This is a genomic window from Adhaeribacter aerolatus, assembly GCF_007991635.1.
GTDB classification, from domain to species: domain Bacteria; phylum Bacteroidota; class Bacteroidia; order Cytophagales; family Hymenobacteraceae; genus Adhaeribacter; species Adhaeribacter aerolatus.
Genome location: NZ_BJYS01000015.1, coordinates 57672 through 115342, shown reverse-complemented (window position 1 = coordinate 115342; position 57671 = coordinate 57672). Strand labels below are relative to the sequence as shown.

The following is a 57671-nucleotide window of genomic DNA, read 5'->3' as shown; positions in this document are numbered from 1 at the left end:
TTGTATTGTCAGGAAGCAAAAAGCTTGGTTATCAGTAACACAGGAACACGATATTAAAGCAGAATAAAAGCTTCGGAGCAACAACATAGAAAAACAAAAACAATAATAAACCCCGACCCTAATCTAAAAACACTATGAAAAAGTTACTTTTTATTTTCGCGCTTTCCTTACAAACTGCATTTGTATTTGCCGCCGACAAAACAGAAGTGTTGGCTTCTGCCCGCTACGAAAACAGCAAAATGTACCGCCAGCCCGGTACCTCTACCCAAGTCTTACGGGCTGTAAATAGCACCGACGAAATCGTGGTAGTCCGCAAGTATAACAGCAATTGGTCTATTGTTACCATCAACGGACAGGTAGGTTATATGCTCACTTCTGAATTAGCCCAGGCCAAACCCCAGCCCGCTAAAACACTTGCCAGAAAATAATTTGCCAAAATCTTTTAATGGCTACCTGGTACTAATTGCTTGCAAGCCGCCAATAACTGGGTGATATCAGTTGCTTCACCTGACTACTTTCTTGAATTAATGTAAACCAGTATAGAAATCAAAAAAACTACAACCTAAAAACACACCAGACAATCTGCAAACTATGAAAAACGCATCTAATTTTTACGCCACCTCTAAAAGGGCCTTATCCAGATTAATTCTTTTGTACCTGGCCGCTTTATTTACTTTTACCTCTTGCGATGAGCCTGAAACTATAGAACCGAACCAGCCTAGCCAAGAAGCCAATACCGTTAGCGGGAAAGCCGTGGATGGCCGGGGTAACCCAATGGCGGGCGTAAAAGTAAGAGCCGAAAACCCAGCCGGCTATAATGTATTTGTAGAAGGAACCACCAAGGCCGACGGTACCTACAAATTTACTTTACCGGCCATTGGTAGCTGGAAAATTTACGCCTGGAAAGAAGTAACCTATAAAGACAGGGTTTACCATTTACGGTTAGGCATGAAACAGGATACCGATTATGATTTCTTTACCACTGGTGATAATGGCGCAGTGAAAGACTTTGTTTGGAAAATAAGCGGCCGTATTCCGGACAGAAGTGCCAGCTTTGAGAATGGCTGGGGATATTTTGGCGGTTCGCTCCGGTTTGTAAATGTTAATAGCAAGGTACCGGTTATGGCAGTTGGTACAAAAGTTACCGTAACTTTAACGCCCACTAGCAACGCCAAATACCTCGACGGAACGCCTGCCACTGCTGCCGGCACCATCAAAAAAACTTTTACTATCAACAATGGTCCTGGCCAGAACTACTATATCGGCGATATTCCGGTAACCGAGTACCGCATGAGCATCGAGAGTGAACTGAATGGCGTGAAAAAGCAGGTTTATGTTGGCGGAAATGATTATAATAACCTGTACGAATGGCTGGAATTTGATTTTACCCCGGCCTCTGGCTCTTCCGGTTCTTACGAAAACGGTATTTCTTCGCCCTCTGATTTTCCTTATTACATGGGCCAGAAAGGCTAACCCGCTTTATTTTAAAATACTTCGTTGGCTGAATTTACTTCGGGCAAGTCCTAACCAGACTTAAAAATTAAAAAAGCTTTTCTATAAAGTAATTGGTGACCCGTCACCTGCTTTTTAGAAAAGCTTTTTAATTTTAATTGTCCAATTTTAGAAAGTTTACGCTGGAGAGAGCAAATACTGATAACCGAAATACCGGTACAAAAGGCCAAAACATTCCTTCGTCAATTCGTGCTAACTATAAGGAAGTTACTCAGAAATATAATTTAGGTTTAAAAGTCCTGTGATAGCTGTATAATTTATTGTAATTCAATATTTTGCAAGGGGTATATGGTGAAAGTAAAAGTAGTATTTAAATTAAATGTACTTTATTTTAACCAGTCAATTCAGCTATTTTTACTATATTAAATAGCTGATATACAGTTTAAGCGACTTCCTTTTTATCTTAACAAACCAGATATTTTACAAAAGGGCTGTTACTGCCATAAATGCTAAATATTATTTAAAATCTATCCTGTTTATTTGTTAAAGTTATGGAAGTTCAGGAAGTTGAACGCCTCATTAAAATCAGTAAAGATAAGCCTTTACTGCCCGAAACCTTTGTGCCCTGGAATATTCCGGCCTTGCCCGAAGACGAGTTTCTGCCCGAAAAATTAAATTCCTTATCGGGCTTAGCATTTTACGATAGCCTTACCCCAACCCAAAAAACGGAATTGGGCCGGCACGAGGTGGTGCAGGTTATGTACTCGTATGGTTGGAGCGAAGCCTTGTTCTGTTTGTTTATGAACCGCTACATCCTGACTTTGCAGCCCGATAATGTGGAGTATAAATTTTTGCTGCGCGAACTAATTGAAGAATTCCGGCACCAGGAAATGTTTGCCCAGGCCATTGCCCACCTGAACGGCAAGCCCATTAAACCAACGCGCCTGCACAATTTTCTAGGTCAGTTTACAGTAAAGTTTATGCCCGTAGATGCCGTGTTTATGAGCTGCCTGGCCGTGGAAATGATGGCCGATTTATACGGCAACCACCTGCGCAAAGGCCCCCGGGTTTACCCGGTCCTGAAAAAGGTGGCCGAGTTGCATAACATAGAAGAAGGCCGGCACATTCATTTCACCAAAGCGTTTTTGCGGCGCTACACCGATAAAGCCGGCTATGTAAAAAGAAGCTTTTACAGCTACCTGGTATTATTTAATGTGCTGTTTATGCGCACCATGTACGTGAAAAAAGAAATATTCGGTCGGTTGGGCCTGGAAAACCCGGACCAGGTTTATAAAATGGCTAACCAGAATTACAAGCAGAAGTTTGGCCAGGAGTGCCTGAAAACCATTGTGCAGTTTGTAGACGAGTGGGGCGGTTTTAACCGCAGTACCCGCTGGGCTTGGCGATTATTTTTAAAAGCAAACGTATGAGCCGGGTAAAAATAAGTTATATCGCTCATTACCTGGCACACTCCCGCCGGGTAAGCAGCCAAGAAATTGAAGCCCAGGTTAACCACGACCAAAGGTTGCTGGCGCCCGGCGTACTCGAAAGATTATTCGGCATAAAAAACCGCTACTTTGCCGATGCCGGAGTTCAGTGCTCCGATTTAGCGGCTGGTGCGGCCCGCAAAATTCTGGCCCAGGTAGATCCAAGTTCTATCGATTGTTTAATATTTGCGGCTGCCAGCAGCGACCTGATTGAGCCGGCCACCGCCAATATTGTGCAGGCCAAACTGGGCTTAACCTGCCCGGTGTTTGATGTAAAAAATGCCTGCAACAGTTTTATGACCGCATTGCAAGTAGGGGCTAGCTTAATAAAAAGCGGCGACTACAAGCGGGTGCTGATTACCAACGGCGAAATATTGCAGCATGCTATTAAATTTAAGGTTCAGGACGAAATAGATTTAATGAAGCGGCTGGCCAGTTTTACTTTGGGCGATGCCGGTACGGCGGCTTTGTTAGAAGCCAGCGAAGATGAGTCCGGTATTTTGTACCAGGAAAACCGAACGATAGGTAAATACTGGGAGTTGTGCGTGATTCCGGGTGGCGGTTCGATGTATCCGCAGGAACCCGGAAAAAATTACTTTGAAGGTAAAACCTCGGAACTGCGCGAAGTGTTCGCCCGCGAAAGAGGCGACCTGATAGAAAAATGCCTAGAGAAAACCGGCCTTACCCGCGACGATATCGACCATTATTTTATTCACCAGGTATCTAAAAACTCCTGCGATGCTCTGGCGCGCGAAGCGAATATTCCCATCGAGAAAGTGCATTGCATTGTGGAAGAATACGGTAATACCGCGGCAGCTTCTATTCCTTTGAGTATTTCACTGGCCGAGCAGGCGGGTAAACTAAAAAAAGGTCAGAAAATAATGATTATTGGTTTAGCTGCCGGAATCAGTATGTCGATTAGCTTAATCATCTGGTAATGTTGTACCATTCACCTATTCTGGAGCCACTCATAAAGCTGGCTCAACTGGACGAGCAACGGGCAATTTTGTGTAACGGCCAGGAAACGCTTACGCCACGCCAGTTATTAACCGAAAGCATGCACCTGGGTCAGCAATTGCTTAAGCTGGGTCTTCAAAAAGACCATACCGTGATTATTGCGGTAGCACCCGGCGCAGATTTTTTAAGGGTAATGTACGCCACCATGATGATTCGGTGCCGGGCGGCTATCATCGACCCCGAAATGGGACGAGAACTTTACGCAGCCAAACTGGCCCAGCTTAAACCCCAATGGGCTTTTGTGGATACGCGTTTGCTGCTCTTGCAGGAACATCCGCTGCTCCGGTACGCTTATTTTAAACTGGCCGATAAACCGGTTTACTTTCCGCGCATAAAAAACTTGAAAATTATTGGTTCCGGTCCCCGGTTGCCTTTGCTGCAAAAGTTTACCTCCCTGCAAAAACTGTTAAACTCGCCTCAGCAGGCTGCTAACCTGCTCGAAGATAAAACCCACCACGATTACCTGATTACCTATACTTCGGGCACGTTGCAGGAGCCCAAAGGCGTGTTACATTCTTTAACTTCTTTAAGCCAGAGCATTAACTTACTAAGCGAATTGGTGCAGGATAACCCCGATGATCGGCTAGCTACTTATTTGCCGCATTTTGTATTGCTGGGCATTACTGCCAAAATCCCGGTATTTATTTATAATCCCAAGCTGAGTGTACAGCAGAAGCTGGATTTTTTCGAAAAGAATAAAATCAGTATTCTGTTTGGTCCGCCCAGCGATTTTTTGCCCCTGGTACAATATTGCGAGAAGCACCAATGTCAATTACCGGCTTCTTTAAACCACATCATGTTGGGTTCCGCGCCGGTGCATAAAAGCTTTCTGAAAAGGTTAGCGGCGGTTTGTTCCGAAGAGGTGCGCTTAACCATTACGTACGGCATGACCGAGCATTTACTCGTAAGCACCGCAGATGGCCGCGAAAAAATAAACTATGCTGGCAGCGGCGACTTGGTAGGCAAACCGGTAGCCGGTGTAGAGGTGAAAATAGCCGAAGACGGCGAACTGCTGGTGCGCTCCGAGCAACTGTTTTCCCGGTATTATCACCTGCCCGAGCGGCCCGAATTTCATGCCACTGGCGATTTGGCCCGATTAGATGCGGAAGGCAATATTTTGCTCATGGGCCGGAAAAAAGAAATGATTATCCGGAGCAACACCAATATTTACCCTGCCCTGTACGAAGATACCATTAAGAAAATTCCGGGGGTAGAAGAAGCCGCCATGGTAGGGATTTACTCGCCCGAAAAAGAAGACGAAGAAGTATATCTGGCCGTGGAAACCAGCCAAAACCTGACCGCTAAATATATTTTGGATAAAATATCCTACGGCGAACTGCAAATCGAAAAGAATGCCTTACCCGACGAAGTAGTTTTTATGCAGGTACCCCGCAAAGGCCGGCAGCATAAAATAGACCGCGCCCAAATTGCCGCCACTATTAAAGCCCGGCTGAAATGAAAATTGTGATAACGGGAGCAAACGGGTTCGTGGGAGCTGCTTTGTGCCGGTACTTTTACCAGCAAGGGCACTCCATTTTGGCCGTTGGCCGCCAAGCCAAATCCCACCCCAACCTGGCCGCTATCGCCGAATATTTATCCGCTGATATTACCCAGTCGTTGCCGCCATTCAGGGCTGATGTTTGCATTCATGCGGCGGCTTTGGCCTCGGATACGGCAACTTACCAGGATTTACACGAAAATAATGTAACCGGTACCCGGCAGGTGCTGGCGGCCGCTCGGTTCTGCGAATATTTCGTGCAGATTTCGTCGTCTTCGGTTTACCAATTTAAAAATATTCCGGCTAAAGAAAGCAGCGCTACTTTGGCCGCCAACCGGAGCCCTTACGGTAAAACCAAATTGCTGGCCGATAACTTGGTGGGGGAAGATATTCCGGCCGGTCAGAAAAGAATCATTCTGCGGCCACGGGCTATTTACGGCATTGGCGACCGGGTTTTATTACCGCGCTTATTAGAATTAATAAAGCGAAATATTGTTTTTTGTCCGGTATCGGCTCAAATCAGCACCTCACTTACCCACGTCGACAATATTGCTTACGCCATTAATTTATTTCTGCGGCAAGCCAGCCAACCGGCTTTACAAATCTATAATGTAGCCGATGCGCCGGTTTATAATTTAAGGCAATGTGTTTTACAACTGCTTTCGGCCGTGTATCAGCAGGAATTAAAGGTTTGCTCAATTCCGGTTTCTTTGTTAAAATTACTGACCGATTTAAATAAAATAGTGCCGTTTAGTGCTAAGTTAAATCCTTTGGTTTTAAATACGCTTACCCAAAGCGCCGTGCTCGATATCAGTGCCATCCGGGAAAATTTAGGCTACCAGCCTCGCTATTATTTTGAAAATAGATATCCCCAAATAGCCGCTTGGTTGCACGGGGTAGGTGGGCTTAATTATTATTTAAATAACCTGGCCCAAATGCCTTGGGAATTAGACGAAAAATTTGCAGTAAGAACTACATGATAACCATTCGATTATTGATTTTATTAGCCATAATCTGGCTAGGTGCTCTAAATGGTTTTGCCCAGAATAATTGGGAATTGAAAAAGAACGAGAACGGCATTGCGGTTTACACGCGCGGCATTGCCAACGAAAAATTAAAAGAAATAAGAGTAGTTTGCGAGTTACCCGGAACCACTGCCGGCTTAATTAGCGTGCTGCAAAACGTAAGCGGACATGCGGATTGGGTTTACCTCACCGAAAAAGCGACCCTGGTAAAAAAAATAAACCAATACGCATTTGTTTATTACACCACCACCGATATGCCCTGGCCCGTTACCGACCGCGACCTGGTAGTAGAATTCTCTTATCAGGAAATTCCCGGCACGAAAAATTTAGCAATCCAAGCCAAAAGTGCAGAAGGTTATGTGCCGCCCAAAAAAGGGTATGTGCGGGTGCCTTATTCGTTGGCAACCTGGGAGGTAGTGCCCGTAACAAAAGATAAAATTAAAATAGATTACGTTTTTCGGGTAAATCCGGGCGGCACCATTCCGTCCTGGTTGGTAAACATAGCCGCTGCTACGGGGCCGTACAATACTTTCGTAAAATTGAGAGAAATGCTGGCGGAAAAGCACGCCGGTAAATAGTAAACTTATTTTAGCTTCGGTAGTTTAAGAAGCACAAAGTTTTGTTTTATGCCCGAATTACCCGAAGTAGAAACCTACCGCCGCTATTTTGAAGAAACCGCTCTGGGCCAGACCGTCGCCAGTTTGGAAGTAGAAGACCAGCGGCAACTTACCACCGATTTTGATACGCTCCAGCGCGAGCTGAAAGGTGCGCAGTTTACCAACGTACACCGCATAGGCAAACACTTTTTAATAAACCTAAACACCGGCAAAACCCTGGTACTGCACTTTGGCATGACCGGCGATTTAGCTTACTACCGCGATGCGGAAGATACACCTCGTTTTGCCCGCATTGTTTTTATTTTCCAGAATGGTTTCCGGCTGGCGTTTATTGATTCGCGTAAGTTTGGTCGCGTAGGGCTAGCCGAAAGCGTAGAAGCGTACCGCCAGGAGAAAAGTTTAGGCCCCGATGCGCTGGATATTACCTTACCGCAGTTGCAGGCGAGTCTGGGGAAACGCAAAGCACCTATTAAATCTTTATTGCTGGATCAGAAAATTCTGGCGGGTGTTGGTAACTGGATTGCCGACGAAGTTTTATTTCAGGCCGGCATATTTCCGGCTAAACTGGCTAACCAGCTTTCGACAGACGAATTCCAACGCTTGCACACCGCTATCCAAATCGTGCTGCGCACCGCCATTGAGCAGGAAGCTATCTACGGCAATTTTCCAAAATCTTTTTTAATTCACGCCCGCGGCTGGGACGATAGCGCTTTAAAACCCCTCGACCGACAAGTATGCCCCGTACACCAATCGCCGTTAGAAATAAATAAGGTGGGTGGCCGTACTACTTACTTCTGCTCGGTTTGCCAGCCGCAATAGATGCACCAGTAAGCTAATATTATCGGATTAATGCTTTTAACAGAACAACTTGTTTATACTGGTAATATTTCTTGTATCAGGCTAAAATATTGCTTGTTACAACCTGATGGTAAAGGATGGTAAAAATTTGTGCTGCCCAAATTTATGTGGTTTAGGATTGGTAATATTGCAGGCTTGTTAAATTTAAATGCTAAAGCCATGAATCACGAATTAATCCGGGAAGTATTATGCCAGATTGGCGAGGCCGTTTGCCGGAAAGTACACCAGTCGTTAAGGGAACAATCAATAGAAGAACGGGCGGCCGTGCACCAGGAAGGTGCCGACGATACCATTTACCAGATTGATAAAGATGTAGAAGATATTATCCTGCCTTTGCTGCGGGCACAAGCCGCCGCTTTAGGTGGCGTGGTGCTGATTGCCGAAGGAATTGGTGAGGATTCGGAAAGTGGGTTGGTACTGCCGGAAAATATCACCGCCGGGCAAGCTGCTATCCGGATTATCATGGACCCGATTGATGGCACCCGGGGCATTATGTACGACAAGCGTTCGGCTTTTTTTCTGGCCGGAGCCGCCCCCAATAAAGGCAGTAAAACTTGCTTGCAGGATATTGAAGTATCCGTTATGACCGAATTGCCCACTTCCCGCAGCGTTTTAAGTGATACTTTATGGGCAGTAAAAGGGCAGGGCGCGCATCGCTACACCTGGCACCTGGAAAAAAATACCCGCGAAACCCGAACCATCCGGCCTTCGCAATCGCCGACCTGGTACGGTGGCTTTGGGCAGATAGCCCGCTTTTTTCCACCGGGTCGTGATGTGCTGGCGGCCATTGAAGACGAAATGCTGGCTACTTTGTTTCCGGATGCGCCTGAAGGCAAAGCCATTGTTTTCGAAGATCAATATATTTCTAGCGGCGGGCAGTTGTACGAAATATTGGTTGGGCACGACCGTTTTGTGGCCGATATCCGGGAAAGCCTTTTCCGGAAGATGCGAAAAGCCGGTCAGAAAACCGGCCACGTTTGCCACCCCTACGATGTTTGCGCTACGCTCATTGGCCAGGAAGCGGGGGTTATCATTACCAATCCTGCTGGCGAACCCCTGAATGCGCCACTCGATACCACTAGTCCCGTAGATTGGGTAGCCTATGCGAACGGACAACTCAAAGCACAAATTGAACCTATTCTACACAGGGTTTTAACGAAATATGGTTTATTATAATAGCACTAGTAGCAGCCGGTAAATTATTTGGGAGCTTGGTTTATAGCCAATATTATTTTAATGATGTTTTAAGCAATTGTTATAGGCATTGCAAAAGTTTTTCTCAGAAAAATATTTTCCAGGAGAATAGCTAAATACTAAACGGTTCTGCCGCTATTACGTATGCTCCAGAAAAATCAATCTTTAGTACCTTTCTTAAGATAAAATAAAAAGCCATCTGCGGAAAACCCTCGTTCCTTTAATAGAAGAATGCGGGGTGCTTAAAGGTTTTTGTTTAAATATTCTGAGGTATAAAGTGCCCTCAATTTAATTATTAAGGTATATTAGGTTTTGACGTTGCTGGTTACTGCCAGAACTTCTTTTTTCCTGGGTTGGAAACTGCGGGTATAGTTAGATATTTTTCAAATACAAAACGGTAAAAATTATTACAGCTAAACATAGCTGTTCTGTGGTGTTTTATGCCGAAATATATAGCTTGAATTCCTTTAACTAATATTTATAAATCTATTTATCAACTTCTACAAAATTGTTAGTATGAAAATCAAGTCTATTTTAATGTCCGGCAAATCGGTGATTGCGACCGGGATTCTGTCTATGGCGGTATTGGCTGGTTGCGAAAAGAATCTGGATGAACCAACAGGTTTAGCCAGCCAATCGGCTTCGTCGGATGCCGTAGCTCAGGCCCAGAATCATGTACCGAATGAAGTGCTGGTGAAGTTCAAAAAAGGAGCTTCCGAAGCGGCCCGCGCCAATGCTTTAGCCCGCATTAGCGGTAAAGTAAAAGAACACATCCTGACTAAAGCCATGGAGCGCTTTGGGGATGAAGGTGTTTACTTGGTGCATACACCCCTGGCGGCCTTGGAGGCTGTTGCCAAAGCTAAAGGCCTGGAGGTAGAATATGCCGAGCCGAATTATATTTATACCCACAGTGCCGCATCAACCGATACTTATTTTACCAATGGTTCTTTGTGGGGCATGTACGGCGATGGTTCCTCGCCAGCTAACCAGTACGGCAGCCAGGCGGCGGAAGCCTGGGCTCGTGGAAATACTGGTTCGGCTTCGGTTGTGGTGGGTATTATTGATGAAGGAATTCAATTTGAACACCCGGATTTAAAGCCTAATGTCTGGACGAATCCGCACGACCCGGTTGATGGTGTGGATAATGACAAAAATGGGTACGTAGATGATGTGCATGGCTGGGATTTTGATGGTAATGATAATACAATTTATGATGGTGGCAGCCGGGGTAGTTTAGATGACCATGGTACCCACGTGGCGGGTACCATAGGTGGAGTAAACAATGGAACCGGGGTAGTAGGCGTGAACTGGAATGTTACCATGATCTCCTGTAAATTCCTGGGCCGACGTGGTGGTACAACAGCAAATGCGGTTAAGGCCGTAGATTACCTGAACGATCTGAAAAGCCGTCACGGTATGAATATTGTAGCCAGCAATAACTCCTGGGGGGGCGGTGGCTTCTCGCAGGCCTTATTTGATGCTGTTAACCGGGCCAACACTGCCAATATATTATTTGTAGCGGCGGCCGGTAATGGTGGTAATGATGGCGTAGGCGATAACAATGATGTTACTGCGAGTTACCCGTCAAATTATACTTCGCCTAATGTAATTGCCGTAGCAGCTATTACATCTACCGGTGGCAGGTCATCCTTCTCTAACTATGGAGCTACCACCGTGGATATAGGCGCTCCGGGCTCCAGTATTTACTCTACTACTGCCTTTAATACTTATTCATCGTACAGTGGTACCTCTATGGCTACCCCACACGTTACAGGTGGCGTTGCTTTGTATGCTGCCTCTCATCCTAGTGCTTCGGCAGCAGCCATTAAAAATGCTATTATAAGTAGTGCGGTACCTACCCCTTCCTTAACTGATAAATGTACTAGCGGTGGGCGTCTTAATGTAAGCGGTTTTTAAAACCGGAATTCATAAGTAATCTTAAAAGGTCCGGCAGTCATAGGCTGCCGGACCTCTATTTTTTAGGGATAAATAAACTTCAATACAAAAATGATTTATCTAATGAAAATTGATTTTTTACAGGTTTTTCTAATTGTGTATAATTGTATTAACTAAAGTTATGGCGGTTCGTTTGTGCTGTTTGGTTATTTTGAGTAATTATAGTTTGTAAATATTGCTTATCCTTCCTCTGGCGATTAATAGCTGTTGTAAATACCTGGAACTATCTTTTGTGATGTTAAAAGTTAATATTAAATGTATTTTCAGAATGTGGTTTCTTATTAATGTTGTTGGTTTAAATTGTGCTTAATTAATATTATTCATTTATTAATAAAGATATTTTATAAAAATTTATTTAATTTTTTTTATAACAAAATTATGTAGATATATTTCGAATAGAAATTATTTACCCTTAAAAATAAGCACTTATAACAATGGGAAAGCTCCTGCATTGGGCTATTACCGAAGCAGACAAAACCGTTCAGGCTAATGCGTCTGCTGCAGGTAAATGTTTTGTCGGTGCTGCATTTTGCGGTAAATCCGCTACAGGTACCAGGCTAAGCCCAATGTTTTCTGGTAAATATGTTGTGCTGCCATAATCTTTAAATAATCAAATAAACCTAATTCATAAATCTATTTCCCTTATTTATTCCAAAAACAAACTGGTATGAAAATCAAATCTATCTTAATGCCCGGCAAATCGGTAGTGGCGGCTGGTATCCTTTCGATGATGGTATTTGCAGGTTGCGACAGAAGCCTGGAGGAACCTACGGCTATTAACGGCGGAACTTCTTCGGCAGATGCAGCAGCCCAGGCATTGGAACACGTGCCAAATGAACTATTAATAAAATTGAAGCCCGGTCAGTCGGAAGAAGTTAAAGCCCGGGTACTGGCCAAAATTGGCGGCAAAGTATCTGAAAAAATATTAACCAAAACCATGGAGCGCCTGGGCGATACCGAAGGTATATTGGTAGTGCGTACGCCGCTGGCCGCTTTGGAAGCTATCAATAAAATAAAAGGGGGAACGGAAATAGAATTCGCTGAGCCTAACTACATTTACCAGCACGCAGCAACTGCTTCCGACCCTTATCTTACCAATGGTTCGCTTTGGGGCATGAAAGGCGGCAATGGCAGTAATGCCGAGGCGGCCTGGGCTGCCGGAACTACCGGGGCTGCTTCTGTTTACGTGGGTATTATTGATGAAGGTATTCAATTAAACCATCCTGATTTGGCCGGTCAGGTGTGGACCAACACTTATGATAAAGTCGATGGCATTGATAATGATGGTAACGGCTATGTAGATGATGTGAATGGCTGGGATTTTGATGGTAATGATAACTCTATTTATGATGGTGGCACCAAAGGTTCTTTAGACGACCACGGTACGCACGTAGCCGGAACCATCGGTGCCAAAGCTAATAATAGTACCGGCGTAGTTGGGGTTAACTGGAATGTTACTCTTATTTCGGGTAAGTTTTTAGGCCGGCGAGGCGGTAATACGGCAAATGCCGTTAAAGCCGTAGATTATTTTACAAACTTAAAGGTAAAACACGGGTTAAACATTGTGGCAACGAACAACTCCTGGGGTGGCGGGGGCTATTCGCAGGCGCTTTACGATGCCATTAAACGGGCTAATGATGCCGGTATCATGTTTATTGCCGCTGCCGGCAACGCCGGAACCAATAACGATGCTACTGCCAGTTATCCATCTAATTACGAATTGCCAAATGTAATTGCGGTGGCCGCAATTGACAAAAACGGTTCGTTAGCCAGTTTCTCACAATACGGCACCAAATCCGTTGATTTGGGTGCGCCAGGCGTGGCCATATGGTCTACCACCGCTTATAATAGTTATAGTGCTTATGATGGTACTTCTATGGCTACCCCGCACGTTACCGGCGCCGTTGCTTTGTATGCTTCCTTAAAACCCGGCGCCTCTGTAGCGCAAATCAGAAATGCCATCCTCAGTACTGCTGTGCCTACATCGTCTTTAAGTAGTAAAACGGTTACGGGTGGCCGCTTAGATGCCAATGCTGCTTTAGCTAAATAAAATAATCAATTTAAATATATTTAAAACCCTGGCTTTAACGCCGGGGTTTTTTTGTTTAAATATTTTCCTGTGCCTGGCCATCTCCTTCTATCCGGATAGCTAACTTATCCGGGCTTTCAAGCATAAAGCTCCCCGGTTTTTCGGCTGTAATTGGGTAGGGTGTATTAATTAAGCTGTTTTTTAAGGCGGCAAAAATCTGGGTATCCGGTATGTTTATCGTGAAACTTACTAAGCCGGTTTGTTCTTCGGGGCCGGGAGCAGCGTTTTGGCTGTGCCAGGTGTTCAGGCCAATGTGGTGGTGATAACCGCCTGCGGCTACAAACAGCGCACCCGGGTAATTTTCCTGCATTACGTTAAACCCAAGCGTATCAGCATAAAAGCGGCGGGCCTGCGCCAGCGACGATACCTGTAAATGAATATGGCCGATGAGGGTATTACGGTGTAATCCTTGCCATTCGGGCGAGTTGTCCGGTAATTGGGCGAGCAAGTCGGGAACGTCTACTGGTGAAGTATCCATTTGTACCTGCCCGTTTACAATGGGCCAGGTTTCGCGGGGGCGGTCCGCGTATACTTCAATGCCGTTGCCGTCGGGGTCGGAAAAATAGATGGCCTCGCTTACCAAGTGGTCGCCGAAGCCCGAAAGCGGCCATTTGGTTTGAATAAAATGCCTTAAAGCCCGGGCCAGTTCCAGGCGGTTGGGTACCAGCCAGGCCACGTGGTACAAGCCTGGTTGCCGGCGGTTGTGTAAAGGGGCTGTTTCGTTTTGGCTTAAAATAAGTTGGGCTGGTTCCTGACCGCTGGCCGATAGCCGGGCTTCCGCTCCATTATAACTAATTTCCTGCAGGCCGAGTATGGTGGTGTAAAAAGTATGCAGGTCGGTCAGGCGGCGGGTTCGTAAAGTCACCTGCCGGATAGATAGCGAAGAAGGTAAAATAAAATTTGCCATACAGAAAATAGGTTAAATTTTTAACAAATACCGGCAGTATAATTAAGCTAAACGCATTATAAAGCGTGGTACGGTGCCGGAAGTAAATTACTTTAATAGAATGCTGCTTAAACTAAAGACGATATATTTACAAGTCTAAGGTTTAGTATTAAACGGTATTAAATTAAAAACAGCTTATATGTAGTTAAAGCAAAGGTCTTGTTTAATGCTTTTACAGGAGGTATCCGATCGGGCGGTGGGCATTATAGATGCTGCAATCATAAAAAATCCAGATCCTGCTCTTCCTGGTTTAAGCTTTTTGCGGTTAAAATTACAGGACTGATATAATTCTGTTGCTTGGCTGTAACCTTAATTGCCGAAAGCGGCTAAAAGGGACATTATTTTGAATAAAGTTAATTTGCTTATGGACGGTTTATTTTCTCCTCTAACTATAAAATCTATTTCGTTAAAAAACCGGATAGCGGTTTCGCCCATGTGCCAGTACTCCAGCACCGATGGTTTTGCCAACGATTGGCACCTGGTGCATTTGGGTAGCCGGGCAGTAGGCGGTGCCGGGTTGGTTTTTACCGAAGCAACGGCCGTTTCGCCGGAAGGCCGCATTACCCCCGATGACTTGGGAATCTGGAAAGACGAACACATTCCGTTTCTGAAACGCATCGTCGATTTTATTCACCAGCACCAGGCTGTGGCCGGTATTCAGTTGGCACATGCGGGCCGCAAAGCCAGTAAAAGCGCGCCGTGGTTGGGTAACAAGCATTTAAGTCCGGAGGAGCGCGGCTGGGAGGAAGTTTATGCGCCCAGCCCGGTACCTTTAGCTGCCGATATACCGCCCCCGGTAGCTTTAACACTTGCCGGTATCGAAAAAGTAATTTCGGATTTTCGGGATGCCGCTCAGCGGGCCTTAGCTGCCGGATTTAAAGTAATTGAAATTCACGCCGCCCACGGATATTTATTGCACGAATTTCTGTCGCCGCTCACCAACCACCGCACCGATAATTACGGCGGCTCTTTCGAGAACCGTATCCGGCTTTTGCTGGAAGTTGTACAAACCGTAAAAACCGTTTGGCCAGCCGATTTGCCGTTAATCGTACGCGTTTCTGCCACCGACTGGGTAACCGATGTAGAAAATTCCTGGACGGTACCCCAAAGCGTGGATTTGGCCCGTCACTTAAAAGCATTGGCCGTAGATTTAATTGATTGTTCCTCGGGCGGCAACGTAAGCGTGCAGCAAATTACGCCCGGCCCCGGCTACCAAACGCCTTTTGCTCAGGCCATCCGCGAGGGCGCCCGTATTTTAACCGGTGCCGTTGGCCTTATTACTTCGGCGCACCAAGCCGACCACATTATCCGGACCGGGCAGGCCGATATGGTTTTTATTGCCCGTGAATTTTTACGGGACCCGTATTTTGGTTTAACAGCCGCAACCGAGTTGAGGCAACCGGTTACCTGGCCGGTGCAGTACGAACGGGCCAAGCCCAGAACTTAATATTTGGCCGGAAGTTCTGTGAAAAGAAGTTTATTTCTCAATCAAATCCAGTGGCAATATTTATAAAATTCACCGGGCTTTTTGGTGATTTCGGGCTGATACAGCAGGTTAGTAAGGAATACCTAGCTTTCTGAAGATGAAATGCAGCAACCAGATGGGGCCAATCAGGAGAAACTTTAAATCATCGAGAAAAGAAGGTTTTTTGCCTTCTATTTTGTGCCCGATAAACTGACCGACCCAGGAGATAAAGAATATAAACAAGCATATCTGCCACATGTCGGGCCAGCCTTCCTTCCGATGTAATATTTCGAGGGTAACAATGGTCGCTCCAAAAACCGAAATAATAAATAGCATGGCAATAGCCAACGGCGGCGAAAGGCGGAAATAATAGAAGATTGAAAACAGAATCAGAAAAGTAGCCCAGTTGAGGTAGCGGGTATATTCGCCCAGAAAAGACAGATGCGGGAACGGAATAGCCCAAACCAAGCCCAGTAGGCTAAAGACAATCAGGGGCACACAAATCCAGTGAATAAGTTTATTCTTAGGGTTCTGGTGGCTTTCGGCGTACTTCTCAAAATACGCATCCACGGGTCTTTGAGCGGCCTGTTCTATCATATAGTAAAATTAAACTTTCCGGTAAGTTTAACAAATATTTTAATCCGGATATTTACATTTCCCAAAGTTCTGGTTTAAGATTAATGAATATTTAAATTTTGAATATTTGTCGAGTGTAGTCCGGTTTGCTGAGCCTGTTGGGATTTGGGAGGTTAGTGTACTGGGCATAAACCGGAAATAAAAAAGGGCAGGTAAGATACCTGCCCTTTTTATTTCAAGCCTGATAAGGCTTACCTTTTCATCAGTTTAAGGTGGCGGGTTTTGCCGTTCAGGCGGGTAGTAATATTGTACATGCCCAGCGGTAAACCATCCTTAAACCGCAAGCTTTGTTTGTTGCTGCCCTTCTGAATGTTAAACGTGCGTTCCAGTACTTTGGCACCAATGGCGTTGGTAACAATTACGTGCATGGTACCAGCTTCTTCGGCATTCAGTTCCAGGTTTATTTCATTCTCGAATGGGTTGGGATAAACGCTCAGGTTTTCGGCAGCTTCGCCAATTTGTACCGCTTTCGGACCAAAATATTCCGCGTCACCGTTCATGTCGCGCTGCATTAAGCGGTAGTAGCGGGTGCCGTACTTGCCATTCTCTTTGTCGTGGAAGGTGTAAACCTGTTTCTGGTTGGTATTGCCACTCGCTTTAGAGTTTACAAAAGCCAGGGTGCGGTAGTTCTGCGCATCTTGCGATACCTGTACTTCAAAGCCTTCGCTGTTCTGCTCCATGGCCGTTGCCCATTCCACTTCTACTACGTTGTTATCTTGCTTCGTCGCTTTCAGGTACAGCAACTCTACCGGCAGTGGCCCGATTTGCCCGGTTACATCACTCACAAGGCCATCTGCATCATCCACGCAAATGCCAGTTGGCGCTTGTACGTCTACCCGTATTTCTATATCTCCTTCCGGTACAGATTGTAGTACAAAGGTGTTAGTGTTGGCACCTGGTTGCAGTACAAAGCCCGCGTTGGGGTTCGTAAAATCAAAGACGTACCACTTGTAGGTAGGATTATAGCTTGCGATAGAAGAATTTGCTATAAAAGTAGCCGGCTGCCCAACAACTAATTCAGTGGGCGGTGTAATGGTTACCGTGTGTGTTAAGGCAGGGGTATGCGTAACCTCAACTGAACCGAACGCGCTACAGTTTACAGCGGCGTTGCCATTAGCGGATGGAATGATGGCCTGAACGGAGTATGTACCCGGTGCATATTTGTGGTAGCCGAAAGAAATAGGGCCGCCATTACCAGGCACTGGCAAAAATACCGTTGTACTGCCCAGCATTAACTGGTAAAGAATGCCTGTTTGCGAACCGGCCATCTGTATGGTTACTCCCCCTAACGGATCAGAAACGCAATAACTGCCGCCGCCGGCCAGTACCTGAGGCGATGCCACCAGCAGGGTAATTGGATTAGAAGTAATAGGGTCGCACCGGTTCTCATCCGACGTAAACGTAACAGTTACTATATCGCCGCTCGAAAGGGTAGAACTGGTAAAGGTGCTGGCCGTTTGGCCTTGAATATTCTGTCCGTTTACCTGCCACTGATATTTTGGGTTAACAAAGTTGGCGCTGCTAGGTGTAGCCGTGAAGGTAACAGTTGTACCCGCGCAAACCGTATTAGAAGGCTGAGCGTTAGTCGCAATATTTACCGCATAGCCAAACGGAGCCCCCCGGTATATTCGGTTAGAAAATAATTCATTATCTCCCCGGTCATCAGGAATAACATCGGGCAGATTGTTGTATAAAACACATTGGGAACCACTAAAATTAGGTCTGGCCCGTACGGTATAATAATCTCGCGATTGTGGTCCGGGCAAACTAACCTGGTTTCCGGTAACGGTTAAGCGTTCGGTGTCGTTCTTGTACCACTCCAGGGTAAATTGGCTGGTTACATCCTGTCCGCCAGTCCAAGTAACTTGCTCGTATTGGGGTTCTTCGGGGTAGATTACCTCCTCAATATCTTGAATTACACGGGCCGTATAGCGGGCTAGGTTACATACCGGGAAATCTTCCGGAGCTACAGTTAATATTATGGTATAAGTGGTGGTTTGCACCACATCTATTTTTCTGGAGGGACTCGTATTAGTACAGCTGCCCGAGCTTGCGATCCGCCGGAAGTATTTTGTATTCGGTGTTTCGCCTGCGAAATAAAGATAATCCTTATTACTTGCGCTGAAGGTAGCATTAACATCAACAAAGTTAACATTGTCGTCGCTGCTTTGCCATTTATACAAATAAGTGCCACTACCGGCTCCTCCTCCTGGTGTAGATGCCCGAATAATAAGGGCGGTACCAGTGCACAGGGAGCGGTCAGGCGTAGTAATTGTATTATTAGTAATTACCGGGTTTACGGTTAAAGATACTACATTGCTCGGGCTGGAACAGCCGGTATTAATAGAGCCAGAAGTAACTATTCGCCGGAAATGTTGGGTGCCGGAGGTGCTTAAATTGAAGGTATAGTCCTGCGTAGTGGCGCCCTGAATATTGGTGAAGTTTGTTTTATCAGTGCTCACTTGCCATTGGTACGTGAAGCTCCCGGTACCCCCAGTTGGCACTGACCCTGTGATGGTAATGGCGCCACCTGAACAGGTAGAAGTATTATTTGCCGTTATAGTATTGTCTGTAATTGCCGGATTTACAGTTACGCTTACTACAGCACTGGTACTGGTGCACCCACCAGAAGTAACTACGCGACGGAAGTATTGAGTGCCGGTTGAGGTGCCAGCATTAAAAACATAGTCCGGGGTGGTAGCATTCTGAATATCGGCAAAAGTTACATTATCGTTACTGCTTTGCCATTGGTACTTATATGAGTTCGGACCAGCGCCGCCCTCTGGGCTAAGCCCTTCCAGGGTTACCGAACTACCTGCGCATACGTTCTGGTTGCTGGTGTTTTTAAGCGTATTGCCCGTAATTACCGGATTCACGGTGATAGCTATTCCCCCACTTATATCTGAACAAGCACCGGAAATAACTACCCGGCGGAAATACCGGGTACCGGTAAAGGTGCCGGATGTAAAATTATAATCCGGGTTGTTACCATTTGTTTTTATATCTGAAAAAGTATTTGGGTCTCCGGTGTTGCTGCTTTGCCACTGATAGGTAAACGTATTGTTGCCGCCGGTTGCCTCAGGAGCCACGATGGTGAGTGTGCTTCCTGCGCAAATAGCCTGGCTGGGAGTACTGATGGTATTGTTAGAAATTGGAGCGGCCACATCTACCTGAGTAGGAGTAGAAACCACAAATGGGCAATCCGTCAAAGTTGTCTGGACCTCCACCGTATAAGCACCGGTTTCGGTTACAACCAGCGAGCTTGTTGTGTTAGAAAGCGGTTGGCCATCTTTAAACCATCTGTAACCAAAATAACCAGAAATAGCATGTAGTATAGTACTTTGAGAACTGCAAAGCTGAATTCTGGCCCCCTCCGCAATAATAGAAGCCCGATCTAAAATAGTTACTGCCACCGCAGTTGAAGTAACAGCACAACCATCATTGGTTACTTGTACCGTATAATTGCCAGTCTGTCCGGCAACGAAAGTAGCACCGGTAGCACCTGCAATAAGTTGATTGTTTCGGAACCATTGGTAGTTGGCACCACTAGTAGGTGATGCATTTAAAGTAACCGTGCCGCCGGGGCAGGCCCGCGTACCGGTTGTCGGTACGTTAATAGTGGCAGTAGGCGTTTGTGAAACCGTAATAGTTTGGGTAATACTGCTGGTACAGCCGTTTTGGGTAGCGGAATAGGTAATGGTATGGGTGCCCACGCCGGCCGCAGCCGGGTCGAAAGAGGTGGCAGCCACCCCATTTACCGTAAATGTGCCGCCAGCGGGCAATCCGCCGGTAAGAGCAAAAGCAGGGGCACTGGAACAAACATTAGCAAAAGGAGCTAAACTAACAGTAGGGGTTTGTAAAACTGTAATGGTTTGTCTGGCCGTACTGCTACAGCCATTCTGGGTGACAGTGTAAGTAATGGTATGGGTGCCCACGCCGGCCGCAGCCGGGTCGAAAGAGGTGGCAGCCACCCCATTTACCGTAAATGTGCCGCCAGCGGGTAATCCGCCGGATAGGGTAATAACACCGGCATTGGAACATACATCTAAGAACGGATTCAGGCTTACAGAAGGTGCCTGAGAAACGGTAATAGTTTGGGCAGCGGTACTGCTACAGCCATTTTGCGTAAAGGTGTAAGTAATAGTATGTGTGCCTGCACCTACCACAGCAGGATCAAAGGTGGTGGCTGGTATGCCATTAATTGCATAAGTCCCATTGGCCGGAGAGCCCCCGGTAAGGGTAAAAACAGGGGCATTGGAGCATACATCTGAGAACGGGGCCAGGCTTACAGTAGGTGCCTGAGAAACGGTTATGGTTTGTCTGGCCGTACTGCTACAGCCATTCTGGGTAACAGTGTAAGTAATGGTATGGGTACCCACGCCGGCGGCAGCCGGGTCGAAGGAACTAATTGTATTCCCCTCACTATCGGTTCGGGTGGCTATTATACCATTAACGGTATAAATACCGCCAGCCGGAGAACCTCCAGTTAGAGTAAGAACACCTGCATTGGTACAAATATTATTGAAAGGAGCCAGGGTAACCGTGGGTGCAGCATTTACGGTTACATTATGGGTAGTAGTTAATACAGGTGCTCCGTTACAGTTAGGATTAACGGTAACCTCAATTCTAACGGTACCGGAAGTACTGCTAAAATTCACTATCGCTTCGGGGGTAGTTCCACCGGATGTTATGGTAGCAGACCCAGATAAAATACGCCAGGCGTAGGTAGTTGAACCACCCAGGGCTGGAACCCTGTAATTAGCCGTATTAGCCGTGGCACTAACACAAACACTGGCCGGACCGGTTATGGTTGTATTGGTAGGATAAACCGACATTTGCATTGGGTTGGAAACATCGGTACCATTTTGCCTTACAACAACTATTAAAGAACCGGCAGTCGCTAAAACTGTATTAGTTCCCGCAATATCTACTTTTACCTGATTGGCGCTTCTTGATTTAGGCGTAAATACAACCTCACCTGCAAAGGCATTGCCGGTAATTACTACCGTAGCTCCATTTTGATCTGTGCGGGTATCAAAACCAGAGCCGTTTATAGTTAGTTCAAAACCTTGTTGTACTGCAACACAGCCAGGGTTTATAGAAGTAATAGTTGGCGCTTGCGCCGAAACAGCATTATAAACGAAGAGCAGAAAAAAAAGTAAGGTTATTTTTAAAAGAGTTTGCGATCGAAGCTTACTAGGATCGGGAATGAGATGGGTAAAATTTTCTTTCATAATAGGGGAGTTTAAGCGTACTGAAATTAGGATTCTTGTTTAGCTGATATTCGGGGTAAAGTGGTCTATAGTGGACGTAGTTGATGTTTTAGCGGGTAACGCACCTTTTAGAAGAAGGTTGTTAAGAATCAGCTATGATTTTCATTATTTTTTATAAGAAAAATCTGGTTTAAAAAGAAGGTGATGGATATTTTTAAGTTTTCCTTTGTAAGGACTTTAGCTTGTTATCTGGCTAACTATAAGAATAGTAAATGATTAGTAGCGTAGGAGATTAAAGGTAACAAATAAAAGATATTGTTATTTTTAGGACAATGCAGAGATTAAAATAGCGATATAAAATAGCCTCGACGAGAAATATTTTTCTAATAAATTTTAATAACCATAAAGCTATTTGCAGTATATTAATATATGTAAATATTAAAACAATTGTAGGTACAACTGTTTAAGGTTAATTATCCTGGCTCTTTTAGTGCTAAGGCGATTTTCTCGCGTGCCAGAGTAATTACTGATTTTTGTACAGTTAACCAACTAATCCAAATCCAACGATACTTGAATTTTTAACCAGGTACAGATAATTTACTAGGGTCTTAATTTATTGTTGGAAAGGCCTGATCTGGTAAATATTCGGGTGTTGCGGAAGCGGAATTAATGGTACGCGCTAGTTGGCGCGGGAGCCATTAATACAGAAGACTAAATGGAACTCTTGGCAGCCTTGAGAAAGGACCGAAAGCGAACTTAACCATTATAGAAAATTGGGCTTCGGCAATCCGGTACAAAATACAGGGTTATGGCAACATTGCTGGCAGGAACGATTAAAAATAGTGCACCATTAAATATTAAAAACATCGGCTTAAGAAATGCTTAAGGCCTGTATAAGAGCGAGGGTTCTTGCAAAAGGTGTGTATTGTCGTTCTTATTTGGTACTAACTGATGAGTTACCTGCTACAAACCCGGCCGTAATAAAAGAGCGCTCCTGGTTTAAACACAACAAAAGTTCTGTTGCTGTCACCATAATTTAAGCCGGTAGATTTATCAAAGCCACCTATACTATCACTTGTTTACCCCTCATTATCTATGTAGTAACTCAGGTTTTCCTGGGTAATAATATCTAAGGGTAAATATTTAATCGGCTGTATTTCTTTTTTGAATACTAAAAAATCAGTTAGTTGCTGAATACCCCAGTACCCCTGACCTTTGGGGTTTTGGTTTATCAAAAAGTTAATAATACCAGTTTCGAGGTAATACAGGTTCTTGGGCAATAAATCATAACCAATCAATTTGATATCGGTTGTCCGGTGTTTTTCGAGGTAAAAAGCAATCTCGTAAGCTTTGGAGTTGGTTACAAATATCCCTTTGAGGTCGGGATATTGCCGCCGGACTTTGTTTAGCTGCTCCGTAAACAGACCGCTGTCGGGGTTGCCTAGTTCCAGCCGTACCACCTGGTACTTGTCGGTAAGTTTTTTCTCCACGAAATAATGGCGAAAGCCTTCTTCTTTCTTCATCAGGTGGGCCGAGTTGGGAATATCTTCGTAGACGTGGGCCACCAAAAAAGTACCGGGTTCGGGTAAGCCAAAAGTAAGCAGCTTGGCCACCAAAAAGCCACTCTGGTACGAATCCTGGCCAATATAGCTCAAAGGCGTAGCATCCGGAATTTGGGTGTTAAATAATACGTAAGGAATTCTTCTAAGGTCCCACTGGGCAAAAAACGATAAAACCTCGCGGTAAAAAACCGGCGCCAGCAAAATACCGTCCGGTTCCGACTGTGTGGCTTCTTTGGCCTTTTTAAGAAAAGAATCTACGTTATAGGGGTTAAAAATAAACGACGTAACCGAAATGCCGTAGTGGCGCAATTCCTTTTCTGCTTTCTCTAACCCGGATTTAGGCGCTTCCCAATAAGGATCTATCAACGGATCTGGAATTATAGCCGCCATATGGTACACTTTGTTGCTTTTCAGGGTACGGGCAATCAGGTTGGGCTCGTAATTCATTTCCTGAATAATCCGGAGTACTTTCTCGCGGGCTTCTTCCGAGACCCGGCCGCGGTTGTGCAATACGCGGTCTACGGTTCCCTTCGAAACTTCTGCTTTTTCGGCAATATCCTTTATCCTGACTATCTTATTTTTCACAACTTACTTTGTTTACTTCTTCTAAGAACTACTTTATTACGGTAAGTTCGCCATTATCGCAATATATAATTTTTATTTACCTTTATTCACCAGCTTTAACCGGCAGGCGATTATTCCAAAATAAGTTGCTGGTTAAATACCTGTTCTTCCGGTATTAATTTGTACCGGTGTTTTAACTTAATCTTTCCCGAAAGACTAACAAACGCTGCAATAGTCATTTACGGCCGAAATGCAGCGAGAATAAATATTTTAAGCAGGCCAGAATGTGGTCGAAAACAATTTAAATATTTATTCATGTGTACGAGCACATTTTTTTAAATTATCTGTTTGCGTTATAAATAGAAATGATTAAGTTTGGTAATGCACTAATAAAACCTGTAAAAATCCTGTGAAGTTTGCCTATAATATCTCCCGGATTAATCATAAAAAAGGATTTATTCAGCCTGCGCATTAACCCATTTTAGTAGCTTAATTCAAGACCAATGAAATTTATATACTGCCAGGTTTTAATTTGTTTGATTCTGATAAAGGCCCTGGCGGCCGATCCCTTACCGGCCGATTTTTCGGCCAATTTTAAATTATTGCCCCAACCTCAAAAAGTAGAATTGCTTTCGGGTGGCGGAATGCCCTATAGCAACCTGAAAGCTATTCACCTGCAAGGAACTGCGACCAGACCGGTTTTATACGGGTTGCTTAAAAATTTGCCGCTGGTAGCCAGCGCCGGAAAAGGCGTAATAATCTTAAACATTACCCAGGAGAATCAGGTACCCACCTCACCCGAAGGGTATTTGCTGCAGGTAACTAATAATGGAATAGCTATTTCGGCCCGCGACCAGGCCGGCTTATTTTACGGTTGCCAGACGCTGAACCAGCTCCTGGAAGATGCCCGCGACCAAAACATAGAACTGCCTGCTGTTAAAATTACCGATTTCCCCGAAGTAGCTTACCGCTCCGTACACCTGGATTTAAAACACCATTTAGATACCGGGCATTATTACTACGATATGATCGATCGATTGGCCCAGGTAAAAGTAAATGCCATTATTGTAGAGTTTGAAGACAAACTGCGGTATCGGGGAGCGCCGGTAGTGGGGGCCAGCCACGCCATTTCGGTAGATGAATTTGCCGCCATTAGCCGCTACGCCCAGGAACGGAATATTGAAATAAGCCCCCTGGTACAGGGTTTGGGCCATGCTTCTTTTATTTTAAAGCACGAGCAGTACAAGCCTTTACGCGACGATCCTGCTTCCGATTGGGCTTTCGACCCGCTTCATCCCAAAACTTACGAGGTACAATTCTCGCTTTACGACGATGCCCTGGCGGCTACCCCCAGCGGTAAATATTTGCACATTGGCGGCGACGAAGTAGGAAAACTGGGCATGTCGGAACTGGCTAAAAAATCCGGTAAAAAGCCGCTGGAGTTGCAAATGTACTGGTTGAGTAAAGTATGCGAGTATGCCCGCCAGCACAACCGCATTCCCATCTTCTGGGACGATATGCTTTTTAAATTAGCCGGTGTTTATGAAACTACTTATGATGACCGGATGCCAAAACAGCGGATAGATAGCATCTGGCAGGCTAACGAGCCGCAACTGGTTCAGAATTTGCCTTTATTCCCGAAAGATTGCGTTTACATGCGCTGGAACTACGATACACCCGATATTTACGGCAATAAAAAAGCCATTGATTGGTACAAGGCCAATAATTTAAAAGTTATGGCGGCCACTGCGGCCCAAACCATGTGGCCCCTGATGCCCCGTGAAAATTCTAACTTTAAATCTATAAAAGATTTTAACCGCATCGCCGCCGAAAAGAAAATGGATGGTATTTTGTGCACCGTGTGGGACGATTGCTCGCCGCACCACGAAACCGTTTGGCGCGGGCTTTACAACTTTGCCCTGTTTAGCTGGAACCACGAAGACTTGGCTGCCGACGCGGTGAATGCCCTGTACCGCCACCGGTTTTATGGTCCGGCTTTAGCGGAGACCTCCTTTGAGTTTCAGAACAACCTGGAGCAAGCCCTGGTATTCTGGGAAAAGGGTTTAATTGATAAAGGTCACCGGAATAATTATCCCGGAAAAATTGACCTCATAGAGTTACCCGGGGCTAAAAAGAGCGGGGCCTGGCGAAAGCAGTACCAGGATAAAATTAAAAAAGCACACACCGAAGTGCAGCGTTATAACCAGATTAAGGAAACCATTGCCAGAGCCAAAACGGCTGCCGTACGCAACCATTATAACCTGGAACTGTTTAACCAGATGAACGAACTGCAGATTTACCCCGCAAAATTATTATTGCTGCTGGACGAGTACGACAAAACCAAAGCGGCTGGTGCAAAGAAGGCGGCTGCGCAGCAAATCCAGCAATACGTCAATAATTTCCCGAACCTCCGGAAGCAGTACGAAGAAGTGTTTTCGGAAACCCGGTTCCTGCAAAATCCGGCCGGTTACCAACTCGACCAGAACGGACACCATCATTTAGCCAACGGCACCAATAACAGCGACTGGATGTACGTTTTTGAGTTAGAAATGAATAAAAAACTAAATAACTGGTTCCCGCAAAAAGAAAGTTTATAGAAGTAGCCGCCTTGTCCCTGTTATTGCCCTTCTAAGGCCGGTATTTTGATTTAAAACTACATGAAATTTTCTTCTTTTAGCACGTTGCTGCTCTGTTTTTACCACTCCTGGGCTGTCAGAACAAGTTTGGTGCAGGTAGTATTAACCATACTCAAGAGGTTGCGTTTTCCACCCCCGTAGAAACTTTAATTACCCTGGATTCTACCCAAATAGGTGTAGGAACAGTGGCATCGGGCTTGGATGTGCCCTGGGAAATGGTTTGGGGGCCTGATAACAATATATGGTTTACGGAACAGGGCGGCACCGTGAGTAAATTAAACCCAGCCACCGGCCAGCGGAAAATATTGCTTAAAATTCCGGATGTATACCGCCGCCGCTCTATGGGCTTATTAGGCATGGCGCTGCATCCTGATTTTAAAAAATCACCTTATGTATTTCTGGATTATACTTACCTGCAGGGAGAGGCCGTACGGTCGCGGGTGGTGCGGTATACGTACCAGCGCGATACCTTAACCAGTCCGGTTATATTGCTGGATGATATTCCGGGAGCAAACGGCCATAATGGTTCGCGGGTAGTAATTTCGCCTGATGGCAAACTCATGATGACTACCGGTGATTTGAACGTTGGAAAAAATGCGCAGGATAAAAACTCCATTAACGGCAAAATATTAAGAATGAACCTGGATGGATCGGTACCCGCCGATAATCCAATCCCCGGTAGCCGGGTATGGTCGTGGGGACACCGGAATGCACAGGGGCTGGTTTGGGGACCAAACGGTAACCTGTACAGCTCCGAACACGGTGATGCCAGTAACGATGAACTTAACCTGATTGGCAAAAGCAATAATTACGGTTGGCCTACCGTAGAGGGATACTGCGATCGACCGGAAGAAAAAAACTTTTGCGCCACTACCCAGGTAACGGAACCCTTAATTGCCTGGACTCCGGTAATTGCTCCCGCCGGCATAGAATTTTACAATGGTGCTGCCATACCCGAGTGGCGGAATGCAATTCTGCTTACTACACTCAAAACCCAAACGCTCCGGGTACTTAAATTAAACAGCGGCGGTACGGCGGTAGTAAAAGAAGAAATATATTTAGATAAAGCTTATGGCCGCTTGCGCGATGTAGTGGTGTCGCCGGCCGGCGATATTTACGTGTCTACGAGTAACAAAGACTGGAACCCCGCCGAAGGTTTTCCCAAGCCTACCGACGACCGCATAATCCGCTTGTACCGGATAAAAAAAGGAGAAACCATTACCAAAGCGCCAACCCAGATTACCGCCCCGGCAACGCAGGCCACTGCTTCGGCAGCCCCGTTGGCTTTGCCCGACCTGGTGATACCCGGTAAGATAGTGTACGACCAATATTGTGTTTCCTGCCATAAAAGCGATGGCCTAGGGGTAGCCGAAACGTTTCCGCCTTTGCAAGGCGCGGAGCAAGTTGGCGATAAAAATGCCTTGATAAAGATTATGCTAAATGGGCTTTCCGGTCCGGTAAAAGTAAAAGGCGTGGAGTACAACCAGCAAATGCCGGCCTTCGCTTTTCTGAGCGATAAAGAAATTGCCGATGTACTTACGTATGTCCGGTACCAGTTTGGAGATAAGGCCAGTGGTATTGCTACTGTAGAAGTTACGAAGGCCAGAGGGGCTAGTAAAAAATAATGCCTGCTAGTTAATGAGCTTATTTTGCAATATTAAAGCATTTCTATAATTAACTAGGCATTGGTCGGCTTTTATATAATAAAAAAGTAACCTTTTTATTATTTATGATGGTGTTAATTCGGATGTTTTCTCTCGGGAAGATTATGGTAGTTCTGGTAATCCGACTTTTCGCTGTTCTGCGTGTACGAACCTTATTTTTACTTTAGGTCGCTGAAAAAAATAAACGAATATTTTTTTCCTTAATTTTTAATTGTAATTTAAGGCTGCAAGAAGGTTGAAAAAGCTTATGGCATGTGGTACTAGAGTTTCGATAAAGTAAAGCAGCCTATTTTGTAGCCTTCTTCGTCCGGAATAGAGGCAGTTAAAAATTAGAATCTATCTTCCTGAGTCACTTAGGGTTTAAAATCAGAATCTCTCTAAAGTTTAGGTTTATGAGCAATTAAGTTGACAAAATACGTGTACGTACCCGTACGCATAAATAAAACTCTATTTATATAGGAAGATAGAGTCTGATATTGAACGCCTCTTTCCCAATTCAGCAGCGGCAAACTAATTAGTCAGCACCGGAGATATTGGCTCAAAATGATGGTATTGACAAAAAAATATATTAATAGCTTGGGAATAGGTCTATACGTTAAAAAGGTAAATAATAGTTATTTAGGCTGTCAATGAATGCTTTACTTGGGCAAAAGCAATAGTTGGGGCAAGTACAAAACAAAAAGACTAGTAATATAGCATGAACACAAAAACTCAAGAGGCACAAACAGGTGTTAAACCGGCGGCCGCTGTAGATTACCAGGCCGGGGGATTTTTCCCTTCGGTCATGCGATGGCTACGCTCCTTAGGGCCGGGCATAATTACAGCGGCGCTGGTATTTGGCCCCAGCAAAATGACCATTACTTCTAAACTGGGCGCTGAATACGGCTATGCTTTGTTGTGGATTGTGGCGGTAGCCATATTCTTCATGACCATTTTTACTGTAATGAGTGCCCGCATCGGCGAGGCGACCAACCAGTCGCTGCTGAGTGCTATCCGGCAGAAATGGGGTAAAGGGGCGGCTATAGCCATTGGGCTTGGGGTATTTTTTGTAACAACCTCTTTCCAGGCGGGTAATTCTATCGGCGTTGGCATTGCCATTGCCGAAGCCAATGGTACCTCACCGGTTCTTTGGGTAATTGTATTTAATGTGGTGGGCATCGCGCTGCTTTTCTTCCGGGCTTTTTACAAAGTGCTCGAAAAGCTTATGATATTTTTAGTAGGGCTGATGCTGTTTGCATTCGTTACCACGCTGTTTCTGGCTAAACCCGATGTAGCAGGTATTGCCGCCGGATTTGTTCCCTCCGTTCCGACTGGCTCACTGGGGCTGGTTATTGCTTTCACGGCTTCCTGTTTTTCTATTGTGGGTGCTTTTTACCAATCTTATCTGGTGCAGGAAAGAAAGAAGAATAACCCGCAGGCCGTCGGCAGCCGTAGCGATAGCATTACCGGTATTATTATTCTGGGGGTAATGAGTGCGATTGTATTAATCTGTGCGGCGGCGGTTTTAAATCCGCAGGGCATTAAAGTGAGTAGCGCTTCCGAAATGGCCAAGGCGCTGGAGCCGCTATTTGGCCATTATGCCTCCACGTTGTTTTTAACGGGTTTGTTCGGCGCTTCCTTCTCTTCATTGGTGGGTAATGCCTCCGTAGGCGGTACGTTGCTGGGCGATGCTTTGGGTTACGGCAGCAGTTTAAATTCCAAAGTGGTTCGGTTACTCATTGCCCTGGTAATGGTGGTGGGCGCTGCAATAGCTATTCAGTTTGGTAAACTGCCCCTCGAACTAATTGTCTTTGCCCAAAGCGTTACTATTTTCCTGGTGCCGTTTATTGGCATTGCCATGTTTGCCGTGGCCAACGATGGTAAAATTATGGGATCGCTGAAAAATTCCCTGGCAGTTAAAATATTCGGAGCTTTAGGCTTATTAATATTAATAGGTCTGGCTTTAAGTAATGTGAATGAATTGTTTCTGAAATAAATATTATCCTGTTATAGAAATATATAATGAGCGAATTAGAAGCTTTAGAAAGAGAACTATTACGGCCTTCGGATGCCTTAATTACTGATCTGTACGACATTGAAGGCGATATTATTTTGCTGGGAGTAGGTGGTAAGATGGGCCCCAGTATGGCCCGGTTAGCCAAGCAAGCCGTTGATCAGGCCGGTATAAAAAAACGCATTATTGGGGTTTCCCGTTTTTCGGACCCTCAAACGCAAGCCGAACTGGAAGCCGATGGTATCCAAACTTACGCGGCTGATTTATTAAACGAAGATCATTTAGCTGCTTTGCCGGATGCTGCCAATGTGGTTTATCTGGCAGGCAATAAATTTGGTACCACGGGCAAAGAGGCTTTTACCTGGGCGATGAATGCGTATTTGCCGGGCCGGGTGGCCGAGCGCTATAAAAATTCGCGCATTGTGGCTTTTTCTACCGGTAATGTTTATCCTTTTGCACCGGTTACTTCCGGAGGCTTAACCGAAGACCATCCGACCGGACCGGTAGGGGAATACGGCCAATCCTGTCTGGGCCGCGAGCGGGTATTTCAATATTTCTCCGATAGATATCAGATTCCGACCCTGCTGTACCGCCTGAACTACGCCATCGATTTTAAGTACGGCATATTATTAGAAGTAGCGAAAGCCGTAAACGAACAAAGGCCTATTGATTTAACTACCGGTAACGTAAATGTTATCTGGCAGGGCGATGCGAACGAAATAGCTATTCGGGCACTGAAACACACCAGCACACCGGCTAAAATATTAAATGTAACCGGTCCCGAAACCGTATCGATTAAATGGCTGGCCGAACAGTTTGGCGTGCTGCTGAATAAAGAACCAATATTTGTGAACGAAGTGCAGCCCACTGCGCTGTTGAGCAATGCCTCCGAAGCGCACCGCTTGTTTGGCTACCCGCGCGTAACGCTGCGGCAAATGATAGATGTAACCGTAACGTGGCTGCAAGGCGGCGGTAAAACCCATAATAAACCTACCCACTTTCAGGAAAGAGACGGCAAGTTTTAAGATATGAGCACAGCAACCTTAGATCCCAAATTAAAAGCATTTTTAGACGCGGGTACCGTTATTCCGGCGCATCCTTTGGCTCTGAACCAGGATCGGCAACTCGATGAAGCCCGGCAACGCGGCCTGACCCGTTATTATATGGCGAGCGGTGCCGGCGGGGTAGCCGTGGGTGTACACAGCACCCAGTTCGAAATCCGTGATCCGGCAGTAAACCTCTACGAAACCGTGCTGCAACTGGCCGCCGAAGAAATAGCCTCTGCTAACTTAGACCGCCCTTTTCTGAAAGTAGCTGGTCTGGTGGGCCCAACAGAACAGGCTGTTAACGAAGCCCGGATAGCCCTGAAACACGGATACCACTTAGGTTTGTTGAGCATGGGTGGTTTGCAGGGCTGGACCGAAAAAGAAATATTAGACCGGGTACGGGCTGTGGCCAAAGTAATACCGGTATTTGGTTTTTACCTGCAGCCTTCGGTGGGTGGTCGGATATTTAGTTACGATTTCTGGCATGCATTTGCCGAAATCCAGAATGTGCAGGCGATTAAAGTGGCCTCTTTTAACCGCTACCAGACGTTGGATGTGGTACGGGCCGTTTGTTTCTCCAGTCGGCGCGACGAAATTGCGTTGTATACCGGCAACGATGATAATATTGTGGCCGATTTGCTGACCACCTATCGGTTTACTGTTGACGGAAGACCAGTAGAAAAAGAATTTGTGGGCGGTTTACTCGGGCATTGGGCCGTTTGGACCCGGAAAGCCGTAGCCCTGCTGGAAGAAGTGAAAGCTTGTAAGAGTAGCGGTAATGGCTGCTTCGACCGGTTGCTGAGTCTGAATATTGAAGTAACCGATAGTAATGCGGCCTTTTTCGACCCGAGTCATCATTTTCATGGTTGCATTCCGGGTATTCACGAAGTATTGCGGCGGCAGGGCCTGTTGGAAGGCCGCTGGTGTCTGAACCCGAACGAAGAGCTTTCGCCGGGACAAAAGGAAGAAATAGACCGGGTATACGCGGCTTATCCGCATCTCCACGACGATGAATTTGTAAAAGCTTTCCTGGCCAACGACAAAAAAACGCAACTGTCCGGCGCCGTACCTTCCTAAGCCACTAAAACGAAATAATTGGTAAGTTCAAATCAACTAAATTTTTTAAAATCCACCGATAATGCAGGAATCTAATTCTTCCCGAAGAAATTTTATTAGAAATATTGCCACAGCCGGTGTGGCTTTAGGGCTTGCCGGAGGTAATTTTTCTTTGTATGGGCAAAATGTTTCCCGTGAAAAAAAGCGGGTAGGTATTATTGGGCTGGATACCTCACATAGTGTGGCGTTTACCAAAGTACTCAACGATCCGCAGGCTGCTCCGGAATACGGCGGCTACAAAGTGGTGGTGGCGTATCCCAAAGGCAGCAACGATATTGAATCGAGTGTGAAGCGCATACCCGGCTATATCGAGGAAGTGCAGAAATATGGGGTTAAAATTGTGGATTCCATTAAAAAGTTGTTGAACGAGGTAGATGTGGTACTGCTGGAAACCAACGACGGCCGTTTGCACCTGGAGCAAGCCCTACAGGTTTTTAAAGCCGGTAAGCCCACTTTTATTGATAAACCTATTGCGGCTTCTTTGGCCGATGCCATGGCCATATTTGAGGCCGCTAAAAGATACAAAGTGCCGGTTTTCTCATCTTCGTCTTTGCGGTACATGCCCAGCGCCCAGGAAGTAGTACAGGGTAAAGTGGGCAAAGTGCTGGGAGCCGAAGCTTTCAGTCCGATGCATCTGGAAAGCACCCACCCGGATCTGGTTTGGTACGGCATCCACGGGGTAGAAACGCTTTATACGGTTATGGGTACCGGTTGCAAAAGTGTGGTGCGGGTGCATACCCCCGATACCGATGTGGTAGTAGGAACCTGGGCCGATGGCCGGATTGGTACATTCCGGGGCTTGCGTAAGGGTAAACCCGATTACGGCGGAATGGCTTTCGGCGAGAAAGGTAATTTGGCCTTGGGCCCCTACGGTGGCTACAATCCTTTACTGATACAAATTATTAAGTTTTTCCAAACCGGGCAACCGCCCGTTAGTGCCGAAGAAACCACCGAGATGTTTGCGTTTATGGAGGCCGCCGACGAAAGCAAGCGCCACGGCGGGGTACCGGTTACCCTGGAAAGCGCGTACCAGAAAGCCCGGCAGGCGGCGGCCCGGAAATAATACCAGAACAGACCCGCTGGTGCGGGTGCATGGGTTATTCTGGGCTTGTAGAAGGGTTTTTTGCAATCAGGTAAAAGGAAATTCAGCTTTTACGGCAAGTTTAGCATACCTTCTATATTTTAAGCACATAAATCATTAAACGCCGATATAAATATTCGTTCGGGTTATAGTTGGAATAAAAATATTACTGCCGGCAAAAACTTCCGGACGCTTAAGGCAATATGATAAGCGCTTGGTGTGGGCAAATCTCCCGTGAATCTGAAGGTTTAAAGCTGCTGTATTAAATGATAGCTAAAATTTACCCTAAATCCGTCGGGAAATGGTTATCCGGTGTTGGTAAGTTAATTCAGATTAACTAAATTATTCGGCATTAGCAGGTTCCGGAATTATTCGTGCCGGCTCAGGTTAAAATATCTAGATAACAACTTTATGCAAACTGCCACCGCTCCAGTTAACTCTGCGCCTATTATAAACCCAACGTTAGCTACCCGTCGGATTGCCTCTATTGATGCGTATCGGGGGTTTGTGATGCTGCTGATGATGGCCGAGGTGCTATCATTCAGTCGGGTTTCCCGGGCCTTACCCGAAAGCAGTTTCTGGCAGTTTCTGAGCTTTCACCAGAGCCACGTGCCCTGGGTTGGCTGCTCATTACACGATTTAATTCAGCCATCTTTTTCTTTTTTGGTAGGGGTAGCTTTGCCTTTTTCTATTGGCAGCCGCCTGGCCAAGGGGGCTGCCTTTGGTGCCTTGTTGCGGCACGCTGTCGTGCGGGCGCTAATATTAATTTTTCTGGGTATTTTTCTGCGGTCGATGCACTCAGACCAAACTAATTTTACTTTTGAAGATACGCTGACGCAAATTGGTTTAGGCTACGTTTTCCTGTTTATTCTTGGATTTTACTCGCAGCGGGTACAAATTGGTGCCTTGGTATTATTGCTGGTGGGTTACTGGGCGGCTTTTGCCCTGTATCCCTTACCTGGGCCGGATTTTAATTACGCGCTAGCTGGTGTTACCCCCGAGTGGGAGTATAATTTGCAAGGCTTTGCGGCGCACTGGAATAAAAATACCAATTTAGCCTGGGCCTTCGACCGCTGGTTCCTGAATCTTTTTCCGCGCGAAAGCACCTTTACGCACAATGGTGGCGGCTATTCGACCCTCAGTTTTATTACCACGCTGGGCACCATGATTCTGGGCTTATTGGCTGGTAACGCCTTAAAAGCGGCCACTACTGACCGCGCGAAAATCCGCTTTTTTATCATAACCGGTTTGGTTTTACTGGCGTTGGGAGTCCTGCTGCACTTTACCGGCATCAATCCCATTGTAAAGCGTATCTGGACGCCCGCCTGGGCAATTTTTAGCGGTGGCTGGTGCTTTCTGCTTTTAGCCTTATTTTACAGCGTAATAGATGTAGCTAATTACCGGCGGTGGGCATTCCCGTTAATGGTTATCGGCATGAATTCCATTGCCGCTTATATAATTGCCGATGGTCTGGGGTCCTTCATCTCGGGTTCACTGTATATTCACCTGGGCCAGGATTTTGATAAAATATTAGGTTTGCCTTATGCCTCGCTGGTAAAAGGCACTCTGGTATTACTCATTGAGTTTTATATTTTGTACTGGATGTACAAAAAGAAAATATTTATTAAGATTTAGCAGCCCCGCCTATATTAATTATTTAGGCTAAAAGCTCTGCAGTAATATATGCCCACGAATACGCTCATTGAACGATTATTTTAGAAAAACAACCTAGCCTTCGAAGAAGGCGATCTGGATTTTGCCTAATCCGAATTAGTAAAAATGAATAGAAGAAATTTTATAAAAAATGCAGGTGCTTTTGCGGCGCTGAGTAATGTAAGCCTCCCGCAAATATTTGAACCATCCATGCCAGAACAACTAAAAACCATTCGGGTAACCCGTACCGATTCTAATTTTGAACGCGAAAAACTAATCCGCCCCTTTGGCTTTAAAGGCGGCTTTCTTACCGAATTATGGCAAGCCGTTTCCCGGATGGATTCGGAAAAGCATCAAGGTAAAATAGGCTTGGCTACCCAAAGCGTTTTGTACAGCGATGCCGATTTTTTTGCGGCTCACTCCGAAACGGGGGGAAATGCTATTATGTATGCCCTCGCCGAGAAAACTTTGCACCTGGTAAAGAAAACGCCGTTTACCACCCCCGTAGAATTATTCGATAAAATATTGCCGGATGTTATCTCCGAAGGCAAGCGCCTTACGGGTAAGCCGGACCTGAATATAAACTTTATTTACAATGCGCTGGTAAGTGTAGATAATGCCGCCTGGTTGCTGTACGCCGCCGAAAACAACTTTAAATCTTTCGATGCCTTTATTCCGGCACCCTACCGGAAAGCCCTGTCGTACCACAACGACAAAATAGCCATTATGTACCAGGTACCTTACGGTATGCCCATGACGGATTTAAAGAAAGCGGCGGAGCAAGGTTATTTTGTAATTAAAATTAAAACCGGTCAGCCGGGCTCGCAAGCCGAAATGCTGCAGAAGGATATGGATAAGCTTACCCAGATCCATAATACCTTAAAAAATGCCCGCACCAACCATACAAAGAACGGCAAGCTGATTTATACCCTGGATCCGAACGCCCGGTACGAGAAAAAGGAAACACTTTTACGCTACCTCGACCATGCCAAAAAAATAGGCGCTTTCGACCAGATATTATTGATAGAGGAACCGCTAAACGAGCAAAACGACGAAGAAGTAGGCGACGTGGGCATCCGGGTAGCCGGCGACGAAAGTGTGCACGACGAGGCTGGGGCCATGCGGCGTTTACAACAAGGCTACGGGGCCATTGTGCTAAAGGGCATTGCCAAAACGCTGAGCTTATCTATGAAACTGGCCAAACTGGCGCAAGAGCGTAACGTGCCCTGTTTGTGCGCCGATTTAACCGTAAACCCCATTCTGATTGACTGGCACCGGAACCTGGCCGGCCGGATAGCGCCTTTTCCGGGTTTAGGCATGGGCCTGATGGAAACCAACGGCGACATGAACTACCGCAACTGGGCCAATATGGTTAAATATAACCCGGCGGCAGGCGCTTCCTGGTCGCAGGCCCGTAACGGTGTTTTCGAGTTATCGAAAGAATTTTACCAGCGCAGCGGCGGCATTCTGGAGCCTTCGGCCCATTACCAGCAAATGTTTCCGGCAGTTTAAATAAAGCTATTGCAGCCTGGGAAGCCCTGTTTTAAATATTATTTTACACTTGCGTATTGTACATTTTTAAAATTTGAAAACAGAAAATAATACCGGCCGTCGAGATTTTCTTAAGAAAGCAACTATAGGTGGATTAGCCACTTGGGCTATCCCCGAAATAGTGGAGGCGGGGTTGGCCGCCGGCAAAGGCCGCCAGATAACCTTAGCTAAAAATGACATTGTGTTGTTTCAGGGTGATTCGATTACGGATGCCGGCCGGAAACGGGAAAATAAAAACCAGAACAGTGCGCCTGCTTTGGGTAGTGGTTATGCTTACCTGGCGGCGGCCGAAATGTTGCAAAAATTCCCTGGCAAAACGCTGCAGATCTATAACCGGGGTGTCAGCGCCGATAAAGTTTACCAGTTAGCCGACCGTTGGCAAACCGATACCCTCGACCTGAAACCTAATGTGCTGAGCATATTAATAGGCGTGAACGACCATTGGCATATTATTAAAAAAGGTTATGCCGGCTCGCTTAAAAAATACCAGGACGATTACCGTGCTTTACTCGACCGTACGAAGCAAAATTTGCCCGATGTGAAATTTATTATTGGCGAGCCATTTGGGGTAACCGGTATTAAAGGAAATTACGAAAACTGGGATCCGGCTTTTAAAGATTACCAGTTAGCTGCCCGCAAAATAGCCGAAAATTTCAGCGCTGCTTTTATTCCTTACCAAAGCGTTTTCGACCAGGCCCGAAAAGTTGCCCCGAGTACTTACTGGACTTATGATGGTGTGCATACCACCATAGCCGGGGCTAAATTAATGGCTGAAGCCTGGCTCCAAACAGTTAAAGCCTGATTTTATTAAAGTGAGTTAGCCTATAATCTATCATCCTTCGTGTTTAAATATTACCGGTTTTTATTCTTGCTGTTGGTTTACCTGGTGGTCTTGCAGGCGTACGCGCAACCAGTAGCAGATTCGGTTACGACCATTCATCTTAAAGCCATAGCGGGTTTGCAGTACAATATGGTACGGTTCCAGGTAAAGCCGGGCGCCCGGGTAAAGTTAATTTTAACCAACACCGACGACATGAGCCATAACCTGCTCATTACCCGGCCCGGTGCGCGCGAAGCCGTGGTTAATGCCGCTTTAAAACTAGGTGAGCAGGGTGCTAAACTAAATTTTATTCCTTCCTCACCGCAAATATTGTGGAGCATACCGGTACTGTCGCCGGAAGAAACAAAAGCGATTACTTTTACCGCCCCCAAAGTCCAGGGAGCTTATCCTTATGTTTGTACTTATCCTGGTCACGGGTTTATTATGTACGGCGCCATGTACGTAAGCGAAGCCGCTTTGCCACCGCTGCAGAATGACTTAAATATTCCACCAACCCGGCGCACCGATAATATTTTGGCGACACCGGGTACCTCCCCGGAGAATGTCCATGCGGCTCACGCGGCCAAACCTGCTCACCCGTACGAATTGGAAGCGCCTTTCCTGTACCGGGTGTTTATGCCCGATGCCAGTCCGGCGGCTATTGCGGTTAGTTTACCCCAGAAGCTGTCTTACTGCTGGGATGCCGGTACCTGCCGGCTACGCTACGCCTGGCAGGGCGGCTTTCTGGATAACTCGGATTCCTGGAAAGGCAAAGGCGACTCTTACGGTATTGTGCTGGGCCAAATATTTTATCGCGACAAAACCCAGTACCCGTTGCGGCTAAATAATCCCGAGAATATTCCGGTAGTGGCCTTTAAAGGCTATCAGTTGCAAGACCGTTACCCGGAATTCCGGTACACGCTGAACGGGACAATGGTTTACGAATTAATTAAGCCCAAAACCGATGGTACCGGTTTAATCCGGACTTTCCGCATACCCGGTAATCGCCAAAAAATATGGCTGGTAACAGATCCGGCAGATGGCGTGCAGTATGCATCTACGGCCGGTAAATGGATAAATGGTACCTTAAAGCTTTCGGCGCGGCAGGCCCGCCATTTTAGTATTACCATGACCCCGAAGGAAGGAGTGAAGTTATGAAATCAGGCTGGTTCTTTTTGTTGCTCTTTTTAGCGGGATGGCTGACGGGCGCGGTGCCGGTTAAACCCAAACCTAAGCCCGATACGATACCGGCTTACCGCGTAGAATCTATCCCGATGCCGGATAACCTGGTAAGTGAAACCGGTGCCCTAGAATTTTTGCCTAACGGCGAGCTGGTAGCCGGCTTTAGTCGGGGCGAAATAATGATTTATAACCCGCAAACCAAACAATGGCGCGTATTTGCCCACGGCCTCCACGACCCGCTCGGAATATTAGTAGTTAGCAATTCGGAAATATTAGTAATGCAGCGCCCGGAATTAACCAGGGTAAAAGACACCGACGGCGATGGGCAAGCCGATTTGTACGAAACAGTAACCGACGATTTTGGCATTTCGGGTAATTTTCATGAGTTTAATTATGGGCCGGTGAAAGACAAACAAGGCAATTTATTTATTGCACTCAATACCGCCTCGCCCAACGGCGGCATCCGGCCCGAAGTGCGGGGCAAACTGGATTCTACTATGCTGGGCAAGTACGGCCGCCAGATGTTTTCGTTAGTTCCTTACCGGGGATGGATAATGAAGTTAACGCCGGCCGGTAAATTATCGCCGTACGCCAGCGGCTTTCGTTCGCCAAACGGCCTGGTACTGGATGGTGAAGGAAATTTATTAGTAACCGATAACCAGGGGGATTGGGTAGGTACCAGCCCTTTATACGAAGTGCAGGAAGGTAAATTCTACGGTCACCCGGCTGGCTTGGTATGGCAGCAAGGCCGGGCAGGCCAAAACCCTTATGAAATACCCATCGCGGAATTAGATAAAGCGCGCGTTCGGGCAGCCGTTTTATTCCCGCATAATATTATGGCCAATTCGGTTACACAACCCGTTTTTGATAATACCGGTGGCAAATTCGGTCCGTTTGGCGGCCAGTTGCTGGTGGGCGAAATGAACCAGGAACGGATTGTGCGGGTAATGCTGGAGCGGGTAAATGGTACGCTGCAAGGGGCCTGCACGCCATTTCTGGATGGGCAGGGACTACGTAAAGGTAATAACCGGCTGGCGTTTGCCCCTGATGGCAGTTTGTGGGTGGGTCAGAGCGACCATGGCTGGGCCGGCGACGAAGGTATTCAGCGGATTGTATTTACCGGCCAGCCACTCCTGGATATTTACCAAATGAATCTGACCTCCACCGGTTTTGATTTAACCTTTACCCAACCGCTGGAAGCAGCTACTGCCAGTAACCCGGACAACTATAAATTCAAGCATTATTTCTACCAATATCAGGCAAAATACGGTTCCGACCAGTTCGACGTACAAAATATTCCGGTTACCGCTGTAAAGGTCTCGGCCGACCGCAAACGGGTATCGTTAACCTTGGGCACCCTGAAGCCCGGGTATATTTATGAGCTCCGTTTAGGAAGTTTAGCATCCAGCACCGGTCAAGTCCTGACAAATAAAACTATTTGCTACACCCTTAACCAACTAAAGAACTAACGTGTAGGATTGGATAAATCCTATTATTTACAAAAATTATTGTGGCTTTCTTTATAAAAAGATCATAAATTACATTGTTTTTCTTTTATTATCCACCCAGTTAAAAATTAAAGTATGAGTAAAAAATTATCGTTTAAATTAAAGTTGCTGATGCTGCTTCCGTTCTGCCTGTTACTGGTTGCCGGAGCTTTTGCCCAGGGTATAGCGGTCAGAGGAAAAGTGACCGGCAATGGCGGGGAAGCCCTGCCGGGCGTAACCATTGTGTTAAAAGGCTCTACCGTAGGAACTACTTCTGATGTAGAAGGAAACTATTCCCTGAGCTTGCCCAGTGCCACCGGAACCCTGGTGTTTTCCTATATCGGTTATGTTTCGCAGGAAGTAGCAATTAATAACCGTACCACCATTAACGTAACCCTGGTTATGGATGCCAAAGCCATGGAAGAAGTAGTGGTGGTAGGTTACGGAACCGTTAAGAAAAGCGATGTAACCGGGGCGGTGGCATCTGTCTCGTCGGAAGAATTGTCGGCTTACCCGGCGCAGGGTACCGTGCAGGCCCTGCAAGGCCGGGCGGCTGGTGTCCAAATCCAGGCCAATAACGGCGCTCCCGGGGCATCTTTTAAAGTGCGTATCCGGGGTGGTACCTCTATTAACGCCAGCAGCGACCCGATTTACGTAGTAGATGGTTTTGTGGGCGGCGCATTGCCTCCCCCGGAAGATATTGAGTCGCTGGAAGTATTAAAAGATGCATCGGCTACGGCTATTTACGGTTCAAGGGGCGCGAACGGGGTAATCATGATTACCACCAAAAGAGGGAAAACCGGCAAACCCCGCATTAATATCAATTCATCGGTTTCTTCGCAGAACGAGATTAACCGGCTGGATTTATTAAATGCTGATCAGTTTAGGGATTATATAAAAGAAGCCCGGCCTACTTTTGATTTGGGAACAGCCAACGCCAATACCGACTGGCAGGATTTAATATTTCAAAAAGGCGGTATCCAGAATCACCAGCTTTCTTTCTCGGGTGGCGGTGAAAACGTAAATTACTACATCTCCGGTAATTACTACGACCAGAAAGGGGTGATTCTGAACTCCGGATATAAGCGGTTTTCGGTTACCAGTAATATTGATATTAAGGCTTCAGAAAAGCTGAAAGTAGGCTTGAATTTATTTGCCCAGCGGGCTTCGCAGCAGCAGGCCTATACGCAGGAAGGTTCCGGGGGCCTTACGCCCGGAGTAATTTCGGCGGCCTTTAAGTTTGAGCCCGATCAACCGATTATCGACCCCACAACCGGCCGGTTTACCGTTGCCCGGTTAAACGACCCGCAGGACAACCCGTATGCTGTAGCCACGCAATTAGAAAACGAGTCGCTGAACGACCGCATTCAGGGTAACTTTTTCGGCGAGTATGATATTCTGAAAGGACTTAAATTCCGGACAACCATTGGTGCTACCACTAACAGCGGCCGTGCCGGCTATTTTGCGCCAACTACGCTTAATGTCGGCCGGACGGTTGGCGGTGAGGCCACGGTATCAGGTTCTAAAAGTACCCTGCTCCTGAACGAAAACTATTTAACCTATACCAGAGACTTTGGCCAGTCAAGTAATTTTTCGGTGATGGGCGGCTATTCCTACCAAACATCTTCCAGCGAAAACTGGGGAGGCACGGGTCAGTCCTTTATTACAAACGCAGGCTCTTACTGGAATTTGGGCGGATCTTCGGTTTGGCAAAGCCCGTCTTCTGGGTTAACTGAGTGGCAACTGGGTTCTTACTATGGCCGGGCTAATTTGTCTTTGCTCGACCGTTATTTATTTACCGCTACTATCCGGCGCGATGGTTCTTCTAATTTCAGTAAAAATCATAAGTGGGCCACATTCCCTTCCGGCGCTTTTGCCTGGAAAATGATGAGCGAACCTTTTATGCAGGGTATTAGTGCTATTAGTCAATGGAAATGGCGGGTTAGCTATGGTTTAACCGGCAATCAGGCCATTGCTCCTTACCAGACATTGGCCCGTTTCTCGAACGTATACTCGGTTATTGATGGTTTAGCAGTTAATGCGGTAAGACCCACGGTAGTTGCCAATAATGACTTAACCTGGGAAACAACGGCCCAACTGGACATTGGTACTGATATTAGTTTCCTGGATAATCGTCTGAACTTTATTGTGGATTATTACCGGAGTGTAACCCGCGATTTACTCTTTAGTGTACAATTGCCGCAATATTCCGGCTATCCTAACCAGTTACAGAATATAGGCTCCGTAGAAAACAAGGGTTTTGAATTTACCCTCAATTCCCGGAACCTGGTAGGCGAATTCCAGTGGAGTTCGGATATTAATTTTTCTCGGAACCGCAACAAAGTACTCAAATTACCCGGCGGTAATGAGTTGCAATATTCTGCGGCACCGGGTCACTTAGTGGGATTAGGCAACACCCACATATTGCGCGAAGGCTATCCGGTAGGTACTATTTTTGGCTGGATTTACGATGGTGTGTATCAGGAAGGCGATGAATTTTTACCGGGCGGCGGTTTTGAAAGAATGGCCGGCGGCGAGAAATTCCGGGATATTAATGGCAAAAGAGATGCCCAGGGTAAATTAACCGGCGAACCCGATGGCGTGCTGAACAGCGATGACCGCACCATTATTGGTAACCCGCACCCGAAATTTATCTGGGGTTTCAACAACGATTTCCGCTACAAAGGTTTTGACCTGAATATTTTCTTTCAGGGCTCGCAAGGCAACGATATTTTAAGTTATACCCTGATGGAGCTTAACCTGTTATCGGGTATTAACAACGCTACCACCGATGCCCTGAAACGCTGGACCCCCACGAATACAGATACCGATATTCCGAAAGCTGCTTCCGGCCGTACCCGCCGGGTATCTACCCGTTGGGTAATGGATGGCAGTTATGCCCGCCTGAAAAACGTAGCCCTGGGTTATAATCTGCCGGAAACGGTGGTTAATTCGTTAAAGATGAGTAAGCTACGGGTGTACGTAAGCGCTCAGAACATCTGGACCATAACCAAATACAAAGGCTACGATCCGGAAGTAAATTATATGTCGGAAGGGGCTACCAACAGTAACCGGAACCTGGGCCTGGATTATGGCAGCTACCCCAATGCCAAATCTTACACGGTAGGTATCAATATTGGTTTTTAAAAGTTTTTAACCGAAAAAGAATTAAAATGAAACATTTAGTAAATAAAATTCTGGTTCTTACCCTATCGGGCCTGCTCCTGAGTTGTGTGGATCTGGAAGAAAAGCCGGTTGGTATTCTGGCTCCCGAAAGTATGTTTAGGTCTCCCAAAGATGTAGAAACCGCCATTTTTGGCGCTTATGGCTGGATTGCTACCGAACGGCTTTACGGCCGGCAGTTTGTATCGGCCTTGTTACTGCGCGGCGACATGGCCGATATTGGCGACCGCGGTACACCGGCCGAAAGGCAGCAGGTGAACGATTTTAACATGGATGATAACAACAACATGGTAAATCAGTTCTGGCCGGTTTGGTACCAGGTTATCAGTGCTTCCAACGCTGCTATTGCGGGAGGCGAATCTTTAAAATTGACAGAGAATGAAATAAATCCCTTAATCGCCGAGGCGCGGTTTGTGCGGGCTTTCAGCTATTTTCACCTGGTGCAGGTTTTCGGCGATATTCCTTACATCGATTATTTTATTACCGACCCCGGCACCGTAAAAGATATTAGCAAAACCCCGCAGGCCGAAATATACCAGAAGATAATTGCCGACCTGGAATTTGCGAAACAATGGTTACCCGACCAGCAACCCAAGGGCGTGAGAAGCCGGCCTTCTAAAGGAACAGCAGCCTCTTACCTGGCCTCGGTGCACCTGACTTTGCAAGATTACCCGAAGGCTTATGCCGAAGCCAAGTATGTAATTGATAATAAAACCAAGTTCGGCTATGGCTTGGTGCCTGATTTCCAGGACTTGTTCCGGGCGCCGCAACCCGGAAATCTGCAGGAGCATATTTTTGCTATCGATTTTCTGGGGTTAGTAAGTGGCGATGGCGGGGCCAATGATGATATTATGCCGCCCATGACCGGCATACGGGGGGCAGATGCCCCTAAAAGCGGTTGGAGTGTGGCCGTGCCCTCGATGGCGGTTTACAATACCTGGGATTCCCGGGATTACCGGAAAGAAGTAAGTATAGATGATAGTGCTAGGATTGGTGGTGTTTTACAGCCATATACAGTCTTCGCGAATACTAAACGGCCGCATATTGCTAAATATGCTAGGTTTACGGGAAGATCAAACTCCGAAGGCCGTTACTCTGACCAAAACTACGCCGCCATGCGATACGCTGAGGTACTGTTGATAGCGGCGGAGGCCGCCGGCGAGGTGAACGGCGCCACTGCCGAAGCTATCGGGTATGTAAATGAGGTGCGGGCGCGGGCCAGGAACTGGGCCGGCCGGCAAACCAACTTTCCAGCCAATGTGGCACCCGGTATGAGCAAAGCAGATTTTATTAACCTGGTGCTGGAAGAAAGACGCCTGGAATTGGCCTTTGAATACAAGCGCTGGTACGATATTAAGCGGCGAAAACTGGGCGAACAAGTTTTCAAAGGACCTAATTCTCTGGAGCCGCATCCGAACTTCGATCCGAACCGCGATTACCTGATGCCCATACCGCGGAACGAATTACAAATAAATCCAAACCTGAATCCGCAGAATCCGGGTTATTAACAGGCTATTACTAGAATTAAGTTAAAAAAGAAAAGTCCGGACATTTGCCCGGACTTTTCTTTTTTAACTTAGAAGTTGTTTCTTACTTTCGTTTCGGCAGGAATCTAAAAATATTGGTGGTGTTATCACCGCCTATTCAAAACTTCTGCCGGACTACTTGCTGGCACCTCCACACCAAGTGCAACGGTTTTTCCAGTATTAAATATCCTGAAAATATTTTTACATCAAAGTTTATTTTCAAGCACTGTGTTTGAGTTCTTCTGGAATGAAGCCTTTCGTTATTGTTACATTGTTGTTTAACACTTTATATTACTTGTGATTTTAAAATGTTATTAAAAATTAGTACTTAATTTATATTTATAAGAAATTATTTTATTATGTAATTTATAAATAATTTAATAAATTATTTAATAAAGAATTTAATGGATTTGATTTATGACTCTTGAGGTGTGAATCTGTAGTTGATATTTAGCTGGTTTCTCTAATTAAAAGAGCCAAGATGTTTACGGGAACTGTTTAAGTACATGATAAAGTATTCCTTCTGGCTTTAAATGTTCTCTTCTGATAGAAGTATTCCGTTTTATATAGCAATACTTCAAGAATAATGGCCCGTTTTACAAGTTCGTCGGGTAAACAGACACGTTCATCGAAAACTAGCTTTGGATTCCATATTTTTTGAATTATTTCGAAATGATTTAATGATGTCATATGGAAATAATTTTTACTATTCCGAGGTTTTTGAAAAAAGGAGTTATTAATCCAGCTCTATTTATTTCAATTTTATTAATCGTAATTTTAAGCCTGATATCACTGGCAAATGTATCTGCTCAGATCCCTGGCTTCATTATACAGAAAGCTTCTAATGGGGGCGATAAAGTTATGGACCCGAACTTAGATGGCTATGTTTCTAAAACAACCGGCGGGTTCATTACAAATGATGTAGGGATTAACTATAGTGAAATTCCTTATCGTTTATTTCCGCAGGTTGGAATAGAGCCCCATTCGGACTTGAAAACAGGCGGTTCTACCAACTTTACCGATTTAATGAAAGATCCCTGGTACGCTTATTTCGATGGTACCAACTTTATGTTTCGGGTGCGGGTAGGTAATAACTCTTCCGCTTCAAAAGGCTTTAGTGTGTTGATTGATTCGGATAACACTTTTGCCAGCACCGGCACCAATCCTGGTTTTGAGTACGAGGTATTATTAGCAACAAACTTTGATGTTAGAATAATTGACCTGAAGAGTAATGCCAATATTTACACCGCTTCGCATTTAACTAACTCCCAACGGTCGGTTGCGCTGTCTGTTACCAATGGTAATGCCGATTATTTTATTGATTTCTTTGTGCCCTTATCCGGGTTTAAAGGGGCTATAACGGCGGCTACTCCTTTAAGGCTTTCGGGTATTTCGGTAACCAGTGCTCAGAGCGGCATTACCGGTACTGCCGCCGATATTGGCGGGGCCGATGATTTAACATACCTGGATCGCAATCAGATTTGGAGTGCGGTGATTAATTCATTTACGCCAACCAGCATGAACGATATTCTTACCGGAGGCTTTAAACCGGCGCAATCTGAACCGCCCGTGGTAAGCGGACCAATCTCCGCAACTGACGGGGCCATTAATGGTACTTCCACGGAAGCAGCCGGTACGATTATTTCGGTTTATCAGAACAATATTGTGCTGGGTACCACTACCGTAACGGCAGCCGGAACCTGGTCATTTACCGTTGCTGCTGGTACCTTTACGACGAACGGCAATATTACAGCCAAAGCTAAAAACGGTACCGAAGGTTTATCGAATGTTTCGAACACAATAATTGTTTCGCAAGGGACTTGTTCTGCTCCGCCTCCTATGCCGGTTATTACTTCTATTCCATCTAATAGTAAAAGTATAACTGGTGGTTTTAACGGCGCTACCCTTAGCACCAGCTACTTTATTAATATTTACCGTTTAACCACCGCTGGTGCGGTTCTGGTTGGGAAAACCGTAACCTATGCCAACACAGTTACGAGTTGGAGTTTTACCAGTAGTGAGGCCGGCTTAGGCAATGGCAGTTTTACAGATGGTGAATATTATGCAGAAGCCGTTTACGCGAATAATACGCTTTGTGTATCCAGTCGTTCGGCTTCTGCTTGTACGGCCAATAACACCGGAACATTAGTTGCACCTACCTTTACTACCACTACTATCAACTCCGCTACCACCAGCATTACTATTGGTACTACAGCCGGCACTTATAATACGCTGTTCGCTAATGGTATTGAAATTGGGGAAGGATCTGCATCCGGCACTTCATTAACTTTTTCTAATCTTAAGCTTAAAGCTGGGCAGGTGCTGTATGTAAGGGTTAGTTTGGAAGGTAGTTGCGGTACTAATTCGGTTAACGTTACAGTGGCTAGAGTTGCCCCAACTATTATAGGCAGCTATTGTGCCATTACGGGCGGTTCAACCCTAACTTTTACCGGTACCAGTACCGAAATGGGCTCTACTATCCGATTATACAATAATACCGGTGGTGCCCAGTTAACCCCAACTACTACGGTAGGTGCTACCGGGGTATGGGTATTGACGGTAAATGGCATTACCCCGGGTACTTATTATGCCCGCGCAACGGCCGCTGACGGAACGGCCAGTAGCGTAAATTCTAATATTATAACAGTAACTTCCCAAACGGCTACTACCGGGTTAACCATTAATGCTCCCATAAACGAAAGTGCAGGTACCAATGGTACTATATCCGGCGCTGCGCCGGCCGGCGCTACCGTTAAGGCTTACATAGATGGGACTTTACTGGGTACAACTACTGCCCTGGCAAATGGTACCTGGTCTGTAACTGGTTTGTCATCGCTGGAACTTTACCTGGGCGGCTTGGTGTCGGCTACGGTTACGAGTGGTGGATTGTGCGAAAGCAGCCAGGTAAATGGTACGTTGGTGCAGTGTGCCACGCCGCCAGTTGCAGTTACAGCCTCTTTTAGTAGTGCAACCATATCAGTATGTAACGAAGGTATTGTAAACGCTACTATCTCTAACTCAGAAGCGAATGTAGCTTACCAGATGACGTTAAACGGTGTAGCAATCGGAAATGTAACAATAGGTAACGGCAGTACCATTACGGTTTCTTCCGGACCGTTAACGGCCGGCGGCACCCTGCGTATTATTGCCCGGAAAAATTTTGCTTCTTCTTGCCAAACAACTTTAAGTGCCAGCGCAACCGTATCAATCTTTTCGCCGGTACCTGCCAAACCAGTAATCTCGGCCGCGGCGAGCCAGGTTTGTTATGGTACCAGCACCACTATTACTGTATCTTTAGGACTGGTTGGTGGCGATACATACCAGTTAAAAAAAGATGGTGTTTTGGTAGGAGCAGAACAGCCTTATACATCTGGTACTTTAAGCTTTAACACCGGTGCCATCACGGCCGCTGCTTCTTTTGTGGTCGTTCATAAAAATACCGGTGGCTGTACGGCCACTTCCGATGCAATTACGGTAAGCCCGCAAAGCCCTTCGGCGGAGCAGCGGGTAACGGTAAACAAAAGCTCTGTTTGCTTAAGCGATCCGGTTACAATAAGTGTAGAAACCGAATATGGCGGTGCCACTACGTTTACTTACCAGGTATTTCAGTCTTTAAACGGCGGAACCGCCACCCAGGTAGGCGCCACCCTGACGGGTAATGGCTTGGTACAGAGCGTAACCACCCCGGCCCTGAATACAGCAGGAACTTATACTTATACCGTTAGAGTTACGGGTGGTGCCTGTTCTTTTAACCTGGTGCAAACCCAAGCGGTAACAGTTGGTCAGTCCTTAACGGTTGCCAGTGTAGGCGCGACTCAGACAGCCTGTTACGCAACTACCCTAACCGGAAACCAACCCACCGGCGGAATTGGTACCTGGACTTTGGAAAGCAAACCAACCAATGCTCCTAATCCTGTTTTCCTGGATGTAAATAAACCCAATACATTGGTAGCAGGGTTAACTTCCGGCGCTTACACTTTCCGCTGGACAATAACGCAAACCTGCGCAAATGGTACCACCACTTCCAGTTCGGCTTTGTTAACCGTTAATGCTAATTGTCCAACCGCTTACAATGTAAATTCTCCTTATTTTGTAAATGGTTACGCCAACCTGGATGTACTGGCCTTTGCATACGATACCGAAGGGTTTAAACCGAATACAACTAACTTTAGTCTGACCTCGGGTACACTGCCTCCCGGTGTTAGTTTAAATACCTCTACCGGCGAGATATATGTTTCGAACAGCGGAACCTTAGGTATTTACAAAGGCCCGGATTACAATTTTAACTTTACCATTACGGCTACCGATGCTCTGGATAACAGTACAAACAACATTCCCGTAACCCTGTCTTTTTATCCGGCAGCTTCCCAATCTTCTATGGAGAAGAATCCTTATGCTGCTTTGCCGGTAGAGTTGCTTTATTTTACCGCAAAGCGCGCAGATGGCCAGGTAAGTTTATTATGGGCTACCGCCACCGAAAAGGATAACAGCGGTTTTGAAATTGAAAAAAGCACCGATGGCCGAATATTTAAAAAGATAGGACAGGTTGCCGGTGCCGGTAACAGTATTCAGGAACAAAAATATGCCTTCCGGGACCGGGAAGTTACACGCAGCACTGTTTACTACCGCCTGAAGCAAGTTGATTTTGCCGGTAGCTTTACCTACAGCCCAGTGGTAGGGATAAATACCGCCGCTACAACTTATCAGCCGAAGTTACTGGCTTATCCAAACCCCACCAAAGGCAAAATTACCTTGTTACTCGAATCGGCGGCGGCGAAAAGTTATAACCTGGAAGTGCGGGATTTGGCCGGAAAACTGGTATTAACTGAAAAAGCAGTTATGAACGGCAACGATGGGGAGTTAATTTTAAACCTGCAAACTTTACCGGCCGGTACTTACCTGGTTACTGCCCGGTCGGAATCTGGTATAGCTGTAACCCGTATTATTAAAAATTAACAAAACCTTACCTCTCTGTTTAAGCCTGGCTTCTACACCAAAGAAGTCAGGCTTTTTAGTAGGTTTAATCTATAACAATATATATATAGATACGTATAAAAAAAATATTCCTTGCCATTTATATTTCCGTGGTAAATACTATTAGTCCATACGCTGAATGCTCTGATTGCTGACTGGGCGGCTTCTGCTGACCAGTCGGTGGCGGCTGGAAACACACCGCAATGGCAACCAGCACCTATCTGACTAATTTTATAAAAACCTTTTCTGTAGTTTAAAACAAGTTATCTCCCCCGAGATTTAATGCCAGCAATTATCAACCAGCCAGCCTTTTTAGATACTATTTCTCAATATAACATCGATACCATTGTTGTGTTAGATAGGAATGGGATTATCAAATACCGATCTGAAAAGATGCAGCCTTCTTTGGGCTGGCAATCTGCCGAGGTTATAGGGGAGGATATCCGGTCTTATATCCACGAGGAAGATATTGCGTTTTTTGAAATGGCGCTTGCTGCTGCTTATTCCCGGGGAACTACCGAAACTTTTACCTACCGGGTAAGAGCCTGTAACGGGCAATGGCGTTGGCTTACGAGCGAGCTAATAAATCTACTAACCCTTCAGGCGGTGCAGGGCTTTATTCTCCGGTCGAGGGATGTTACGGAAAATGTAGAAGCCGCTGCCAAAATAAAAGAAAAAGAGGCTTATTACGAATCTTTGTTTCACAACAACCCGGACTCAGTTTCCTTACTAAATAGCGAAGGCATTATTGAAGATGCCAACGAAAGTACCTGCCAGATTTTCGGTTATACCAAAGCAGAAATTATAAACCGGCATTTTGCGAGTTTTATTTTACCGGAGTCGGTTGTGGCAGCTACCCAAGCCTTTGAAAAAGCCTGGGCCGGTATACCCAGTTGGATACGCGGAAAAGCTAAGCACAAAAACGGGACCCAACTTGAGTTAAGCTTAACCATTATTCCGATTATCCACCAGAGCAAGGTTATTAAGGTGCAGGAAATATCACAGGATATTACCCAGATAATTCGGGCACACAAACTTATAAAAGACCAGGCAGAAGCCCAAAGCAGCATCTTTGAAAGTGTAAACGAAGGGTTTCTTACCCTTGATAAGAACTACTACATTACTTATATAAACCAGGTTTGCGCCGCATTTTTAACGCAGCGCAAAGAAGCAGTTTTAAATAAACCTTTATTTCGTATCTATCCCAATCTGGTTTCTTCTTTATTCTTTCGTAAATGTAAGGAGGTAGAACAAACCGGTAAGCCTGTTCATTTCCAGGAATATTTTCCGTTAACCAAAGTTACGCTCGATTTTGATATCTACCCGACCAAGAAAGGATTTGCTGTTCATTTTTTAGACGTATCCGAAAAAATCGCCCAACAGGAAAATTTTGAAAAATTGTTTTTCGTCGCCAGCAAGGTATCTAATGGCGTTCTGATCTTGCAGGCCGATTTTGCTATTGAGTGGGCGAATGAAAGCTTTTTAAAAGTTCTGGATATTTCGTTACCGGAAGTCAAAGGCAAACGGGTTAGCGAAATATTAGGGGAGAATAATGTAAATCTTGCTACTATTTTTGAAATAGGTCAGAAGATGCAAAGTGGCATTGCCTTTTCGGAAGATATCTCTTTTACGAAAAAGAATGAGCAGCAAATCTGGCTGCACGTAGATATTACGCCGGCAGTAGATGAGTCCGGAAAAATAAAAGGGTATTTCTTAATCTTATCGGATGTATCGGAATTAAAAGAAGCAGAATTGTCCTTGCAGCGCCAGGCCCGGGATTTATTTATTAAAAACCAGGATTTTCAGCAGTTTACCTATATTATTTCGCATAACTTGCGGGCACCAGTAGCCAATGCCCTGGGCTACACCGATCTTTTAACCAAAGTAGATAAAAACGAGCCGGTTTACGATGAGCTAGTGGATAAACTCCGGACTTCTGTAACGCGGCTGGACGAGGTAATTAAAGACATTAATACCATTTTAACCTTCCGCGACAGAGATAAACCAGCGGAAAAGCAGTTAGTTTCGGTGGCAGGAGTATACCTGCAGGCACGCGAGAGCCTGCAGGAGGCACTAACCGAATGTGGCGCTCTTGTAGTGGAAGAGCTGGACGAGAATTGTATGCTGTATGCGAATAAAGGTTACCTATACAGCATTATTTATAATTTAATTAGTAATGCCATCAGTTACCGGGCTATAAGTCGGCAGTTGCACCTGCTTATTAAGGTTATTAAAACCCGGAACGGAGAGATAGTTCTCCGGATAAGTGATAATGGTTCTGGTATGGATTTAGATAAGGTAAAAGGACAATTATTTAAATTATATAAACGATTTAATACCAAAGTGGAAGGTAAAGGGATGGGGTTATTTTTAGTAAAATACCAGGTAGAAGCGTTGAACGGTACCATTGTGGTAGAAAGCCAGGTGGATGAAGGAACAATATTTACCATTACTTTTAGAGCAGATGATTCCCAGAGCATATCTAATTGACGATGATGAAATGAGTTGTTATTTGTCAAGGTTTATGCTGAAAATGCAAAAAGCTGTAGATGAAGTGATAACTTTTTATGAAGCCAAAGAAGCTTTGGTAGCAATACAAGCGGGGTTAGAACAAAATGATTTGCCCAGCCTGATACTGCTGGACCTGAATATGCCCTTAATGGATGGCTGGGAGTTTTTAGAAGCCTTAACCCCTTTAGAAGAAAAGTTAAAAGATAAAGTACAAATATTTATTCTTACCTCTTCTGTTGATCCGGCAGATGAAAAAAAGTCGCAGACCTATAGCCTGGTTTCCGGTTTTATACCAAAGCCCCTTTCTGCCGAATCGGTTAATTTAATGATGCAGCAACTAAATGTTAATCCGGCGGATAGCGACACGACCAAGGTATGAAAATGCTTTGTACCTCTGTAAATATCCACTAAATGCTTTTGCAAACATTTACTTATCAGCAGAACCGCCGTCTTGGCTTGTCCAACACAGGTGCTTATACCAATCTATTATTGTAGGTTTTTAACCCTGGTATCCTCACATACTAGGGTTAAAAAGCCTCCGGGGTTTCCCGATAGCTTAGTTTTTAAGGCTAATTAAGCCTTGCCAGCAGCAGTAAATCTTCGCCTTAGTTTCCCATATTTTCCACGCTCTTAAACTATTACATTTCAGCTAAGCAAGTGGTCTAGATCTGTCGAGCTATTAGGATTTATTAAACACTACTTACTTCTTACTTTACCTAAATACTAAATGCTTTGTAGAACAGTTTATTAAATGTTGGATATTTAGTAAGAAATTGCGCAAAATTTATTTACCTACGCACTGGTTGTCGTTGCAATGTGTTTTCACCTGCAACTAGCTGGGCAGAAAACCCCGTGATAGCCAGGGAAACATTATTTAGGGTATGCCTAGGTCTAACGTAAGATAGTTCCGGTTCGCCAGAGAGTCCCGGAACTTTCAGAAGTATAAGCCTGTCTACATTTTTATAGCTTGGGTGCTGGAGGAAATTATTGGGGTAGGTACTGCTAACTGGCCAATTAGTAGTCGAAGAAGGTAGCTGCCTTCTTTGGTGAGAAGTTTTTTGTATGAAGTTTTATTTTTCTTTTCTATTTTTTCTCTTTCCGGTTTTAAGGGCTTTCTCCCAACCCGCTGTTTACCTGGGTATCGAAAAAGGTTTATCTAACAATACCGTAAATACCATTTATAAAGATAAATACGGGTTTATGTGGCTTGGTACCGATGATGGGCTAAACCGCTATGATGGCTATGAGTTTAAAATATTCCGGAACCAGATAAATAATACAACCTCGCTGATTAATAATCAGATAAGTAAAATTATTGAAGATAAGGCGGGTAAGCTCTTTATTGGTACCCGCAATGGCCTAAGTCTTTTTAATAATTATGCCTTTAATTTCTCGCCTGCTTACTTTATTCCGGCGGGTTCCGGAGAGAAAAAGATTATCAGAAATAATATCCGCGATTTAGAAAAAGATTCTGGAGGGAAATTATTTGCGGGAGCAGCAGAAATAGGTTTGCTGGTGTTCGATGATGCGCGTCAAGTTTTCAGGCAGGTTGCCTATAATAGTTCTGGTAAGTTTAAACCTTACACCGTAGAAGCGCTTGGGAGTATGCATGACGGCCGGGTCTGGGTAATCTTGCAGAATACAGGGCTTGGCTTTTACGATAGCACCCGTAATGCCATAGAACTGGTTAATGAAAGTATTAAACACGCTAATTGTATGGCGGTTGATGCCAGCCAAAACCTGTGGATTGGTACCGATAACGGCCTTTATAAATTTGATACCCGGAAAAGAACCTTTAAATCTTATGGCGAAGGAGCCGGATTGCTGTCCCAAAAAAGGGTAGTAGATCTTACCTTCGAAAATGCCACAAAGCTTTGGATTGCAACCGACGGCGGCGGCATTAATGTGCTGGATACGGAAGAAGACCAATTTATGTATCCTTACACTAACGTTGGTAAAAAAGACCTGACCAGTTATGCGATTACCTCTTTACTAAAAGACAAAGCCGGCCGCTGGTGGATTGGCACGCAAAGAGGCGGCGTCAATATTATAGATAAAGACAAAGATAAATTTAAAACCATTGCCCACGATCCGCTTAATCCAAACAGCCCTATAGATAACTTTACCTTGTCTTTCTGTGAAGATTACGACGGTTCGGTCTGGATTGGCACCGATGGGGGAGGGCTATCTATCTGGAACCGGAATACCGGTACTTACCGGAACTTCCGACATAACCCTGCCGACTCTACCGCATTAAGCAATAATAATATTACCAGCATTGTCCGGGATGCTGAAAATAATATTTGGGTGGCCACGTACGGCGGCGGCGTGAATAAATATAACCGGGAGAGCGGAACCTTCACGCATTATAACTGCAGCCCGAATAATTATGTCTGGAAGTTGTACGAAGACTCGGAGCAGAACTTATGGGCCGGTACCTTAACCGGCGGTAATCTCTATCGCTTTAATCCGGCTACGCAGCAGTTCCAGCTATATGATCCAGCCATTAGCGAAGTTATTTCTATTCAGGAAGATCGGTCCGGCACCTTGTGGGTCGGTACCTTTGGCCATTTAATACAGGTAGATAAAGAAAACAAAAAGCACCGGTTTTTTAACCTGAAATACCCGGTGCGGGCCATTCACGAAGATACCCGCGGTAATTTCTGGATCGGCACCCAGGGCATGGGGCTTTTAAAGTTTAATAAACAGAACGGTAGTTTTAAAGCTTTCACTGAAACCCAAGGTTTAACAAATAATGCGGTGCATACTATTGAGGAAGACCAGCAGGGAAATTTATGGATAAGTACCTACAATGGCATTTCTAAATTTAATCCCCGCCGCCAGGAATTTAAAAATTTTTACGAAACGGATGGCCTGCAAAGTAACCAGTTTAATTACAATGCATCTCTGCGTTTAAATTCCGGCGAACTCCTATTTGGCGGCATTAAAGGGTTTAATATTTTTTATCCGGACAGCATTCGGGTTAATCATCGTTTCCCAAACCTGGTCCTTACCGGCTTACGCCTGTTCAACGCCCCGGTAACCTCAGCCGATAAAATTTCGGACCCGGAAAAAAGCCTTTATCATACGGCCGCTATTACCCTGCCTTACGATAAAGCTTATATTTCTTTTGATTACAGTGCTTTAGAATATTCTTCGCCGGGGAAGATAAATTATGCGTATTTTCTGGAAGGTTGGGACGAGGCGTGGAACCAGGTGGGTAACCTCCGGACCGCTAATTATTTGCACCTGCGGGAAGGAAATTATACTTTAAGAATAAAATCTACGAATACCGAAGGTGTCTGGAATAAAGAAGAACGGGTAATAAATATAACGGTGCTTCCGCCCTGGTACCGCTCCTGGTGGGCCTATAGTATGTATGCCGCCTGTGTGGGCGGGCTTTTCTACGCCTATAATATTTACCAGAAAAAGCAAACCCGGCTGCAATATCAAATTCAGATAGCCCATATTAAAGCGGAAAAAGAAAAAGAACTGCACGAACGGAAATTATCCTTTTTCACCAACGTTTCGCATGAGTTCCGGACGCCATTAACGCTCATTATTAATCCGCTTAAAGAATTGCTGAACCGGAGCACTGCTAAGAACGATACGCAAGAGTTAGCGGTTGTTTATCGCAATGCTCGTCGGCTCCTCAGCCTGGTAGATCAGCTCCTGCTTTTCCGTAAAGCCGACCAGCAGGAAAACTTCCTGAAAATAGCCCGGATAAATATTGCCCAGGTATGCGAAGAAACCTTTTTGTGTTTTATCCAACAGGCGAAAGCCAAAGAAATTACTTACGTACTGGCCGGGCACGAAGAGCCCATTCTGATACAAGCAGACCGACAGCGAATCGAAATTGTATTATTTAACCTGCTTTCCAACGCTTTTAAGTTTACCCCCCCTAAAGGCCAAATAACTTTAACCTTAGCCACCATCGGCGAAGAGGTAGAAATCAGCATAAAAGATAGTGGCTGCGGCATTCCGGCTACCGTTGGAGATAAATTATTTGACCATTTCTACCAGGCAAATAACCAGGCCGGAGGGGAGACCAGTGGTTTTGGTATTGGGCTTTACCTGGTAAAGAAATTTGTTCAAGACCATCAGGGCCAGGTTACTTATACCAGCCAGGAAAATATAGGTACGGAATTCCGCATTTGTTTACCTAAAAAAGCCAATATTCTTACTGAAACAACCATCCTGGAAACGGCCGGTCAACCTGCTACCTTTCTGCAGGAACTAATGGTAGAGGTAGCACCGGAAGAGGCTGTACTGACGCAAGAGAATCATCCGGAACCCGATTCTGCGTTAACCCAGGTGGTAAGCGAGAAAACAACCATGCTGCTGGTTGAAGATAATGATGAAATACGGGCGTATATTAAACAGATCTTTGAACCGGCTTATACCATACACGAAGCTGATAATGGCGAAACCGGCTACGAACAGGCAGTAAAATATTGCCCCGATATTATCATTAGCGATGTAATGATGCAAGGCCTGAGTGGTTTGGAGTTGTGCCACAAAATTAAAAAGAATGCCTCTTTAAGCCATATTCCGGTAATATTACTGACCGCCAGTTCTTCGGCCGAAATAAAATTACAGGGCATTGAAGGCGGCGCTGATGATTATATTACCAAACCTTTCGAAAAGGAAATATTGGTAGCGCGGGTACAAAATATTCTGCAAAGCCGGAATAACCTGCAACGTTACTTCTACAACGAAATAACCTTAAAGCCCAATAACCTTAAAATATCCGAAGAATATTCTAATTTCCTGGCCGCCTGTATTGCCGTCATCGAAAGCAACCTTGATAATCCAGATTTTAATATTCAGGTGTTTGCCCGCATTATGGGTATGAGCCATTCTAACCTTTATAAAAAAGTAAAGGCTGTTTCGGGGCGTTCGGTTAATGATTTTATCCGGTTTATCCGGTTACGCCACGTAGCTAAATTATTAATAGATACCGATTGTAACGTAAATGAGGCTGCTTCTCAGGTGGGCTTTAACGATAGAAAGCATTTCCGGGAGCAGTTTAATAAGCTTTTTGGGATGAACCCTTCGGATTATATTAAGAAGTTCCGCCAGCCATTTCATAAGCACTTATCGCTGAACGAAAAAATAATAAAAGCCGAGGTTTAAAAAATCGCTTTACGCTGCCGTTAATGGGAGGAGTATTTATACCACCTCTGCTAAATGGTTTTGCATAAATCTATTTTTTTATCTGTTTATCTTTTGAAAGATTCTATCTTTCAATGTTCAGGTGCTAACTCACTTTACACACCTAAGAAGCCTCTGGGCCGGCGGGCCTCGTTTGGTCACTCGGGCTGCTCATCTTTCCTTTGCTCGTACCTCGCAATGCTGCGCACCGGAAACCCAGAAGAGCATCTTCCAAAAGGCCCTCGCTGTCCAAACTGCCGTCAGTTGCCTGTCGCTACTGTCTTCTTAGCTCAATCATTATTTGAAATTTAATAATTAAGCCTCCTCTTCATGGCTAATCGGCAACGTTCTGGTTCGGCCGAACTCCTTCCCTAGTTTAGGGAAGGTGCCCGGAGGGCGGAAGGGTTAAGCCTATCCAGGAGAAAAATCTGCTGCACCGGCGAAAGGTAAAGGCAAAAAAGAGGCTTAACCATTTACGGCTAAACTTTACCCTTAATCCACCAAACGGTACATTT

35 protein-coding genes (1 of these 35 only partly in view) are annotated in these 57671 nt (G+C 45.5%); 30 read left to right on the top strand and 5 right to left on the bottom strand.

Annotation, left to right across the window (positions count from 1 at the left end):
- The first annotated feature begins 134 nt into the window (after window positions 1-134).
- The 12 genes from AAE02nite_RS11105 (at window position 135) to AAE02nite_RS11055 (ending at window position 13154) form a co-directional block, all read left to right on the top strand.
- Entirely contained in the window at window positions 135-428 is a 294-nt protein-coding gene (locus tag AAE02nite_RS11105) for an SH3 domain-containing protein (protein ID WP_146897802.1), read from the top strand.
- 163 nt (window positions 429-591) lie between these two features.
- A complete protein-coding gene (locus AAE02nite_RS11100; protein ID WP_146897801.1) occupies window positions 592-1473 on the top strand; it encodes a carboxypeptidase-like regulatory domain-containing protein in 882 nt (293 codons plus the stop codon).
- 530 nt (window positions 1474-2003) lie between these two features.
- Window positions 2004-2882 carry a diiron oxygenase gene (locus AAE02nite_RS11095; protein ID WP_146897800.1) on the top strand — a complete coding sequence of 293 codons (879 nt, stop codon included), beginning with the start codon at window positions 2004-2006 and terminating at the stop codon, window positions 2880-2882.
- Window positions 2879-3877, top strand: a complete 999-nt coding sequence (locus tag AAE02nite_RS11090) for a 3-oxoacyl-ACP synthase III family protein (RefSeq protein ID WP_146897799.1) — start codon at window positions 2879-2881, stop codon at window positions 3875-3877. Before AAE02nite_RS11095 ends, AAE02nite_RS11090 begins: the two co-directional genes overlap by 4 nt.
- The gene (locus AAE02nite_RS11085) at window positions 3877-5415 is read left to right on the top strand and encodes a class I adenylate-forming enzyme family protein (protein ID WP_146897798.1); all 1539 of its coding nucleotides are present in this window, start codon (window positions 3877-3879) and stop codon (window positions 5413-5415) included. Before AAE02nite_RS11090 ends, AAE02nite_RS11085 begins: the two co-directional genes overlap by 1 nt.
- A complete protein-coding gene (locus AAE02nite_RS11080) occupies window positions 5412-6434 on the top strand; it encodes an NAD-dependent epimerase/dehydratase family protein (protein ID WP_146897797.1) in 1023 nt (340 codons plus the stop codon). Before AAE02nite_RS11085 ends, AAE02nite_RS11080 begins: the two co-directional genes overlap by 4 nt.
- Window positions 6431-7057, top strand: a complete 627-nt coding sequence (locus AAE02nite_RS11075) for an START domain-containing protein (RefSeq protein ID WP_146897796.1) — start codon at window positions 6431-6433, stop codon at window positions 7055-7057. Before AAE02nite_RS11080 ends, AAE02nite_RS11075 begins: the two co-directional genes overlap by 4 nt.
- A 48-nt stretch (window positions 7058-7105) precedes the next feature.
- Complete coding sequence (mutM, locus tag AAE02nite_RS11070) at window positions 7106-7915, top strand: DNA-formamidopyrimidine glycosylase (RefSeq protein ID WP_146897795.1); 810 nt, start codon at window positions 7106-7108, stop codon at window positions 7913-7915.
- A gap of 198 nt (window positions 7916-8113) precedes the next feature.
- Window positions 8114-9130 (top strand): inositol monophosphatase family protein, encoded by a 1017-nt coding sequence (locus tag AAE02nite_RS11065; protein ID WP_146897794.1) that lies wholly within the window; start codon window positions 8114-8116, stop codon window positions 9128-9130.
- A gap of 534 nt (window positions 9131-9664) precedes the next feature.
- A complete protein-coding gene (locus AAE02nite_RS11060; protein WP_246150969.1) occupies window positions 9665-11065 on the top strand; it encodes a S8 family peptidase in 1401 nt (466 codons plus the stop codon).
- A gap of 473 nt (window positions 11066-11538) precedes the next feature.
- On the top strand, window positions 11539-11703 hold the full coding sequence (locus tag AAE02nite_RS26285; RefSeq protein WP_170252579.1) for a hypothetical protein: 165 nt from the start codon (window positions 11539-11541) through the stop codon (window positions 11701-11703).
- Between the two features lie 68 nt (window positions 11704-11771).
- Window positions 11772-13154 carry a S8 family peptidase gene (locus tag AAE02nite_RS11055; RefSeq protein ID WP_246150968.1) on the top strand — a complete coding sequence of 461 codons (1383 nt, stop codon included), beginning with the start codon at window positions 11772-11774 and terminating at the stop codon, window positions 13152-13154.
- Window positions 13155-13209: 55 nt separating this feature from the next.
- On the opposite strand, the gene AAE02nite_RS11050 is transcribed toward AAE02nite_RS11055, so the two are convergent.
- Entirely contained in the window at window positions 13210-14100 is an 891-nt protein-coding gene (locus AAE02nite_RS11050) for a VOC family protein (protein ID WP_146897793.1), read from the bottom strand.
- A gap of 403 nt (window positions 14101-14503) precedes the next feature.
- Between AAE02nite_RS11050 and AAE02nite_RS11045 the strand changes: the two genes are divergently transcribed.
- The gene (locus AAE02nite_RS11045) at window positions 14504-15586 is read left to right on the top strand and encodes an NADH:flavin oxidoreductase/NADH oxidase (RefSeq protein ID WP_146897792.1); all 1083 of its coding nucleotides are present in this window, start codon (window positions 14504-14506) and stop codon (window positions 15584-15586) included.
- Between the two features lie 108 nt (window positions 15587-15694).
- Here the strand turns inward: AAE02nite_RS11045 and AAE02nite_RS11040 are convergent, their stop codons facing one another.
- The 3 genes from AAE02nite_RS11040 to AAE02nite_RS11030 all read right to left on the bottom strand — a co-directional run bounded on the left by AAE02nite_RS11040 (window position 15695) and on the right by AAE02nite_RS11030 (window position 23600).
- Window positions 15695-16201 (bottom strand): Mpo1 family 2-hydroxy fatty acid dioxygenase, encoded by a 507-nt coding sequence (locus AAE02nite_RS11040; RefSeq protein ID WP_146897791.1) that lies wholly within the window; start codon window positions 16199-16201, stop codon window positions 15695-15697.
- Between the two features lie 230 nt (window positions 16202-16431).
- On the bottom strand, window positions 16432-21474 hold the full coding sequence (locus tag AAE02nite_RS11035) for a DUF8696 domain-containing protein (RefSeq protein ID WP_146897790.1): 5043 nt from the start codon (window positions 21472-21474) through the stop codon (window positions 16432-16434).
- A 1058-nt stretch (window positions 21475-22532) separates the two neighbouring features.
- A complete protein-coding gene (locus AAE02nite_RS11030) occupies window positions 22533-23600 on the bottom strand; it encodes a substrate-binding domain-containing protein (protein WP_146897789.1) in 1068 nt (355 codons plus the stop codon).
- 482 nt (window positions 23601-24082) lie between these two features.
- On the opposite strand from AAE02nite_RS11030, the gene AAE02nite_RS11025 reads away from it, so the two are divergent.
- The 17 genes from AAE02nite_RS11025 to AAE02nite_RS10945 all read left to right on the top strand — a co-directional run bounded on the left by AAE02nite_RS11025 (window position 24083) and on the right by AAE02nite_RS10945 (window position 57138).
- Window positions 24083-26176, top strand: a complete 2094-nt coding sequence (locus AAE02nite_RS11025; RefSeq protein ID WP_146897788.1) for a beta-N-acetylhexosaminidase — start codon at window positions 24083-24085, stop codon at window positions 26174-26176.
- Between the two features lie 224 nt (window positions 26177-26400).
- Window positions 26401-27840 carry a PQQ-dependent sugar dehydrogenase gene (locus AAE02nite_RS11020; protein WP_246150966.1) on the top strand — a complete coding sequence of 480 codons (1440 nt, stop codon included), beginning with the start codon at window positions 26401-26403 and terminating at the stop codon, window positions 27838-27840.
- Window positions 27841-28576: 736 nt separating this feature from the next.
- A complete protein-coding gene (locus AAE02nite_RS11015; protein WP_218033475.1) occupies window positions 28577-29854 on the top strand; it encodes an Nramp family divalent metal transporter in 1278 nt (425 codons plus the stop codon).
- Between the two features lie 26 nt (window positions 29855-29880).
- Window positions 29881-30897 (top strand): NAD-dependent epimerase/dehydratase family protein, encoded by a 1017-nt coding sequence (locus AAE02nite_RS11010; protein WP_146897787.1) that lies wholly within the window; start codon window positions 29881-29883, stop codon window positions 30895-30897.
- Window positions 30898-30900: 3 nt separating this feature from the next.
- Entirely contained in the window at window positions 30901-31995 is a 1095-nt protein-coding gene (locus tag AAE02nite_RS11005; protein WP_146897786.1) for a dihydrodipicolinate synthase family protein, read from the top strand.
- Between the two features lie 61 nt (window positions 31996-32056).
- Window positions 32057-33097 carry a Gfo/Idh/MocA family protein gene (locus AAE02nite_RS11000; RefSeq protein WP_146897785.1) on the top strand — a complete coding sequence of 347 codons (1041 nt, stop codon included), beginning with the start codon at window positions 32057-32059 and terminating at the stop codon, window positions 33095-33097.
- 429 nt (window positions 33098-33526) lie between these two features.
- A complete protein-coding gene (locus AAE02nite_RS10995; protein ID WP_146897784.1) occupies window positions 33527-34750 on the top strand; it encodes an acyltransferase family protein in 1224 nt (407 codons plus the stop codon).
- Window positions 34751-34894: 144 nt separating this feature from the next.
- The gene (locus AAE02nite_RS10990) at window positions 34895-36280 is read left to right on the top strand and encodes an enolase C-terminal domain-like protein (RefSeq protein WP_146897783.1); all 1386 of its coding nucleotides are present in this window, start codon (window positions 34895-34897) and stop codon (window positions 36278-36280) included.
- A 73-nt stretch (window positions 36281-36353) separates the two neighbouring features.
- A complete protein-coding gene (locus tag AAE02nite_RS10985) occupies window positions 36354-37121 on the top strand; it encodes an SGNH/GDSL hydrolase family protein (protein ID WP_146897782.1) in 768 nt (255 codons plus the stop codon).
- Window positions 37122-37160: 39 nt separating this feature from the next.
- Window positions 37161-38297: a plastocyanin/azurin family copper-binding protein gene (locus tag AAE02nite_RS10980; protein WP_218033474.1), complete on the top strand. Its 1137-nt coding sequence runs from the start codon at window positions 37161-37163 to the stop codon at window positions 38295-38297.
- Entirely contained in the window at window positions 38294-39790 is a 1497-nt protein-coding gene (locus tag AAE02nite_RS10975; RefSeq protein WP_146897781.1) for a PQQ-dependent sugar dehydrogenase, read from the top strand. Before AAE02nite_RS10980 ends, AAE02nite_RS10975 begins: the two co-directional genes overlap by 4 nt.
- A 114-nt stretch (window positions 39791-39904) precedes the next feature.
- A complete protein-coding gene (locus AAE02nite_RS10970; protein WP_146897780.1) occupies window positions 39905-42955 on the top strand; it encodes a SusC/RagA family TonB-linked outer membrane protein in 3051 nt (1016 codons plus the stop codon).
- 26 nt (window positions 42956-42981) lie between these two features.
- On the top strand, window positions 42982-44499 hold the full coding sequence (locus AAE02nite_RS10965; RefSeq protein ID WP_146897779.1) for a RagB/SusD family nutrient uptake outer membrane protein: 1518 nt from the start codon (window positions 42982-42984) through the stop codon (window positions 44497-44499).
- Window positions 44500-45378: 879 nt separating this feature from the next.
- Window positions 45379-49473 (top strand): T9SS type A sorting domain-containing protein, encoded by a 4095-nt coding sequence (locus AAE02nite_RS10960; protein WP_170252578.1) that lies wholly within the window; start codon window positions 45379-45381, stop codon window positions 49471-49473.
- Between the two features lie 300 nt (window positions 49474-49773).
- Window positions 49774-51981, top strand: a complete 2208-nt coding sequence (locus AAE02nite_RS10955; protein ID WP_146897777.1) for a PAS domain S-box protein — start codon at window positions 49774-49776, stop codon at window positions 51979-51981.
- Window positions 51956-52381, top strand: coding sequence for a response regulator (locus AAE02nite_RS10950; protein WP_170252577.1), 426 nt, complete (start codon window positions 51956-51958; stop codon window positions 52379-52381). Before AAE02nite_RS10955 ends, AAE02nite_RS10950 begins: the two co-directional genes overlap by 26 nt.
- Before the next feature lie 683 nt (window positions 52382-53064).
- Window positions 53065-57138 carry a two-component regulator propeller domain-containing protein gene (locus AAE02nite_RS10945; RefSeq protein WP_146897775.1) on the top strand — a complete coding sequence of 1358 codons (4074 nt, stop codon included), beginning with the start codon at window positions 53065-53067 and terminating at the stop codon, window positions 57136-57138.
- 510 nt (window positions 57139-57648) lie between these two features.
- Here AAE02nite_RS10945 and AAE02nite_RS10940 read toward each other — a convergent pair.
- Window positions 57649-57671, bottom strand: the 3' portion of a protein-coding gene (locus tag AAE02nite_RS10940; RefSeq protein WP_218033473.1) for a glycoside hydrolase family 88/105 protein. It continues 1132 nt past the right edge of the window; only the last 23 of its 1155 coding nucleotides appear in the window; its start codon lies beyond the right edge, outside the window; the stop codon is at window positions 57649-57651.

Bases quoted from the DNA above. Each gene is read 5' to 3' on its own strand.
- AAE02nite_RS11105 (WP_146897802.1), top strand. From the start codon at position 135: ATGAAAAAGTTACTTTTTATTTTCGCGCTTTCCTTACAAACTGCATTT.
- AAE02nite_RS11100 (WP_146897801.1), top strand. From the start codon at position 592: ATGAAAAACGCATCTAATTTTTACGCCACCTCTAAAAGGGCCTTATCC.
- AAE02nite_RS11095 (WP_146897800.1), top strand. From the start codon at position 2,004: ATGGAAGTTCAGGAAGTTGAACGCCTCATTAAAATCAGTAAAGATAAG.
- AAE02nite_RS11090 (WP_146897799.1), top strand. From the start codon at position 2,879: ATGAGCCGGGTAAAAATAAGTTATATCGCTCATTACCTGGCACACTCC.
- AAE02nite_RS11085 (WP_146897798.1), top strand. From the start codon at position 3,877: ATGTTGTACCATTCACCTATTCTGGAGCCACTCATAAAGCTGGCTCAA.
- AAE02nite_RS11080 (WP_146897797.1), top strand. From the start codon at position 5,412: ATGAAAATTGTGATAACGGGAGCAAACGGGTTCGTGGGAGCTGCTTTG.
- AAE02nite_RS11075 (WP_146897796.1), top strand. From the start codon at position 6,431: ATGATAACCATTCGATTATTGATTTTATTAGCCATAATCTGGCTAGGT.
- mutM (WP_146897795.1), top strand. From the start codon at position 7,106: ATGCCCGAATTACCCGAAGTAGAAACCTACCGCCGCTATTTTGAAGAA.
- AAE02nite_RS11065 (WP_146897794.1), top strand. From the start codon at position 8,114: ATGAATCACGAATTAATCCGGGAAGTATTATGCCAGATTGGCGAGGCC.
- AAE02nite_RS11060 (WP_246150969.1), top strand. From the start codon at position 9,665: ATGAAAATCAAGTCTATTTTAATGTCCGGCAAATCGGTGATTGCGACC.
- AAE02nite_RS26285 (WP_170252579.1), top strand. From the start codon at position 11,539: ATGGGAAAGCTCCTGCATTGGGCTATTACCGAAGCAGACAAAACCGTT.
- AAE02nite_RS11055 (WP_246150968.1), top strand. From the start codon at position 11,772: ATGAAAATCAAATCTATCTTAATGCCCGGCAAATCGGTAGTGGCGGCT.
- AAE02nite_RS11050 (WP_146897793.1), bottom strand. From the start codon at position 14,100: ATGGCAAATTTTATTTTACCTTCTTCGCTATCTATCCGGCAGGTGACT.
- AAE02nite_RS11045 (WP_146897792.1), top strand. From the start codon at position 14,504: ATGGACGGTTTATTTTCTCCTCTAACTATAAAATCTATTTCGTTAAAA.
- AAE02nite_RS11040 (WP_146897791.1), bottom strand. From the start codon at position 16,201: ATGATAGAACAGGCCGCTCAAAGACCCGTGGATGCGTATTTTGAGAAG.
- AAE02nite_RS11035 (WP_146897790.1), bottom strand. From the start codon at position 21,474: ATGAAAGAAAATTTTACCCATCTCATTCCCGATCCTAGTAAGCTTCGA.
- AAE02nite_RS11025 (WP_146897788.1), top strand. From the start codon at position 24,083: ATGAAATTTATATACTGCCAGGTTTTAATTTGTTTGATTCTGATAAAG.
- AAE02nite_RS11015 (WP_218033475.1), top strand. From the start codon at position 28,577: ATGAACACAAAAACTCAAGAGGCACAAACAGGTGTTAAACCGGCGGCC.
- AAE02nite_RS11010 (WP_146897787.1), top strand. From the start codon at position 29,881: ATGAGCGAATTAGAAGCTTTAGAAAGAGAACTATTACGGCCTTCGGAT.
- AAE02nite_RS11005 (WP_146897786.1), top strand. From the start codon at position 30,901: ATGAGCACAGCAACCTTAGATCCCAAATTAAAAGCATTTTTAGACGCG.
- AAE02nite_RS11000 (WP_146897785.1), top strand. From the start codon at position 32,057: ATGCAGGAATCTAATTCTTCCCGAAGAAATTTTATTAGAAATATTGCC.
- AAE02nite_RS10995 (WP_146897784.1), top strand. From the start codon at position 33,527: ATGCAAACTGCCACCGCTCCAGTTAACTCTGCGCCTATTATAAACCCA.
- AAE02nite_RS10990 (WP_146897783.1), top strand. From the start codon at position 34,895: ATGAATAGAAGAAATTTTATAAAAAATGCAGGTGCTTTTGCGGCGCTG.
- AAE02nite_RS10975 (WP_146897781.1), top strand. From the start codon at position 38,294: ATGAAATCAGGCTGGTTCTTTTTGTTGCTCTTTTTAGCGGGATGGCTG.
- AAE02nite_RS10970 (WP_146897780.1), top strand. From the start codon at position 39,905: ATGAGTAAAAAATTATCGTTTAAATTAAAGTTGCTGATGCTGCTTCCG.
- AAE02nite_RS10965 (WP_146897779.1), top strand. From the start codon at position 42,982: ATGAAACATTTAGTAAATAAAATTCTGGTTCTTACCCTATCGGGCCTG.
- AAE02nite_RS10960 (WP_170252578.1), top strand. From the start codon at position 45,379: ATGGACCCGAACTTAGATGGCTATGTTTCTAAAACAACCGGCGGGTTC.
- AAE02nite_RS10955 (WP_146897777.1), top strand. From the start codon at position 49,774: ATGCCAGCAATTATCAACCAGCCAGCCTTTTTAGATACTATTTCTCAA.
- AAE02nite_RS10950 (WP_170252577.1), top strand. From the start codon at position 51,956: ATGATTCCCAGAGCATATCTAATTGACGATGATGAAATGAGTTGTTAT.
- AAE02nite_RS10945 (WP_146897775.1), top strand. From the start codon at position 53,065: ATGAAGTTTTATTTTTCTTTTCTATTTTTTCTCTTTCCGGTTTTAAGG.